The sequence below is a fragment of the Cryobacterium sp. W22_MBD10_FK3 genome (assembly GCF_052113745.1).
Lineage (GTDB): Bacteria > Actinomycetota > Actinomycetes > Actinomycetales > Microbacteriaceae > Cryobacterium.
Genome location: NZ_JBGQOH010000002.1, coordinates 223,665 through 278,771, shown reverse-complemented (window position 1 = coordinate 278,771; position 55,107 = coordinate 223,665). Strand labels below are relative to the sequence as shown.

Genomic DNA, 55,107 nt, shown 5'->3' with positions numbered 1-55,107 from the left:
GCAGCTGCTGCAGGTTGTTCACGGCGCCGGTGAGGGCGCTGGCGAAGCCGGTGTCAGTGGACTCGGCGGCGCTCACGGCGGTGCTTGCGGGCAGGTACGACGTGGCGCTGACGGCGGGCGCCGAGCCGATGGCGGGAATGGTCATCAGTTGCGTCCGATCTGCAGGGCGGCTTCATAGGAGGTCTTGGCGCGGTCGATCACGGCGGCGTTGGCCTGGTAGCCGCGCTGGGCCATGATCAGCTCGCCCATCTGTTCGGCCATGTCGATGTCGGGGCGGCGCACGTAGCCGTCGGCATCCGCGATCGGGTTGTCGGGTTCGTAGACCAGCAGGCCCTCGGCGTCGCCCAGCGCGGTGCCGGCCACGTAGGCACCCGACACGCCCTCGCCCTCCTGGGCGACGATGTAGCGGGCCTGGAAGGCGTCGCCGGAGGTGGCCGTGGCGGTGTTGACGTTGGCGAGGTTGTCGGCCACGGCGTCGAGCCACTTGCGGTGCAGGGTGAGGCCGGTGCCGGCGATGCCGAGAGCGTCGAGGCCCATCAGCTGGTCCGGAGCGCTGCGCGCATGCTCGAGTCGGCGCCGGCGACGGCCTGGGCCGCGAACTGGTAGCGCAGCACGGTGTCGATGTTCGAGACCGTTTCGGTGTCGAGGTTCACGTTGTTGCCGTCGAGCCGCGTCGGTTCGAGAGAGCGGGCGGTGCTGGCCGCGCTGTGGCCGTCGCCGGCCTGCACGGATTTGGCCAGGGCGTCCTCGAACGAGACCCGCTGGGCCGTGTAGCCGGGGGTGTTCACGTTCGCGATGTTGTTCGCGATGGTGCGCTGGCGCAGGGCCAGTCCGTCCAGGGCGCTGGTCAGCGCCGCGGTGGTCACGGATTCGATCACGCTAGGCCCGTTTCGTCGTCAAAAAAACAGACGGCCGATCCGTGGCCTGGGGTGAGCAATCCGTGCTCATCCTCAGCTATCGGCCGTCATCGGCGGCGCGTTAGCAGTTGGGAGGGGGTTTTCCGCAGAAAGTTCTGTCGGGTCAGCCCGCGATGTCCAGGTAGACGGGCTGGTCGGAGCGGTGGGTGGAGAGGATGGTGCGCACGGCGGCGAGGTGGGCGCCGGCCGAGCGGCGCGCATCCTCGATCTCGCGGATCAGCTCGAGCTGCCCGGTGAGCAGCATCCGGGCCCGCTCTTCGAGTTCGCGCGGCAGCTGGCCGATGTGCTCTGGCGCCCGCCACTGCACCCCGGTCACGAGCTGGCCGCCCTGGGCGGAGAGCACGGCATCCCTGGCGCCGCTGCCGAGGCTCGCCTCGAGGTCGTCGAGCACCCGCAGCCATTCGGCGTTGCTGGTGCGGAGCTCGCCAGGGGCTGCTGTGACCGGACGGGTGCTGTGCGGCCGGGCGCTGCTGGAGTGGACGTCAGGCGACTCCACGGTAACCCTCTGCACTGGTTGCGACTTGGGGGGCGGGCAGCGCGCCGGCTGCCTCGTGCCAGGCCTGGCGGAGCGGCTCGAGCAGCACGATGCTCTCGCGGGTGCGGGCCACGTCGCGGTTGATGTTCGCGGCGATCAGGGCGTTCGACACGTAGGTGTAGATGGCCAGGAGCCCGTCGGCGCCGTCCCAGGCTGTGACGTTCAACGAGGTGGTGAGTTCGTCGACGATGGCCTGGGCGTGCAGCAGGTTCTCGGATGCGGTCGGCCAGTTCTGGCCGTCCTGCGCGGCTTCCGCACGGGCGAGGTCGAGCATCAGCCTGTCGTAGAGCATGGTGAGCAGGCGCACCGGGGTGGCCGAGAGCACGGCCTCGCGGTTGAGCTTGGCCCGCTTGGCCTGCGCGGCAGCCAGCTGGGCCGCTGATGGCTCAGCTGCGGCCTGCTGGGAAGCGAAGAGCTGCGGCGCTGAAAGTTGGGGCGTGAGCAGTGCTGTGGTCATCAGCTTGAACTTCCTGTGTAGGCGTCGGGGAGGGAAGCGATCTGCGAGGTGAGCCAGGCGGACTGAGTCTTCAGCTCCCCTAGTCTGGATTCCATCGCGGTGTAGGTGCGTTCGAGTGAGGCGCGCTTGGCGTTGAGCCTGAGGTCCCAGTCGCTGATCTCCAGGCCCATGGTGCGCACTTGGGACTGCCCGCTGGTGACGGTGGCGGTGAGTGTGCCGTCGTACTTGTCGGAAGCGGTGGCCGCGGCGCTCGCTACCCGGCCGGAGATCTCCTGCACGGTCTTCATCGTGCCGACCGGGTCCTTGGCCAACGCGGCGGCGAACTTCTCGGCGTCGAATTCCAGGGTGCCCGACTTGGTGATGCTGATGCCGATCTCCGACGGCGAGCGGCCGTCGACGGGCATCGACGCCGCGGAGAGCAGGTTCTGCTTGACCGTGCGGATGGTGCTGTCGCCGGCGAAGAGCCCGGCCGTGGTGACGCTCTTGCCGGTGGAGTCTGTCGTGGTCGAGACCGCAGACCGGTTGGTGATGACGGCGAAGATGTCGTTCAGGCTGCCGACCAGGCCCTTGGCCATCGTGCTGATGGCGGCGTCGTCCCTGGTCACGGTGAGCGTGACCGGTGTGGTGGAGACCGCTTGGACGGTCACATCCAGGCCGGGCAGCAGGTTGGTGAAGGTGTTGCTGCCCGAGGTGATCGTCTGTGCGGCCGCGGTGCCGGCCCACAGCGTGACCTGGGCATCCTGGGCGGCCTTGACCTGCGTGGTCGGAACCGTGCCCCCGGTGAGGGTGAATGACGCGGCGGCGCCCGGTGCGGCACTGCTGAACTGCACCCGGAAGCCGTCGGCGCCCACGGCCACCTTGGTGGCGGTGATGCCGAGCCCGGCCGCGTTGACGGCGGTGACGACGTCCTCGAGCGAGGTGGATGCCGGGGTGAGCACTGTGGCTTTTCCGGCGGCGTCCGTGAGGGTGAGGGTGGCGTCGGGCCAGGCGGTGAGGGGCCCGGTGACGGTGACCTGGTTCTGGGCGAGCCGGCCCACCGTGATGTCGAGCACCCCGGCAGCGGCGCCGGTGGTCGTGGTCGCGGTGACCTGGCTGGAACTGCTGGTGGCGCTGTAGAGGTCGTAGCTGGCGGGCTTGGCGGCCTTGGTGGCGGCGTCGTTGAGAGCGGCGACCTGGGTGTTCAACCCCTGCACGGCGGTGGTGTAGTTCTGGGCGGCGGTGACCTTGCCCTTCAGCAGCGTCTGCGGGATCGCCTCGACCGCGATGAGGTTGTTGATCAGAGTCGTGGTGTCCTGACCACTGATCAGGCCATCGATGGAGAGTCCCATGGGCGCCGTGTCCGTTTCGTTGTCTGCGGGTGTGCGAGTGGCCGGCGGCCCGCTCGGTCTGAGGTCCAGGTCAGAACGTGCGTGCCACCGGCCGATTCCCGGTCAGTCGACTTTGCGGCTTTTCAGCCGGTCGGTCGGTCAGTCCGTGATTTAGCGCAGCAGCGAGAGAACGCCCTGGTTGGACTGGTTCGCCTGCGCGAGCATGGCGGTACCGGCCTGCGACAGGATGCTCGAGCGGGTGTACTTGACCATTTCCTCGGCCATGTCGGTGTCGCGGATACGCGAACCGGCAGCGGTGAGGTTCTCCTTGGAGACGGCCAGGTTGCGGATGACGCTCTCGAACCGGTTCTGGTCGGCACCGAGCGAGGCGCGAGCAGTCGAAACGCCCGTGATCGCGGTGTCCAGGTCACCGATGGTCTCCAACGCGAATGCCGAAGTCGAGAATCCCGTAACAGGTTCTTCCTCGGTGCCCGTGTTTTTCGCCAGGTCCGAGACGATCGTGCCGAGTGCAGCAACGTCGGTCAGTTTGACATCGATCTGATCCGTGCCTGCGACTCCGCCAGCGCCGATCTGGAACGTCAGCGGCGTGGTGGACGCCGCGTTGTCGAGAAGCTTGATGCCGTTGAAGTTGGTCGACTCGCTGATGCGGGTCAGTTCCTTGCCCAGTGCCGTGACCTCGGTGGAGATCGCCTTGCGAGAGTCGGCGTTGTTCGAGCCGTTACCGGCCTGAACGGCGAGGTCACGAACGCGCTGCAGGATGGTCTGGACCTCGCTCAAGGAACCTTCAGCGGTCTGGATGACCGAGACGGCGTCCTGGGCGTTGCGGCTGGCGACCGTGAGGCCACCGACCTGCGACTTCAGTCCCTCGGAGATGGCCAGGCCGGCCGCGTCGTCCGCTGCGCGGTTGATGCGGAGGCCGCTGGACAGGCGCTCGAGCGACTTGGCCATGTCGGTCTGGGTCGAGGCCAGGTTGCGGTAGGTGTTGTTCGCCGCGAGGTTGGTGTTGATCTGCATACCCATGATGTGTTCCTCCGTGATTGGGTGGTGTGCGCCGGCCCATCCATGGGCTGACACTGTGACCTATCGGCCCCACCCCGCGGCGCGTTAGCCGTTGCTGGAGAAAAGTTCGCGGGAGTCCAGCACGATCGGCTGGCCCACCGCACTCGCCAGGCCCACGGCCGTCGCCTGGCCCACGTTGATGTCGGTGACACCGGCCAGGCCGTCTGCCGCCGAGGCAACGGCTGCACTGGAGACCAACGGGCCTGCGGAGAGGGTCGGCACGGCATCCGCCACCCTGTCGTGCGCCAGGATCGCCATGCCGAGCATCGCCTGGTCGGCCATGCGGGACAGGTAGGCGCTGCGGCGGGCCGGCGCCACAGTGGACTCAGGCACATAGTCGGTCTCGGCGTCGTCGGCATAGTGGGTGCCCATGCCGTCGCGCAGCAGCCGGATGGCCTCCGAGCGTTGCTGGGAGACCGCGGAGTGGGTGATGCCGAGGTCGGCGGCGATCTCCTTGACCGAGCGGTCCTCGAAGTACACCTGCTCGATGATCGACCGCATGCGCTCGGGCAGGGCCACCACGGCGGCCCGCAGGTAGGCGAGTCGCTCCGTCGACAGCAGGGACTCCTCGGGCAGCACGGTGTCGGCCACGAGGAACTCGGCGGTGGTGTCGTCGAGGGCGGTGAGGGTTCGTTCGGAGTCAGCCAGGCCGGCCAGAGCGGTCTCCCGGTCGACACCGAGTGCGGCGGCGACCTCGTCGACGGTGGCGCTGCGGCCGAGGGCGGCGGCGAGGGTCTCCTGCACCTGGCGGGTGTCCTTGATCCGGCGGCGGGCCATCCGGGTGGCCCAGTCGTTGGAGCGCATCTCGTCGGCGAAGGCGCCGATGATGCGACGGCGGGCGAAGGCGCCGAACGGCACACCGAGTGCAGGGTCGAACGCATCGGCGGAGGTGATCAGCGCCAGGGAGCCGGCCGAGGCCAGGTCGTCACGCGAAAGGTGCCGGGCCTTGGCCCAGACCTCGGAGACGAGGTAGCCGACGAGGGGCAGGTTCTCGACCACGAGCTTGTTGCGCGCCGAACGATTCAACGAGTGCCCTCCTGCTTGGTGCTGGACCTACTGCCATGCGGTTGACGAACGGAGACGGGTCTCTGTGCGCTGCCGGGTGAGCAGGTGAGGGATGGCGTCGGTTGAAACAAGCAAAAATGCGCCCGGAACAGGGGTTCGGGTCCCTGCGCGTGCGATATTCGCCTAGCTATTACGGTAACAACAGCGGCTCGTGATTCTGGCGCAGGCGCACCCCCAGTTTGGGGCTTTTCGTGTCCTATCTTTGGGGGACCCCGCAGGCTGGAATGCCGGCGGCGAGAACCGCCCGGCCGATTCCCAGCTAACGGCCGTGAATATCCGGCCGATAGTGCTCTCGACCGGACATGGAATCGTACGATTGACCAACGGGCCTGCAGGGGCGGAAAGGCAGTGACGGTATGGGTGCCAACGAACTTTCGGCGCTGCTTTGGCGGGAGCGTGAACTGCTCGAGCTGCTGGTCTTCAAACTCGACGAGGAACAGCTGCTGCTGAGCGCCGGCCGCACCCGCTGGGTGCAGCACGCCACCCGCGAGGTGGAGCAGGTTCTCGAGTTGGTGCGCGAGGCGGGTCTCGGCCGATCCGTGGAGGTGGCCGCTGTTGCCGCTGAGTGGGGAACGTCGCAGGACGCGACGCTGAGCGAACTCGTGCAGCAGGCACCCGCGGGGCCCTGGGGCGACATTCTCACCGCGCACCTCACGGCCATGACCGAGCTGATCGCCCAGATCCGCAGCCTGCGCGACGTCAATGAGCAGTTCCTGCGCTCCGCTGCCAGGTACACCCAGGAATCCCTGGCCGGCGTCGATGCCCAGGCCACCACCTACGATGCCCGCGGCGCCTCCGACACCGCGACCACCGGCGCCCGACTCTTCGACCAGAGCCTGTGAGCCCGGCGATGACTCCCCCACTGAGGACCCCATGAGCACATTCGGCGGACTGAACACCGCATACTCCGGCCTCGTCGCGGCCCGCGCCGGTCTCGACGTGGTGGGGCAGAACATCGCCAACGTCAATACCGAGGGCTACACCCGCCAGCGGGTCACGACGTCCGCCACCAACGCGGCCGCCCGCGCCGGCCTCGTCGCTTGGGGAGCCACGCCGGGAGCAGGGGTCTCCGTCGACGGCATCGCGCGCCTGGGCAGTGCCACCCTCGATGCCAAGGTGCGCGCCACCGCCTCCGTCGCCGGGTACACCGCCGTGCGGGCCAACGCGCTGGGCTCCATCGAGACGTCGCTGAAGGAACCGGGCGCCAGCGGCTTGTCGCACCAGCTGCAGGAATTCTGGGCCGCCTGGTCGGAACTCGACAACGGCACCAGCGCCTCGGCGGCGGCCGGACTGCTTCTCGGCGAGGCCGGCCAGCTCACCGCCCAGATCAGCGCCGGGTACCGCGCGGTCACCGACGAGTGGGCCGCCGTGCGCGGCAGCGCGGACGCCCTGGTCACCGAGGTCAACGGGGCCGCCGCGCAGGTCGGCGAGCTCAACGGCATCATCCGGCAGACCCTGGCCTCTGGCGGGTCGGCCAACGAACTCATCGACAAGAGGGACGCGCTCACCGCCACGATCGCCGCCATCACCGGTGCGAGCGTGCGCGCCCAGGCAAACGGCACCGTGGACGTGCTGATCGGCGGAAACGCCCTGGTCTCCGGCACCGACGTGCAGACCCTGGCCGTGGCCGGTGCGACAACCATGCCCACCGGCCCCGACGCGGCCAAGCCCGACAACGCCGTGCGGGTCGTCTGGACCCACCGCCCGGAAGCCGTGGGTGTCGACGGCGGCGAACTCGCCGGCGCGCTCTCCCTGCTGGGTCCGGCGGATGTAAACGGCACCGGTGGCGCCATCGCCGAAGCCGCCGCCTCGTACAACGACTTCGCCACCCGCCTGGGCAATTCGGTGAACAACATCCATCTCGGTGGGGTCACCAGTACCGGAGGCCCCGGCGGCAAGTTCTTCACCTTCGATGCCGGCAACGCCGCCGCAACGCTGAGCGTCGTACCGAAGGACGCCACCGGGATCGCCGCCGGCGCCGCCGGTGCGGGAGCGAACAACGCTGCCAACGCCGACAAGATCGCCCAGCTCGGCGCCGGCCGAGCCGTGGACGCCGCCGGAAACCCTGTCACCTCCCCCAATGCCGTCTGGTCGGCCTTCGTCACCAAACTCGGCGTCGACACCGGCATCGAGCTCGCCCAGGCCTCCTCGGCGAACCTGTCCGCAAGCTCCGCGGTCACCCTGGCGCTGTCCAATTCCTCGGTCGACATCGACGAGGAGAACGTCAACCTGCTCACCTTCCAGCACGCCTATCAGGGTGCCGCCCGCGTGATGACGGCCGTGGACGAGATGCTCGACACCCTGATCAACCGCACCGGACTGGTGGGAAGGTAACCGATGATCGCCCGAGTGACCAGTCAGACCCAGATGCGCTCCGCGCAGGCCAACCTGCAGGCCAGCGCCCAGCGGCTGGCCCAGCTGCAGGAGCAGTCCTCGTCGCTGAAGACCATCAGCCGGGCCTCCGACGACCCCGCCAGGGCGGCGAACGCCCTCGCCGTGCGCGCGGAGCAGCGTGCCACCGCCCAGTACACCCGCAATGCCGACAACGGCAACGGCTGGCTGACCGCCCTGGACACCGCACTCGGCGCCAGCACCACCATCCTGACCCGGGCGCGCGACCTCACCGTGCAGGGCGCCAACGCCGGAACCATGACACCGGCCGCCAGGGAAGCCATCGCCGTGCAGATCGACGGCCTGAAGAAGGATCTGCTCACCCAGGCCAACACCAGCTACCTCGGCCGCACGGTCTTCGCCGGCAACTCCGATGCCGGCAAGGCCTTCACGACCGATTACCTTCACACCGCCGTCTCCGCCACCGGTGTCGAGCGCCGGGTGGGGGCCGACAGCACGGTGCGGGTGGATGCCGACGGTGCCGCCATCTTCGGCAACGGCACCACCTCGGTGTTCGCCCTGCTCGACACCATCTCCGTCGCCCTGCGCAGCACCGACCCGACCGTGAAGGTGTCGGATCACCTGGCCGCCGTCGACACCGCTCTGAACACCGTGATCGCGGCCAACTCGGACGTCGGCGCCCGGCAGGCCCGCATCGAAAGCGCCACGGCGGCGCTGGTCGCCCAGAAGGGCACCCTCGAAGCCCAGCGGGTGCAGCTCGAGGATGCGGATCTGGCCACCGTGATCCTCGACCTCAAGCTCCAGGAAATCGCCTACCAATCCGCCCTCGCCGTCACCGCCCGCGTGATCCAACCCACCCTGATGGACTTCCTTTCATGACCGCCACCCTGAGCTTCCTCTCCCCGCCGCCCGGACTGGCGCCGCTGACCGACTTCCAGCTGCGCGAGATCACCGGCGCCGCCGGGCTGTTCGCCCTGCAGTCGGCCGTCGACCTGCACACCCGGCTGTTCGTGCTCGACGCCTCGGTGTACCTGCCGCACTACACCCCGGTGATCTCCGACGAGCACGCCAGGGCGCTGGACCTCACCGGCCCCGAACAGGCCATGGTCCTGGTGGTCACGAACCCGGGCGAGACCGGAACCACCGTGAACCTGATGGCTCCCATCGTGGTCAACGCCGACACCGGCCGGTGCGCCCAGATCATCCTGGACGGCCAGGAATGGCCGCTGCGCGCCGAGCTCACCCCGCGCGCCGAACCGGAAGACGACACCGCCCGCTAGACCCCGCCCACACGATAAACTCGGCACCGTTAGGACAGCTGGGGGACGCGTGAACGCAGGGATCGGGGCAACACGGCCCGGCGCGCATCCCGGCGCGTCCCGCCCCAATGCCACGCGCATCGTCACGATCCGCACGACCACACCGTCGGCCGACACCGCGGCAGCGGCCAGGCCGCCGCGCACGAAACCACCGGCTCGCATACCGGCCGCCGGGCCGGACGCCCCGAACTCAGCACGCCGCCGGGACATCCAGGGGCTGCGGGCCATCGCCGTGCTCGCCGTCATCTGCGATCACGTGCTCCAATGGCCCACCGGCGGGTTCGCCGGCGTCGACATCTTCTTTGTCATCTCCGGCTTCCTGATCACGGGCATCCTGCTGCGTGAGCACGAGCGCACCGGACGCATCTCGCTCCGGTCCTTCTACGGCAACCGACTCCGCCGCATCCTGCCGTCGGCGGCCGTGGTGCTCGTCGTCACCACAGCCCTCGGTTACCTGCTGTTCAACCAGACCCGGGCCCTGACCACGGCCTGGGACGCCGTGTCGTCGTTCTTCTTCTCGGCCAACTGGCGATTCGCCGCCATCGGCACGGACTACTTCAACGCCCTCGCGCCGGCCTCGGCCGTGCAGCACTACTGGTCGCTCTCGGTGGAGGAACAGTTCTACCTGGTCTGGCCGTGGCTGATGATCCTGGTGCTGTTCGCCGTCACTCGGCGCTCGCGCACGCCGGGGAGCGGCCGGTGGACCGTGGGCGTAGTCGCCACGGTCATCGTCGCCGCGTCGTTCGGCTACGCCGTCTGGGAGACCGCAACGAATCCGACCGTCGCCTACTTCTCCACCTTCTCCAGGGCCTGGGAGCTCGGCATCGGCGCGATCCTGGCCGTGGCGGCACCGCTCGCCGCACGGATGCGCGCCGCGCTGCGCGCCGTGCTCGGCTGGGCCGGCCTGGCCGGCATTCTCGCTTCGTTCGTGCTGATCAGCGGTGACCTCGCCTTTCCGGGCCCGTGGGCCGCGCTCCCCGTGGCGGCGACGGCAGTCGTGCTCTTGGCCGGCGTCGGCGGCCCACAGCGCGGCCTGTTCCCGCTCACCAACCCGGTCAGCGTCTACCTCGGCAACATCTCCTACTCGCTCTACCTCTGGCACCTCCCGGTGCTGGCCTTCGCCACCGTGCTGCTCCCCGAGCCGACGCTCCAGAGAACCCTGATCATTCTCGGCACGATCCTGGCGGTCTCGGTCACGTCGTACTACCTCGTGGAGCAACCGTTCCACCGCTCCCCCTGGCTCCGCGGCCCCCGGCTGGCCGGTGAGCGCCGAGCCGCCTGGCGCCTCTGGCGCGAGACCTTCGGCGCCCAGTTCATCCTGTCGGCGATGAGCGTCGTCGTGATCGTGACGATCGTGGCCGTGTCATTCCAGCCGCACAGCGCACCGGCGGCTCCCCCGGCCGCGCCGGTGACGGATGCGCAGGCCGCGGTGAACCCCGAGGCCGGGTTGCAGGCCGACCTCGCCGCTGCCGTCGCCGCCACAACCTGGCCGAACAATCTGTCGCCCTCCCTCGATGAGGCCATGGGCCGCACCTCGAACGACAATCCAGCACGCGAGTGCTTCGACATCGGCGACACCCCCGATGTCGGCCGGTGCACCTGGGGCGCCGACGACGCGCCCCACCAGATGTACCTCGTCGGCGATTCCGAAGCCCTCTCCTACGCCCCTGCATTCAAGGCCATCGCCGAGGCCAGCGCCGGCCAGTGGAAGATCACCACCATCGGGCTCTACGGCTGCAGGTTCACCGAGGTCCTGGTCGCCAACGAGGGCGCCGGGGTGATGGAGGCCTGCCCGCAACGCAAGGCCGACATCAGCGACCGGATCGCCGCCGACGCCCCGCAACTGGTGGTGGTGGCCAACGCATTCGCCGAGGGGCAAGACGCCAACCGGGCGCCGCTGTCGGTCGCGGCCATCGTCGCCTCGACCCTCGCCGAGACCGCCGGCTACAACGCCGCCGGCACGATCGTCTACCTGGCACCGCCGCCGCTCGGGGCCGAGCTCGGCCGGTGTTACTCGGCGGTGTCCAGCCCCCAGGACTGCAACGCCCCTGTCGGTGCGGTCTGGCAGCAGTTCGCCGCGGCGCTGTCCGCCCCCTCGGCGACCACCGCGACCGGCGACCACTTCATCGATTCGCTGGCGTTCAGCTGCTCCGAGGGCATCTGCCCGGCCTTCGCCGGCACCACCCCGACCAAGTACGACACCGTGCACATGACGCCGGCCTACGCCGAGAAGGTGGCCCCGGCCATCCGCTATGCCCTCGGCGCCCTCGGTCTCATGTAACCGAAACGCGCGCGCCGGTGCCTGGCACGCCGGTATAGTCGGTGCTGGCGCCAGCGTTGGCGCCGGCGACCTCACCCCGCGACAGCCGTGGGCTCCGCAGCTCCCGGCTGAGGACGCACCCCAGCCCCTCGACCCTGTCGAGGTTGCCGCTGCGCCTGTTTGCGCCGCGGAGAAGCTCCAGAGGTGTTCCATGGGTGACTTTCTCAGCGAGGACAGCCCGGCCTGGCTTCTGCCACCGATGACCGCCGCCGTCACCGACAGCGTGGTGAACCCGCTCGACGAGCCCTGCGCCCGCTTCCGCGAGCACGACGATCATCGCGGCGCGCCGGTTTTCCCCCATCCGCCGGGCCGAGCGGTTCGCCTACATCGAGGCCGGCCGCATCGTGGAGCTCGGCAACCACGACGAGCTGATGGTACTCGGCGGCCGCTACGCGGTCATCGCCTCCCATCAGAAACCCTGACCGACCTCACCCACCCCAACCACATTCGCCATCCTTCGAAAGGCAACCAGTGCCCCGGTTAGACATGTCCCTGCCCGAGCTGCAGCAGTACCGCCCCGAGGTGGCCGAACCGGCCGACTTCGACGCGTTCTGGCAGCGCACCCTCACCGAGGCCCGCCGGTATCCGGCCGAGCCTGTGCTCACCAGGGTCGATTCACCCTTGACCGAGGTGGAGGTCTACGACGTCACGTTCAACGGTTTCGCCGGCGACCCGGTCAAGGCCTGGTTCCTCGTTCCCGCTGAGAGAAACGGCCGGTTGCCCGCCCGGCTGCCCACGGTCGTCGAGTACAACGGTTACGGCGGCGGCCGCGGCTTTCCGCACGAGCGGCTCGGCTGGGTGGCCAGCGGCTACGCCTACCTGTTCATGGACACCCGGGGGCAGGGCAGCGTCTGGGGCTCCGGCGGGGACACCCCCGACCCGCACGGCAGCGGCCCGTCCGCGCCCGGCTTCATGACCAGGGGCATCCAATCGCCGGATGCCTACTACTACCGCCGGGTGTTCACCGACGCGGTGCGGGCCATCGACGCCGTGCGTACCCTGGACCGGGTCGACCCCGACAGGGTCGCGGTGTGCGGTGGCAGCCAGGGTGGCGGCATCGCCCTCGCCGCGGCTGGACTGGCCGAGGGACTGGTCGGCGCGATGCCGGAGGTGCCGTTCATGAGCCACTTCGAACGTGCCGTGGGCATGACCGACAACGACCCGTACCAGGAGATCGTGCGCTACCTCTCGGTGCACCGGGACCGGGTCGAGGAGACCTTCGCCACGCTCTCGTATTTCGACGGCGTCAACTTCGCCAAGCGCGCCACCGCACCGGCGATCTTCTCGGTGGGGCTGCTCGACCCGGTCTGCCCGCCGTCCACGGTCTTCGCCGCCCGCAATCACTACGCAGCGGATGCCGAGATCGAGGTGTACCCGTTCAACGAGCACGAGGGTGGCCAGGGCTACCACTTCGTACGCCAGGCGGCCTGGCTGGCCCGGCAGCTGGCCCGGTAGCCGGCCCGCCCCGCCGCTGGCCCGGTAGCCGGCCCGCCCGCCGCTGACTGTTGCCGCTACGGACATGTGCACCCGGCACACCGGGTGCACATGTCCGCACGGGCGACAGTTGCACAGCGGCCGGCAGCACGATCGAGATCGTGCCGGCCCCCATCGTCTCGCTATTCCTGCAACGATGCATGTACAACGGCGTCACGTCCGGAGCCACCAAGCAACGTCTGGAAAGCCCGCAATGTCCAACTCCGCACTGTCCAACCCCGCAATGTCCAACCCCGCACGGTCCCTCCTGCCCACGGTCCGGGTCCTCGACGCCGACTGGAGCGTCACCGCGCTGGAGGGCCCCGTCCCCCAGAGCATCCAGAACCTGGCTGTGCCGGCCACAGTGCCGGGCTCGGTGCACACCGACCTGCTGCACGCCGGCCTCATCCCCGACCCCTACCTGGACGGCAACGAGCAGCTGCTCTCCTGGATCGGGCTGACCGACTGGCGGTACAGCACCACCTTCGAGTGGGACCCGGCCGGCAGAGACCGCACCGAGCTGGTCTTCGCGGGCCTGGACACCATTGCCGAGATCACGCTGAACGGGGTGAGCCTCGGCACCACCCGCAATATGCACCGCGGCTACAGCTTCGACGTGGGCTCCCGGCTCACGGCCGGCCCGAATGAGCTCGTGGTGGTGTTCCGCTCCCCCGTCAAGGCAGCGGATGCCGCCAGCCTCGACCTCGGCTACCGCCCGCACGTGAACCACCACCCGTACAACGCCATCCGCAAGATGGCCTGCAGCTTCGGTTGGGACTGGGGCATCGACACGTCCACCTCCGGGCTGTGGAAGCCGGTGACCCTGGTGAGCTGGTCGACCGCCCGCCTCGGCGCGGTGCGCCCGATCGCCACCGTTCAGGGCAGCACCGGGCTGGTGGCTGTGCACGTCGACGTGGACCGCGCCCGCCAGGCTCCCGCCGACGAGACTCCCGCCCACGAGACTGCCGTGAGCGTCACGGCATCCGTTGCCGGGATCAGCCGCACCGTGGAGTTGCCGGCCGGGGCGACGAGCACCACGGTGACCCTCGAGGTGCCCGACGTCAACCTCTGGTGGCCCGTGGGCTATGGCGAGCACCCGCTCTATGACCTTCAGGTCACCCTGCGGGCGACCGCCGGCGCGGAGGTCCTGGACCGGTTGACGGCCCGCATCGGCTTCCGCACCGTGGAATTCGACACCACGCCGGACGAGAACGGCACCCCGTTCACCCTGGTCATCAACGGCCAGCCGGTGTTCGTGCGCGGCGCCAACTGGATCCCCGACGACGCCTTCCCGCACCGGGTCACCAGGGCCCGCTACCTGGCCAGGCTCGAGCAGGCCGAGTTCGCCAACATCAACCTGATCCGGGTCTGGGGCGGCGGCATCTTCGAGAGCGACGACTTCTACGACCTCTGCGACGAGCGGGGCCTGCTCACCTGGCAGGACTTCCTGCTGGCCTGCGCCGCGTACGCCGAAGAGGCCCCGCTCGGCGACGAGATCGAGGCCGAAGCCAGGGAGAACGTCGCCAGGCTCGCCGCGCACCCGTCGCTGGTGGTGCTGAACGGCAACAACGAGAACCTCTGGGGGTTCGAGGAGTGGAACTGGAAGCTCCGCCTGGACGGCAAGACCTGGGGCGGCGGGTTCTACTACGACGTGTTCCCCGCCCTGGTCGCCGAGCTGGCGCCGCACATCGGCTACACGCCCGGCAGCCCGTTCTCGCCGGTCGCCGGCAGCATCCGGAACGACCTGCACCCCAACGACCCCGAGCACGGCACCACGCACATCTGGGACCTCTGGAACCGGCGTGACTACCCGGCCTACCGCGAGTACCAGCCGCGGTTCGTGGCCGAGTTCGGCTGGCAGGGCCCGCCCACCTGGTCGACCCTCACCGAGTCGATCCACGATGTGCCGCTGACCCCGGAGTCCCCGGGCATGCTGGTGCACCAGAAGGCCATGGAGGGCAACGTCAAACTCACCGACGGGCTGCTGCCGCACCTGCCGCTGCCCGATCAGATCGGTGACTGGCACTGGGCGATGTCACTGAACCAGGCCACCGCCATCAGCACCGCGATCGAGCACTTCCGCTCGCTCTCGCCGCACTGCATGGGCAGCATCGTCTGGCAGCTCAACGACTGCTGGCCGGTCACCTCCTGGGCCGCCGTGGACGGCTACGGCCGGCCCAAGCCGCTGCTCTACGCGATCATGCACGCCTACGCCGACCGGCTGGTCACCGTCCAGCCGCGGGAAGGCGGCCTCGCCGTCATCGCGGTCAACGACTCCGCAGACACCTGGAGTGGTGAACTCCTGGTGCGGCGGCACACAGACGCGGGCGCCGTCCTGGCCGAGTACACCGAGCAGGTCACCCTGCCGGCGCGGTCGACGGTGACCGTGCCGCTGCCCGCATCCGTGTCCGCGGCAACGGATGCGGCGGCCCAGCTCCTCCGCGCCGAGCTGGCCGGGGTGCGCGGGCACTGGTTCTTCGCCGAGGCCCGCGACAGCTCCCTGACACCGGACGAACCCGAGGTCAGCGCCGCACGCACCGACGGCGGCTACAGCGTGCGCGTGACCGTGCCGGTGCTCACCCGCGACCTGGCCTTGCTGGTCGACAAGATCGACCCGAACGCCCTGGTCGACGACATGCTGGTCACCCTGCTGCCCGGCGAAAGCGTGGTCTTCAGCGTCACCTCAGCGCTCGACATCGACCCGGCCGCCTTCACGGCGCCGGGCGTGCTGCGCAGCACCAACCAGCTGGTGCGGCGCTCGATCGCCTGACCAGGCGGGCCGGCGGCGGCGGGCACCGCTAGCGCACCAGGAGCAGCGCTAGCGCAGCTGGAGCAGGGCGGCCTCGAAGGCCACCCAGGGCAGCATCGCGCACTTCACCCGCGCGGGGTACTTGGAGACACCGGCGAAGGCGGCGGCGTCGCCCATGACCTCTTCGTCGGGTTCGATGGTGCCGCGGGAGCGCAGCATCTCCCGGAAGAGGTCGAGCATCGCCTCGGACTCGGCGACCGAGGTTCCCCGCACCGTGTCGTTCAGCACCGAGGCCGACGCCATCGAGATCGAGCAGCCGGCACCCCGCCACGCGAACTCGTCGATCTGCGCCTCGGCGCCCGAGCCGGCCAGGCCGACCCGCACGGTGACCTCGTCGCCGCAGGTGGTGTTCACCTGGTGCGACTGGGCCTGGCGGTGGCCGGCGTCGGAGACCGAGCCGTCGTCCAAGGCAGGCAACTCGGCAACGGCGCCGTGCGCGGACTTCGCGTGGTCGAGGATAATCTGCTGGTAGAGCTGTTGCATGGCGGACGAGGTCATCGGGACACTCCGAAGAACGGGGCGACCTCGGCGAGCACGGCCAGGAACTGGTCGACCTCGTCGTCGGTCGTGTACAGGTAGGTGCTTGCCCGGGTGGAGGCGGTGACGCCGAGCTTCCGGTGCAGCGGCTGGGCGCAGTGGTGCCCGACGCGCACGGCGATGCCGGCCTCGTCGAGGAACTGACCCACGTCGTGCGCGTGCACGCCGGCGACATCCACTGCGGCCAAGCCGATGCGCTCCACACCGAGGCCGGGGCCGAGCAGGCGCACGCCGGGAATGGCGGTGACGCCCTCCACGAGCCGGCGGCCGAGCTCGGCCTCGCGGGTGCGGATGCGCCCCATGCCGGTGTGGCTGAGGTAGTCGACCGCGGAGGCGAGGGCGATGGCCTGGGAGATGCGCTGGGTGCCGGCCTCGAAGCGCTGCGGCGGGGCGAGGAACTCGGCGGTCTGCATGTCAACGGTGGTGATCATCGACCCACCGGTGAGGAACGGCGGCATCGCGGCCAGCAGCTCGGCCTTGCCGTAGAGCACACCGATGCCGGTGGGACCGAGCATCTTGTGGCCGGAGAACACCGCGAAGTCCACGTCGAGCGCGGCCAGGTCGAGCGCCAGGTGCGGCGCGGACTGGCAGGCGTCGAGGAACACCAGGGCGTCGACGGCGTGCGCCATGGCCACGAGCTCGTCGATCGGGTTGATGGTGCCCACCACGTTGGAGGCGTGGGTGACGGCCAGCAACCGGGTGCGCGGGTTGAGGATCTCGGCGGCGGCGGCGAGGTCGAGGGTGCCGTCGGGCAGCACCGGGATGAAACGCAGGGTGGCCCCGGTGCGAAGTGCCAGCTGCTGCCACGGGATGAGGTTGGAGTGGTGCTCCATCTCGGTGACGACGATCTCGTCGCCGGCTGCCAGCGTGAACCGGGCGGCGGCGGGGCCGCCGAGACCGAGGGACGCGTTGGAGAAGGAGTACGACACGAGGTTCACACCCTCGGTGGCATTGGAGGTCCAGACGATCTCGTTCTCGTGCGCGCCGACGAAGGCGGCCACGGTGGCGCGGGCGGCCTCGAACACCTCGGTGGCGGCGAACGCCAGGGTGTGTGCGCCGCGGTGCACTGCCGCGTTCCGCTGCTCGTAGTACTCCTGCTCGGCCTCCATCACGCTGATCGGGTTCTGCGAGGTGGCGCCGGAGTCGAGGTAGGCCAGCGGATGCCCGTTCACCAGTTGGTGCAGCACCGGGAAGTCGTTGCGGATGCGCAGAACCTCATCGTGGCTCAGCGTCTGGTCCAGCCGGGTCTGGTCCAGCGAGGCCTGGTCCGGCCGGGTCTGGTCACGCGCGGGGGTAGGTGCAACGAACGTCATACTTCAGGGTACCGCCACCGGCCGGGCCCCGGCAGAGGATGACGGCAGGAGACCGCACAGGATGTGGCGCGGCCCTGCAACTGGATGCGAACGACGGTGTCGGCCGGCAGGTGGCCCATCAGGCCTAGGCTGGAAGCCAGCAGAAAGGGCCGCCATGCCGCACGTTCCCCTCGTCTCACCGGGGCCGCCGCTCACCGCGGCCCAGCGCCAGCGATACGCCCGCCAGGTCTCGCTCGAACAGGTCGGCGACCTCGGGCAGCGTCGCCTCGCGGCCGCAAGGGTGCTCATGATCGGCGCCGGCGGACTCGGCTCCCCCGTGCTCACCGCCCTGGCCGCGGCGGGAGTGGGCACCATCGGCATCGTCGATTCGGACAGCGTCGAGGTCTCCAACCTGCACCGTCAGACCATCTACTCGATGGCCGATCTGGCCCGGCCCAAGGCCGAGGCCGCCGCGGACGTGTTGCGCGCGCACAACCCACTCATCGAGGTCGTGGCGCACCAGACCCGCCTCACCGCGGCCAACGTTCTCGCGCTGATCGCCGACTACGACATCGTGGTCGACGGCACCGACAACTTCGCCACCCGCCACCTCGCCCACGATGCCGCGGCCCTGCTGCACAAGCCATACGTCTGGGGCTCCGTGCTGCGCTTCGACGGCCTGGTCACCACGTTCTGGGTCGACGGGCCGGCCGGCGGCACCCGCCTGGAAGACCTGTTTCCGAGCACTCCCGGCGCAGACGAGGCCGAGACCTGCGCCATGGCCGGGGTGCTCGGCTCGGTGTGCGCGGGTGTCGGCGCCATGATGGCCACGGAGACCCTCAAACTCATCGTGGGCTTCGGCGACCCGTTGTTCGGCCGGCTGCTCGTGCTCGACGGGCTCGACTCCTCCTGGCGGGAGGTGCCATACGCCGCTGCCGGCAGCGCCCCTGCCGCCTCAGCTGCTCCGGCCGCCGACCACGAGCCGGCAGCCGCCGCGCCGCCGCGTGACACGAGTCACAGCCAGGTGCACACCCACCCGATCCCGGTGCCTCCGAGCCCCGGCACACCGGCTCCAGACGAGATCACCTCGGCCGAGCTCGCCGGTCTGCTCGCCGAACGTCGCGCGGGCAGCGCCGACTTCGTGCTCGTCGACATCCGCGAACCGTGGGAACGGGACATCGTGGCCATCGACGGATCGGCCCTGGTGCCGATGGCGCAGCTGTTGACCGACGAGGCCAGCACCGTGATGGAACCGGCGGATCGCGTCATCCTGTACTGCCACCACGGCACCCGCTCCGAGTACGCCCGTGGGGTGCTCCGCGACAACGGCTGGACGGACGTCACCCACCTCGCCGGCGGCATCGACGACTGGGTGCGCCGGATCGAGCCGGCCAAGCCGCGGTACTGACCTCTCCGAAAGCGCCCGGGCACGCGGGCGGGGTGGTTGCCGGCTGATGCCCCGGTTATGGTGTGCGCAACGGGCGCACCACCATTCGGCGAGGGAGCCCGGTGACTGAGAGGTGGTCATCATGGACGATGACAAGCGTCCAACCGGCAGCACGACGGACAATCGGAGCGCCGGCAGCGACGAGGCCGTCGACCGTGGTTTTCTTGGCACCCTCGATCCGCTGGTCATCACGGCCGCCGACGGACGGGTGGTCTGGGAGCTGGAGTCCCTGGCCTTTCTGGCCGGCGACGGTTCGGAGAATGTGCCGGAGAGCCTCTGGCGGCAGAGCGCCCTGACGGCCAGGCACGGTCTCTACGAGGTGACCGAGGGTATCTATCAGGTGCGCGGCTTCGACCTGTCGAACATGACGCTGGTCGAGGGTGATCGCGGGGTCATCGTGATCGACCCGCTCATCTCGGCTGAGACCGCGGCGGCGGCGCTGGCGCTGTACCGCAGCCACCGCGGCGAGAGAGCCGTGACGGCGATCATCTACACCCACGCTCACGTCGACCACTTCGGCGGCGTGCTCGGCGTGGCCGAACCCGACGCCGGCATCCCGGTCGTGGCCCCCGAGCATTTTCTCGACAACGCGGTCTCCGAGAACGTCTATGCCGGAACCGCCATGTTCCGCCGCGGGTACTACTACGACGGCCACCCATTGGCCCGGAACGCCTCCGGCCGGGTCGGCATCGGCCTGGGCCCCGGCGCATCCACCGGCACCATCGGCCTGATCGTGCCCACCCTCGAGATCACCAAGACCGGGCAGGAGGAGGTGCTCGACGGCGTGCGGATAGTGTTCCAGCTCACCCCGGGCACCGAGTCCCCGTCGGAGATGAACCTGTACTTCCCGGCGCAGCGCGCCCTGTGCATGGCGGAGAATGCCACCCACACCCTGCACAACCTGCTCACCCTGCGCGGCGCCCAGGTGCGGGACCCCCGCATGTGGTCACGCTATCTGGGCGAGGCCATCGAGCTCTTCGGCCGCAGGTCCGACGTGGAGTTCGCGTCGCACCACTGGCCGACCTGGGGCACCGACGCCATCGTCGCCTTCCTCACCGAGCAGCGTGACGTCTACGCGTACCTGCACGACCAGACCGTGCGCCTGATGAACCAGGGCCAGACCGGCAGCGAGATCGCCGAGGACTTCGAGATGCCGCCGTCACTGGCCCGGAAGTGGCACACGCACGGCTACTACGGTTCGGTCAGTCACAACGTCAAGGCGATCTACCAGCGCTACCTGGGCTGGTACGACGGCAACCCGGCGCACCTGTGGCAGCATCCGCCGACGGCGGCCGCCGCCCGCTACGTCGAAGTGATGGGCGGGGTCGCGGCCACCCTCGAGCACGCCAGACGGTACCTGGATGCCGGTGACCTGCGGTTCGCCGTGGAGCTGGCCAGCCACGCCGTTTTCGCCGATCCCGGCGACGGTGCGGCCAGGGAGCTGCTGGCCACCGGTCTGGAACGGCTGGGGTTCGGCGCCGAAAACGCCACCTGGCGGAACGTCTTCCTCACCGGGGCGACTGAACTGCGTTACGGCGTGGGTCGCACCGACCTCAGCGCCGGGGGCTTGCTCAGCGCCCTGACGGTGACCCAGCTCTTCGACACCCTGGCGATCCGCCTGGTGGGGCCCAGGGCGTGGAACGAGAGTTTCGCCATCAACTGGGTGATCACCGACACGCGGGAGCTCTACAGGATGGAGCTCAGCCACGGAGCCCTGATCCATTTTCCGGTGGCCAAGCCCCGCCCGGCCGACCTGAACGTGCGGATCACTCACGCGAGGTTGGCCCAGGCCGTGGCCGGCGCGTCGTTCGGCGGGGTGGACATGACCGGTGACGCCGGGGTGCTGCCCAGGCTGTTCGCCCTGCTGGACGCCCCGGATCCGTCCTTCGCCGTGGTGACCCCGTAGCTCGGCCGGGTCAGTCAGCCGGGGTGGGTCAGCCGCCGGCGAACGGCGGCAGCACGTCCAGCCGGTCGCCGTCGCCGAGCACCCGGGCCCGGTCGGTGGTGGCGGTACCGTTCACGATGAACGAACAGCGGGCGAAGACCGCGGCAGAGGTGCTGCCCAGTTCGTCGAGGAAGGCACCGATGGTGGCCCCGGCGGGCAGGTTGCGGGTCTCTTCCGCCACCCCCGTCGCCGCCTTGGCCGCGGCGTAGTAACGCACCTGCACCTGCATGAACGTGAGCCTTTCGTCGGGGACGGGCCACTGATGCCGACCCGGTTCGTCCAGCCTACGACGGGTCACCACTCCGGTGCGGCGCGCAGGCCGTAGTGCAGCTCGACCAGGCCGTCATCAAAACGCTCCGCCCCACGCAGGTCGAGAACGGACGGGCCGGTGTCGGCCGGGAACACCCCGCGCCCGGCACCGATCACGACGGGCATCACCACGAGGCGCACCTCATCCACCTCCCCGGCAGCGAAGAAGGTCCGGCTCAGGCTCAGGCTGCCCCAGAGCACCACGATTCCGGCCGTCTCGGCCTTGATCCGGCGGATGGCCTCCACGGCGTCGCCGGACTCCAGGGTCGCCGGTGGCAGGTCGCCCCACGGCGCGTGGCTGAGAGTGCGGGAGAACACGTGGCGGCGCAGGGCGTTGAGCGGGCCGGCGATGCTCTCCCCCGCGGCTTCCGGCGTGGGCCAGTAGCCCACGAACAGGCGGTAGGTGTTGGCGCCGAGCACCATCGCGTCCACGCCCTCCAGCCACGCCACCTGGCTGCGGTCGAACTCCTCGGTGCCGCCGTCGAGCAGTTCGTAGGCCGTGAATTCGTTGTCAAGATTGGCTGCGAAGCCGTCGAGGGTCACAAACTGCTGCACCACCAGGTGTCCCATGATCTGCCCTTCCGCGCGCCGTATCGAAGGCACGATACGCCCGGGCACGACCGCCTTCAAGCAACCCGCCAGGGACGACCGGCTGACCGGGGGTCTCCGCACGGTTCACGCCGGGCGAACTGCGGCAAGATGGGAGCATGAGCGCGCGCACGATCGACCAGCACCGGGACGCCGTGGCGACGCTTCTCGCGCCGCTGTTCCGGAACCGCGCCACCGAGGTCCTCCCCCTCTCCAGTGTGTGGCTGACCCGCGATCCCGACAGCTACCGGCAGCGCACTCTCGCGGCCGACATCGACTCCCCCGTGGCGTTGCCGCCCTTCGACAACTCGCAGATGGACGGGTACGCCGTGCGCGCCCACGACCTCGCCCTGGCGTCGGCCGGTTCGCCGGTCACCCTCGCCGTGGTGGCCCGCATCGCCGCGGGCGACCCGGCCGGCGACCTCGGAGCTGGCACCGTCGCCCCGATCATGACGGGTGCGCCCATCCCCGCCGGCGCGGATGCCGTCGTGCCCATCGAGCAGACCGATCCGCCGCGCTTCCTGCCGCAGGCGCCGGACGGCAGCACCGTGCCCGGCCAGAACGTCTCGTTCTCGGCCCCGGTGGCGCTCGGCTCCTTCGTGCGCCAGACCGGCAGCGATGTGCAGACCGGTGACCGGCTCCTCGCCGCCGGGGCGCGGCTCGGCCCGGCGCAGTACGGGGTGCTCGCGGGCACCGGGGTCACGACGGTCACCGTGCTGCGGCGCATCCGGGTTCTGCTCGTCGCCACCGGCCACGAGATCCGCGAAGCCGGCGACAGCCTGGCCCCCGGCCAGATCTTTGATTCGAACAGCGTCATCCTCGCTCAGGCGCTGCAGGATGCGGGTTGTTCGGTTCTCGTTCGGCCGTGCCGTTCCGACGATGCCGCCGACCTGCTCGCCATTCTCGCCGAGGCCCCCGAGGTGGATCTCGTGGTCACCGTGGGCGGGGTCAGCGCCGGCGCCCGCGAAGTCGTACGCGACGCGCTCGAGCCGCTCGGGGTAAGTTTTCAGCACGTTGCCATGCAACCCGGCGGACCGCAGGGCCTGGGCGCGATCAGCCGTTCGGGCACAGGCGTCCCGGCGCCGGGAGACTCGACGGCCGACGAGCCGGCGGCCGTCGAGCCGGCGCCCGTCAGCACCGCGCCCGCCAGCACGGTGCCCGTCGTCACCTTCCCCGGCAATCCGGTGAGCGCGCTGATCTCGTTCGAGGTGTTCCTGCGCCCGGTGCTCCGCCGCCTGGCCGGGCTGCCCCGGCCGGACCGGGAGCTGCGGCGTGCGCCCCTGGCCGCTCCGGTGCAGTCTCCGGCCGGCAAACACCAGCTGCGGCGCGGCATCCTGCGCCCCGACGGCACCCTCGATCTGGTGGGCGGTGCCAGTTCGCACCTCCTGCACGCCTACGCCACCGCGACGGTGCTTGTGCACCTGCCCGTCGGGGTCGGCACCGTCGCCGCGGGTGAACCCGTGGACTATTGGAGCATCGATGACTGACACCCCGATCGAGAACAGCCCCCTCGAGCGCAATCCGGGCGAGAACGCCCCGGCGTCCGCCCCGGCTACAGCACAGCTGAGCCACGTGCGCGCCGACGGTGCCGCCCTCATGGTGGACGTGACCGACAAGCCCGTCACCAAACGCCGGGCCACGGCCACGGCCACGCTGATCACCAGGCCCGATGTGATCGCCCTGCTCGTGGCCGGCGAACTGCCCAAGGGCGAGGCCCTCGCCGTGGCCAGGGTGGCCGGCATCATGGGTGCCAAGCAGACCTCCGCGCTGATCCCGCTCTGCCACCCGCTGCCGCTCAGCGGCGCCACCATCGACTTCGAACCCGGCGACGACCGCGTGGTCGTCACCGCGTCGGTGAAGACCACCGGGGTCACCGGGGTGGAGATGGAGGCGCTGACGGCGGTGTCGGTGGCGGCGCTCACCCTGTACGACATGATCAAGGCCGTCGACAAGCACGCGGTGATCACCGATATGCGGGTGTTGGCGAAGTCCGGCGGCAAGAGCGGCGACTGGAGCACCGAATGAGCGCCGCGAAGCCGGCTCGCCCGCCAGGGAGCGGGTCGGCCAAGGCGCCGGCCGGAGCGTCTGCCAGGACCTCGGTCCGGGCCGCGGCGCACGGGTCGACGCACGGGTCGGCGCACGGGACGGCGGAAGGTCGCACCGGCCAGGTGATCGTGGCCTCGACCCGCGCGGCCGCCGGCGTCTACACCGACCGCACCGGACCTGTCATCGACGCCTGGCTGCGTGAGCATGGCTGGCTCGTGCTGGACCGGGCCGTCGTGGCCGACGGCGACCCCGTCGGTGACGCGCTGGCCGCGGCCATCGAGGCCGGCCTCGACCTGGTCATCACGACGGGCGGCACCGGCGTGAGCCCCACCGATCAGACCCCCGAACAGACCCTGCCGCTGCTGCACCGGCAGCTGCCCGGCATCATGGAGGAGCTGCGCCGCCGCGGCACGGCCGCCACCCCTCTCGCCGTGCTCTCCCGCGGTCACGCCGGCATCGCCGGCGGCCACACCGTGGTGATCAACCTGCCCGGTTCCATCGGCGGGGTGCGCGACGGGTTGGCCGTGCTCGATGAGGTGCTCGACCACCTCATCGACCAGGTGCGCGGAACCGATCACACCGCGCCAACCACCCCGACGCCGGCGAAAGGCAGCCACCATGACCACACCCCACAGGCCCACGCCCCAGGCGAAGGCGGCGACCGTGAGCGCTGACGAGTCCCCGGCCGCGGCACCCGGCGACGGCCCCGGCGACGCCGGGAGCGTCGTGCTGTTCGCCAGGGTCGACGACACCCCGATCACCGTAGACGAGTGCACGGATGCCGTGGCGGACGCCACCGCCGGCGCCGTCGTGTCGTTCGCGGGAGTGGTGCGCAACCACGACGAAGACCGTGGGGTGACCTGGCTGCGCTACAGCGCGCATCCCAGTGCCCAGGCGGTGCTCGAGGAGGTGGCCAGGGAGGTCGCCCAAGCGCATCCCGGCTGCCGAATCGCCGCCGCCCACCGGGTGGGCGACCTGGGTATCAACGATGTGGCCCTGGCCTGCGCCGTGGCCTCTGCCCACCGCGCCGAGGCGTTCGCGGCCTGTGCGGCGCTGGTCGACGAGATCAAGGCCCGCGTTCCGATCTGGAAGGAACAGGGTTTCACCGACGGCAGCACCGAGTGGGTCGCCGCGCTCGGCTGACAGCCCCGCCGCAACTGTTGCCGAATCGGACTTCTGCACCCGGTGCGCCGGGTGCAGATGTCCGCAAGGGGAACAGTTGCGGCCCGATTTCTGAGGATCGGCTGAGGGCCGCTGGCGCGGTTTACATCTCCGACACATTGCTGCGCTTGACTAGGGGTGTCGGCGCCCGGGACGGGCGCCCCTCGGCGGTGCCCACAGGCCCCGGCGACACCCTGGGATGCCCCGGCATCCTCGACGATCGGAGGAACGGATGGACCTGACCACCGTTGCAGCCATCACCCCGGCCCGCACCCGCGACGACCTGGCCGCCCTGAGCGCCACGGTGGTTCCGCTCGCCGGCGGCTCCGAGCTCTACGCCGATCCGCGCATCCACCTCACCGGCCTCGTCGACCTGCACACCATGGGCTGGCCGGCCCTCACCGTCACCCCCGACGGCCTCGAGATCGCCGCGACCTGCACCCTCGCCGAGCTGTCCAGGATGCCCGCGGAACCCGGCTGGGTCGCCCACCCGATCTTCCACCTGGCCTGCACGGCCCTGTTCGGCTCCTTCAAGATCTGGAACGTGGCCACCGTCGGCGGAAACCTGTGCACCTCGCTGCCAGCCGGCCCGATGATCTGCCTCACCGCCGCGCTCGACGCCAGGGTACTGATCTGGCGCGCCGACGGCACCGACGAGTGGCTGCCCGCCGTGGACTTCGTCACCGGCAACACCACCAACGTGCTCGCGCCCGGCGACGTGCTGCGCTCCATCCACGTGCCCGCCGCCGCGTTGACCGCCCGCGCCGGGTACCGCAAGATCGCCCTCTCCCCGCTCGGCCGGTCCGGCGCGGTGCTGATCGGCCGGCTCGACACCGACGGCGCCTTCGTGCTCACAGTGACCGGCGGCACCGTGCGCCCGGTGCAGTTGCGCTACCCCGAGCTGCCCGACCCGGCCACCCTGGCCGCCGACATCGCACGTCTGGACGGCTGGTTCACCGACGCCCACGGCGCCGCCGACTGGCGCCGCGCCGTGAGCGGTCTGCTCGGCGAGGAGATCCGGCAGGAACTGGCAGAGCCCGCCGCGCCCACCGGTGCGCCAGCCGCACCTCAGGACGGGACCCGCGCATGAAGCTCACCGTGAACGGTGCCGCCGTCGACGCCCCGGCCGCGGCCGGCCAGGCGCTCCGCACCTACCTGCGTCAACAGGAACACTTCGAGGTCAAGAAGGGCTGCGACACCGGCGACTGCGGCGCCTGCTCGGTGCTCGTGGACGGCACCCCCGTGCACTCCTGCATCTACCCGGCCTACCGGGCCGAGGGCCGCGAGATCACCACGGCCACGGGCATCGGCGGGCCGGAAAACCTGGCCCCCGTCCAGCAGCGGTTCATCGACGCGGCCGGTTTCCAGTGCGGCTTCTGCACGCCGGGCATGATCGTGACGGCGTCCACCATCCAGGAGCACCAGCTGCACGACCTGCCCCGGCTGCTCAAGGGCAACCTGTGCCGGTGCACGGGTTACCGGGCCATCGACGACGCCATCCGCGACCGGCACACCCCGGCCGACGGCGGCTGCGGGCACGATCACGATAATCACCATGAGCATGACCACGAGCACGCGCACGCGCACGCGGCGGATGCGTCCCACCCGACGACAGCGCCGGTCTCCGGCCTCGGCCCGGTACGCCCCACCCGGCCGCGCGCCGAGCCGCGCACCTCCGCCACCGACGGCACGGTCGGCGGGTCGCTCCGCGCGCCCGCCGCGGCCAGGGTAGTCAGCGGCCAGGAGCCGTACACCCTGGACGTGGCCGTGCCGGGCCTCGTGCACCTCGCCGTGCTGCGGAGCCCGCACGCCCACGCCCGCATCACGGCCATCGACGACACCGCCGCCCGGGCCCTGCCCGGCGTGCACGCCGTGCTCAGCCACGCCGACTCCCCCGGCACTCTCTACTCCTCGGCCCGGCACGAGAGCCGGCTCGACGACCCCGACGACAGCCTGGTCTTCGACACCGTGCTGCGGCACCGCGGCCAGCGGGTGGCCGCGGTGGTCGCCGACTCCGTAGCGATCGCCGAACACGCCTGCCGGCTGCTCGACGTGACCTACGAACTGCTGCCCGCGGTCTTCGACCCGGCCGAGGCGCTCACCCCGGGCGCGCCGCTCGTGCACGGCGACAAGGATGCGCAGGCCAGCCGCCTGGCCGATCCGCGGCAGAACCTCGTCGCCGAGCTGCACGGCGAGTACGGCGACGTCGCCGCAGGCCTCGCGGCCGCCGACACCGTGGTCACCGGCACCTGGCAGACCCAGCGGGTCGCGCACACCCAGCTGGAGACCCACGCCACGATCGGCTGGCTGGAAGACGACAGGCTCGTGCTGCGCACCAGCTCCCAGGTGCCCTTCCTGGTGCAGAAGGAGATCAGCCGCATCTTCGACCTCGACCTCGAGAACGTGCGTGTGTTCACAGCTCGCGTCGGCGGCGGCTTCGGCGGCAAGCAGGAGATCCTCACCGAGGACGTCGTCACCCTCGCGGTGCTGAAGACCGGGCGAGCGGTGCAGTACGAGTTCACCCGCACCGACGAACTCGCCGCCTCCCCGGCCCGGCACCCGATGCGGGTCGGCGTCACCCTGGGCGCCACCAGCGACGGCCGGCTCACGGCCCTGAAGGTCGACGTGCTCTCCGACACCGGCTCCTACGGCAACCACGCCCCCGGCGTCATGTTCCACGGCACCAGCGAATCCGTCGCCCTGTACAACGTGCCCAACAAGCGGGTGGATGCGCAGGCCGTTTACACGAACAACCCGCCGTCCGGCGCCTTCCGCGGTTACGGCCTGGGCCAGGTGATCTACGGCATCGAGTGCGCCCTCGACGAACTCGCGACCGAGCTGGGCATCAACCCGTTCGATCTCCGCCGGATCAACTCCGTGCGCCCGGGCGACCCCCTGGTGGTCACCCACGAAGAGGGTGACGACATCGGCTTCGCCAGCTACGGCCTCGATCAGTGCCTCGACCTGGCCCAGGCGGCCCTAGCCCGCGGCAACGGCGTGGCAGCGCCGGCCGGCGACCAGTGGCGGGTGGGTGAAGGAATGGCGTCGTCGATGATCGCCACGACCCCGCCGCGCGGCCACTTCTCCCAGGCGACCGTCACCCTGGGCGGCAATGGCCGCTATCTGGTGCGGGTGGGCACCGCCGAATTCGGCAACGGCACCACCACCGTGCACACGCAGATCGCGGCGACGGCGCTGAACACCGGTCCGGAGAACATCGAGATCCGCCAGTCCGATACCGACGCCGCCGGCTACGACACCGGCGCGTTCGGGTCGGCCGGGGTGGTGGTGGCGGGCAAAGCCGTGCACGGCGCCGCGATCGAGCTGGCCGGCCTGCTGCGCGACAAGGCGGCCCGGCTCACCGGCCGCTCTGCCGGGGAGTTCGTCCTGGCCGCCGACGGGCTGCGTGCGGGTGCGGTCTTCGTGCCGCTTCACCACCTCGCCGGCCCGGACGGCCTCACCGGCACGGGCCGCGAGGACGGTGCCCGCCGCTCACTGGCCTTCAACGTGCACGCGTTCAGGGTCGCGGTGAACACCGACACCGGCGAGGTGCGGATGCTGCAGTCGATCCAGACCGCGGATGCCGGCTTCGTGATGAATCCGGAGCAGTGCCGCGGCCAGATCGAGGGTGGGGTGGCGCAGGCGATCGGCACCGCGCTCTACGAGGAACTCATCCTCGACGGCGCCGGCACCGTTCTGACCAAGGTGCTGCGGAACTATCACATCCCGCAGCTGGCGGACCTGCCGGTGACCGAGGTGTACTTCGCGAACACCGCCGACGAGCTGGGTCCATACGGTGCCAAGTCGATGAGCGAGTCGCCGTACAACCCTGTCGCGCCGGCGTTGGCCAACGCGGTGCGCGACGCTCTCGGCGTGCGGTCGTACGAGCTGCCCATGTCGCGCGACCGGCTGTGGCGACTGATGAACAGCCGCGCCTGAGCCTGGCCGCCGGGCCGAAGTGCCGGGCCGAAGAGCTAGGTCTCCTCGGCCCGGTCCGTCACTCGTCGTCAGACGTCGCGCGGCCCGCCATGATCGGCTTCATTTCCTTGCCGTGCATGGTCACCGCGTAGATCACCAGCACGTCGATGGCGATCATGGTGATCGACCAGAGCGGGTAGGCGCCGAGGAAGGCGATGTTCACCAGGGCACTGCCGAATGCCAGGATGATCGCGATGACACGTGCCCACATCTGCCCGGCGAGCAGGGCGACGCCGGCCAGGATCACCACGGCGCCCAGGATGGTGTGCACCCAGCCCCACGTCGTGTAGTCGACCTGCACCACCAGCCCTTCCTGGCCGACGAGGTAGTAGGTGTCCTGGAAGAGTGCCACCAGGCCCTGGATGACGTGGAACGCGCCCATCATCAACATCATGACGCCGGCGAAGACGATCCAGCCGGTCCAGCCCGAGGTCCCGTCGGCGGTATCGTACGTGTCCCTGGTTGCGGCCCCGGTCTTGGTACCCGGTGCCTGCCGTGTGTTGGACATGGTGTTTCCTCCCATTCAGTGGATTCGACGAGCACGCTAATGCGCGGGCGCGCCCGTTTCGTCCCCCGAATAGGGTGAGGGCTGAGCGTCAGGCCGTCGGGTGGATCGGGCCCGGCCTGCTGCCCAGCGGCCGGCCCGATGCGCCGGAGCGGGCGGCCAGCACCTCGGCGAGGATCGACACCGCGGTCTCCGCCGGGCTGCTGGCGCCGAGGTCCAGGCCGATCGGCGAGTGCAACCTGGCCAGGGCGGCGGCGGGGAGACCCGCCTCGCGCAGCCGCAGCATCCGTCGCTCGTGGGTGCGCCTGGAGCCCATGGCACCCACGTAGGCAACGTCGAGGTTCAGCGCCGTGGTCAGCAGCGGCAGGTCGAATTTCTCGTCGTGGGTGAGCACGCACACCACGGTGCGGGCATCGGTCTCGGTGCGGGCGAGGTAGTCGCTCGGCCACTCGACCACGACTTCCGCCGCGGCCGGGAAGCGTTCGGGCGTGGCGAACACGGCGCGCGCGTCGCACACGGTGACCCTGTAGCCCAGCAGGGACGCCGCGGCCGACAGAGCGCTGGCGAAGTCCACAGCGCCGAAGATCAGGCAGCGCGGCGGGGTGGCGGCCACGAGGTAGAGCACCCGGCTCGTGGCGCCGTCGCAGTCCACGGCGCCCAGGGCGGTCTCGCCGCTGCCGATGCGGGCGCCGAGCTCGGCGCGGATGCGGCGCTCGGCGTCGGCGTCGAGGCCGGGTGACTCCCCTGCCGCGGGTGCGCCGCCTGAGGCACTGCCGTGCTCGCCCGACTCGTCCATCGGGGTCAGGATGCGGCCGGCCCCGGCGCCGTCGACCACGAGAGCGAGCCCGGCGGCGTGGCCGGCGGCAGCGAGCTCGAGCTGCGTGCGTGCCGCGTGCGAGAGGGCATTGCGCATCCCCGCCGGCGCGAACTCGGCCAGGAACACCTCGACGGTGCCGCCGCAGCTCAGCCCCACGGCGAAGGCGTCGTCGTCGCTGACCCCGAATTCGGTCAACTGCCCCCGGCCGGTCTCGAGCACCTCCTGGGCGCTCTCGTAGATCGCACCCTCGACACAGCCGCCGGAGATGCTACCGAGCACGGCACCGGCGTCGGTGACTGCCATGGCCGTTCCGAGCGTGCGCGGCGCGCTGCCGAGCACCCGGGTGACCGTGGCAACGGCCACCCGGCGCCCGTCGGTAAGGGCGTCGAGCAGCGCTCCGGCGATCTCGAGCACGGCTAGCTGCTCGCGCTCTGGTCCATGCCCATCCGCCGCAGCACCAGGTTCTCGGCGAACTGCGCCACGCCGTAGAGCACCATCGAGACGATGGTGATCACCACGACGGACGACCAGACCTCGAAGTTCTTCACCTGCGAGACCGCGACGACGATGCTGTAGCCGAGGCCCTGGCCGGTGGCGAGCCACTCGGCAAGCAGGGCACCGGTGATGGCGCCGGGGATGGAGATCTTGATGGCGGCGAAGAACGACGGCAGCGAACTGGGCAGGGCCACCTTGCGGAGCGCGGTGAACGGGGTGCCGCCGTAGACGGCGATCACGTCGCTCACCTGGGGTGAGGCCGACCGCAGGCCGAAGGCGATGTTCACGAGCGCAGGGAAGAGCACCACGATGGCGCCGGTGACCACGGCGATGCTCGGCCCGCGGCCGGTGATGAGGATCAGCACCGGCACGAACGCCACCAGCGGCACGCTGCGCAGCAGCAGCGCGATGGGCATCAGGGCGTGTTCGATGCCCTTGGACAGGGTGAACACCGTGGCCAGGACAAGGGCGAGCAGCAACCCGGCCACGAAACCGAGGAAGGCGTCGTTGAGCGTGACGCCCAGGTTGGTCAGGATGACCGCGCGGTTCTCCGCCGCCGCCGGCAGGGTGAACAGCCAGTTCCAGACGTCGAGGGGGCCCTTGGCGATGAACGGCGAGATGCCCAGGGCCAGGATCAGGCCCTGCCAGGCCGCGAGCACGATCACCAGGGTGAGCACCCCGGTCGCCAGGGCGCGGCCGACGAAAGAACCCACACCGCGGGCCTGGGCGCCGGTGGACTTGGCCGCGACGGCCGGCTTGCCGGCAGCGAGGGTGGTGGCGCTCATGAACTGCTCCGTCCGGTGGTCCAGGGGGTGGCGAAACGGGACACGAGGGCGAAGAGCAGGTAGCCCAGGCCGGCCAGCAGCCCGGCGACCAGGGCCAGGCTCCAGACCCGTTCCACATTGGCGGCGTTTCCGGCGACCAGCATGGCAACACCGAGGCCTCGTTCGGCGCCACCGAAGTACTCACCGAGGATAGCGCCGAGCAAGGCCGCGGGCGCGGCGATCTGCAGGGCGTTCAGAACGCTGGGCATGCCGGCGATGATGCGCACCTTGCGCAGCTGGGTGAACTTGGTGCCGCCGTACACGGTCACGAGGTCCAGGCTGGCCTGATCCGCGGCCTTCAGGCCGACCAGGGATCCGACCACGGTGGTGAAGAACACCGAGAGGGCTGCGAGGAAGATCGCGGTACCGGACGGCTCGCCGCGGGGCGGCCCGATCACCGTGTATGCGATGGGGCCGATGGCCACGATCGGCACGCAGTAGGTGATCACGGCGACCTGCAGCGCGATCTTCTCGATGCGCGGCACGATCAGCACCAGTCCGGCCAGCAACAGCGCCAGGCCGTTGCCCCAGAGAAAGCCGATGGCCGCCTCGTTGAGGGTCATAACTATGTGCGGCCAGTAGAAACCGATGCCGTCGCCGGTGAACTGCGCCACCACGTCGGCCGGGGTGGGGATGGCGCCGCCCGGTACCGAGCCGGCGTTCTGGAAGATCGTGAGCGCACTCACCCACCACAGCGCCACCACGACGATGACGCCGATGAGTCCGGTGGCCCAACTGGGCAGGGCGCGGCTGATCGGCATCAGTGTGCCCCGGCGGCGGCCGGTGTGTCTGCACCGAAGAGCAGCTCCGAGGCCCGGTCGTGCAGGGCATGGAACTCGGGGGTGCGCATCATCTCGGGCAGGCGCGGGCGGGGCAGGTCGATTTCGATGACCTCCTTGACCCGGCCGGGCCTGGGGCTCATCACGGCCACCTGGTCGGAGAGGAAGATCGCCTCGGAGATGCCGTGCGTGACCATCAGGGTGGTGGCGGGCTTCTCCGTCCAGATGCGCAGCAGCTCGATGTTGAGGCGCTGGCGGGTCATGTCGTCGAGGGCGCCGAACGGTTCGTCGAGCAGCAACACCGAGGGCTTGAGCACGAGCGACCGGGCGATCGAGACGCGCTGGCGCATGCCACCGGAGAGCTGCGCCGGCTTGGCCTTCTCAAAACCGGTGAGACCCACGAGCTGGATCAGTTCGGTGACGTAGTCCTCGTCGACAGGCATCCTGGCGACCTCGAAGGGGAGTTTGATGTTGCTGCGCACACTGCGCCAGGGCAGCAGGGCGGAGTCCTGGAAGGCGATGCCGAGTTCGTGGCCGCTGCGGAGTTCGGCGGGGCTCTTGCCATCGACGCGGGTGGTGCCGCTGGTGGGAGTCTCGAGTCCCGCGAGGATGCGGAGGATGGTGGATTTGCCGCAGCCGGAGGGGCCGAGCAGCGACAGGAAGCTGCCCTTGTCGGTGTGCAGGTTGGCGTTGTCGAGCGCGACAACCTCCTTGCGACCGACAGAGAAGGTCTTGTGTAGCCCTGAGATGTGCAGTCCGGTTCCCGAAGCGGGGTTGGGGAGACCGGTGTCGATCGTGCTCACGTCGTACATTCCTTACTGGGCGTGGTCGGGTACCGATGAGTTCAGTATCGCCGACGGCACCCGCCTCGAAAGACGGGTGCCGGGGGCGAGACCGAACCGTGGTGCGACTGTGCGGTTGTAGCTACTGCAGAGTGGTTCGGGCGTTACTTGCTGTAGGCGATGAGGTCGGGGTTCTCCTCGTACACCTCGGCCAGCAGGCTCATGTCGAACAGTGACTTCGCGTCGATCGTGATGCCGGCGGCCTTCAGCGTCTTGATGGATTCCTTCTGCAGGGTGTCGCTGATCGTGAAGAGGCCGTTGGTCTTGGTGTCGGAGCTGACCACGAGGTCGGTGGCCTGGATCTCCGCCTGGCGGGTCTCCTTCTCCATGGTCAGTCCGAGGTCCTTGCCGTAGGTGTCAACGGTGAGGGTCGCGGCGGCGGTCGGGTCGTTGATCGCGTCCGCCCAGCCCTTGATCTCGGCGACCAGCAGGGCCTTGAGCATCTCACGGTCGTTGGCGATGGCGTCGTCGGAAGCGGTGAAGGTCTCGGCGACGAACGGCAGGCCGTTGTCGGCCAGCGGCAGGTTCACGGGGTCGAGACCGGCCAGCTCGGCGTCGATCGACTCGTTGGTGAGGTAGGCGAACCAGCCGTCCACCTCGCCGTTGAAGAGCGGGGTCGGGTCGTACTCGACAGGCACGACGGTGATCGTGGAGGGGTCGATCTCATTGACCGCGAGGAACGCGTCCCACAGGCTCTGGTTGCTGGCCTGCACACCGATGGTCTTGCCCGCGAGGTCGTCGAGGGTGGCGATGTTGCCGACGCCGGCCAGCGAGAGGATCGTGAACGGGTTCTTCTGGTAGGTCGCGCCGATGATCTTCAGCGGTGCACCCTCCTCGGCGATGACGGTGCCTGTGGAGATGGCGTTACCGACACCGAGGTCGACGTTGCCGGAGATGACGCCGGCCTCGGCGGAGGCCGGGCCGGGGATCAGGTCGACGGAGTCGAAGCCCGCCTCGGTGAAATAGCCGGCGTCATCGGCGACGAACTCACCCATGAACTCGGTGTTCTTGATCCAGGAGAGCTGGATGCTCGCGTCGCCGAACGACGCGGCGTCGCCGGAGCCCGACTCGGAGGAACCTGCGTCGCTCGCGCAGGAGCTGAGCAGCAGGGTGAGCGCGGCCGCGACGGCCACACCCTTGCCGATGTTCTTGACAGATCGACGATTGATCAGGAAAACGGGGGCTTGCGTCATGACGCTGTTCCTCTCGGTGGTGCTCGGGGGTTGCCGTGGAACTCAACGGCGTGCTGGGGCGGGGTGCCTGTTGTGTGAATGTGATGTCGTGCGGGGTGGTGCTGGTGTGATTGCGGTGTTTCACGACGTCGCATCCGCTGCAACAAATGTTCGGATGACTCGAACACTAATTGCTGTGTGTGACGCCATGAAGACCGAGACATTTCCGGCTCATTACGGCGAAAAAGTCGTGCTGAAACGCGGGATTCCTTGCCGAGCGGCCCCGGAACCCTGGCGTGATAGCGTCACGGGGTCCACGCAGAAAGGAACCCCAATGTCTACAGCCATCGTACCGACCTCAGCCTTCGTCACCGGCCTGCCCAAGGCCGAACTACACCTGCACCTCGAAGGCACCCTCGAGCCGGAGCTCAAGCTGGAGCTGGCGCGCCGGAACGGAGTGGACATCGGTCAGAGCACCGTGGAACAGGTGCGCGCCACCTACGAGTTCGATTCGCTCGCGAGCTTCCTCGCCGTGTACTACCCCGCGATGGACGTGCTCGTCACCGAGGCCGACTTCTACGACCTCGCCACCGCCTACTTCCGCCGGGCCGCCGCCGACGGGGTGCGCCGGGTGGAGGCGTTCTTCGACCCGCAGGCACACACCTCCAGGGGCATACCCATCGAAGCCGTCATCGTCGGTTACCACCGGGCCGCCGTGGATGCCGCAGACCTCGGTGTCTCCGCCGAGCTGATCCTCTGCTTCCTGCGCGACTTCTCGGCCGAGAGCGCCCTGGAGACGCTGCGGTCGGCGCTCCCCTACGTCGACAGGTTCATCGGCGTCGGCCTCGACTCCGACGAGCGCGAGAACCCGCCCGCGAAGTTCGCCGAGGTCTTCGCCCTCGCCAGGGCGAACGGGCTCAAGCTCACCATGCACTGCGACATCGACCAGGTCGGCAGCATCGAGAACATCCGCCAGGTGCTCGAAGACATCGCGGTGGACCGCATCGACCACGGCACCAACATCGTGGAGAACCCCGAGCTGGTCACCCTGGTGCGGGAGCGGGGCATCGGTCTCACCTGCTGTCCGGTGTCGAACAGTTTCGTCACTGCCGACATGAAGGCCGTCGAGATGGTGGCCCTGCTGAACTTCGGCGTGCTGGTCACCGTGAACTCCGACGACCCCGCCTACTTCGGCGCCTATGTGGCCGACAACTACCTCGCGCTGGCCGAGAAGGCCGGGCTGGACGCCGACGAGCTGGTGCTGCTGGCCAAGAACTCCTTCCAGGCATCCTGGCTGCCCGACGCCGAGAAGCAGGCCTACCTGGCGTCCATCGATGCGTACGTCGCGGGATACCGAGCCGAGTAGTCAGTCGGCGCTGCCGGCGCCGACGGCCACCCTGCTGGTGTCGCGCGCAGCCTGCCGGATGAGCTCGGCCACGGCATCCGGTCGAGACACCGCGACAGCGTGGGAGGCATCGATCTCGACCGCGGTGGAGTTGGCCCGTCTGGCCATGTACCTCATCGACTCTGCCGGGATGTTGAGATCCTGCGTGGTGATCAGGGTCCAGGACGGGATCGACGCCCACGCGGCCTTGTCCGCCCTGTCGTCGAGTGCGCTCGCGGCGATGGGGCGTTGGGTCGCGGCCATGAGGGCGGCCTTGGAGTCGGGCAGATCGGCGGCGAAGACCGCCCGGAATCGGTCCTGCTGGATGTACAGGTCGGTTCCGTTCACGCCGCCCGCCGAGAACGGCACCGGATTGAGCGCGGGGCCGAGCTGGCCACCCGGGTACTTTCCGGCGAGTTCGGCGGTGCTCTCCCCCGCTTCCAGAAGGAAGCTGGCGATGTAGACCAGGGCCCGCACCTGGGTCGCGCCCTCCGCGGCCTCGCTCATCACGCTTCCGCCGTAGGAGTGACCGACCAGCACAATCGGCCCGTCGACGCTGTCGATGAGGCTGCGCAGGTAGGCGGCATCCTCGTGGAGGTCACGGAGTGGGTTGGCGGGGGCGATCACCGGGAACCCGTCCCCGTGCAGCGCGGCTATCACGTCGTTCCAGCTCGAGGAGTCTGCGAAGGCTCCGTGCACGAGAACGATCGTGGGCTTGTCGGTGTTCTTGGTGGGTACAGACATGACTTTCGTTCCTTTCGATGGGTTGCATGCCGATTCCCCGGACGCCCGCCGTCGCCCGCACGCTGCTCCGAGACGATGTCTACGGGCGGTTGCGAGACGCCATCGTGGACGGCACCTTCGCGCCGGGTGAGCAGCTGCGGGACACCGACCTCGCGACCTGGCTCGGCGTCAGCCGCACACCGGTGCGTGAGGCACTGTTGAGGCTGACCCAGGCGGGTCTGGTCGTCAGCCGTCCCGGCCGCTCGACCAGTGTGAGCCCAGTCGACCTCTCCGCCGTGCGAGACGCCCGCGGCGTCGTGGCCGCCCTGCACGAGCTCGCCGTTCGGGAGTCCGTGCCGCACCTGACCGAGGGTGACATCAGCACGATGCGCGAGGCCAACCGGCGCTTCGGGCTCGCCATCGAATGGGGCGATGTCGAAGCCGCGATCCGTGCCGACGACGAGTTGCACGCCGTTCCGGTGCGGGCGTCGGGAAACCGTGCGCTCGCGGCGGTCCTCGACCAGTTCACCCCGATGGTGCGACGTGCCGAACGACTGCGCTTCTCGTCGCTCGACGGTCGAAGGTCCTTCGCCCGGCACGACGAGTTGATCCAGCTGTGCCGGTCGATGGACGCCGACGGGGCCGCCATGGTCGCCTTCGACACCTGGCACAGCCTCCCGAGCGTCCCGGCCGACGGTTCAGTCGGTTCCGGCACCCGGTCATCCGGTCTCGACACGTCCGACGCGGCTCCCCCGGGGTGACACCGGCGCGGGCGGGCGCTGTTTCAGCACGGCCGATCTCGTGTGTCGGGCATATTTCCGAACCCCGGAACGGCGCAGGAACGAGTTCACTAGGGTGACAGATACGACCTCGAACCGGCCCGGAATCCACTCGTTCGAGGTGCCCTGCAAAGCCGATCGACACCCGAGGAGATGCGATGTACGACCTGGTCATCCGCTCGGCTCGTGTGCTGACCGGGCACGGGTCAGAGTCGGTTTTCACGCCGGCAGCTGTCGCGATCGCCGACGGCGTCATCCGGGCCGTCACCGAGGTGGATGCACCCCTGGCGACCCGACGCGACCTCACCCTGCCGGCCGGTCAGGTGCTGCAGCCCGGTGTCGTCGACACCCACGTGCACGTCAACGAACCCGGCCGCACCGACTGGGAGGGCTTTGCTAGCGCCACCCGCGCCGCCGCCGCCGGCGGGGTCACCACGATCATCGACATGCCGCTGAACAGCATCCCGCCCACGGTCACGGTCGCCGCCCTGGAGTTGAAGCGCCAGGCGGCCGCGCCCCAGGCCATGGTCAATGTGGGCTTCTGGGGCGGCGCGGTGCCGGGCAACCTCGGTTCGCTCGAGCCGTTGCATCACGCCGGCGTCTTCGGTTTCAAGGCCTTCCTCTCCCCCTCCGGCGTCGACGAGTTCCCGCACCTGTCCCCGGCCGAGCTCGAGACCGCAGCCACGGAGATCGCCGGCTTCGGCGGCCTGCTCATCGTGCACGCCGAGGACCCTGCGGTGCTGGAAAGCGCCCAGAACGCGGGCGGGACCGGCTACCGGGACTTCGTCGCCAGCCGGCCGGATGCGGCCGAGGACGCCGCGATCGCCCGGGTGATCGACGTGGTGCGGCGCACCGGCGTGCGCGCCCACATCCTGCACCTCTCCTCCGCGCTGGTGCTGCCGAGGCTGGCCGCCGCCCGCGCCGAGGGCCTGCCGATCACCGTGGAGACCTGCCCGCACTACCTCAGCTTCGCCGCCGAGGCCATCGCCGACGGCGCCACGGCTTTCAAGTGCTGCCCGCCGATCCGCAACGAGGCCAACCGCGACCTGCTCTGGCAGGGCCTGGTCGACGGCGTCATCGATGTCATCGCCTCTGACCACTCGCCGGCCACCCGGGAACTCAAGCTCGGCCACGGCGGCGACTTCGGCCTGGCCTGGGGCGGCATCTCCGGCCTGCAGCTGAGCCTGCCCGCCGTGTGGACGGCCGCCAGGGCCCGCGGGCTCGCGCTCGAGCAGGTGCTGCACTGGATGTGCGGCGCCACGGCCGACTTCGCCGGACTGCCCGCCGGGGCCATCACCGTCGGCGCGGCTGCCGACCTGGTGGCGTTCGCTCCCGACGAGGCCTTCACCGTGAACGTCGACACCCTGCGGCACAAGAACCGGGTCAGCGCCTTCGACGGTGCCACCCTGTTCGGCCGGGTGCACAGCACCTGGCTGGCCGGCGAGCTGATCTACGACGACGCCGACGACGCCGCATCCGGTCGGCCGCCTGCCGGTCGTCTGCGCAGCGCTGCTAATGACAGCGCTCGCCAATGACAGCGCCCGCCACTGACACCGCCCGCCACTGACACCGCCCGCTGACCACACCTTTCTTGCACACACGGCATCGTACGAACCAGAAGGAGCACCCATGTCGATAGTTCTCGGACCCAACCGCTACGGCAAGGCGGAGAACCGCATCGTGCGCATCTACCGCGACACTCCTCGCCACGAGATCCACGACATCAGCGTCTCCACGGCCCTGCACGGCGACTTCGCCGACGCCCACCTGGCCGGCGACCAGCTGCAGGTGCTGCCCACCGACACCCAGAAGCAGACCGCGTACTCCTTCGCCAAGGAGAAGGGCCTGCTCTCGATCGAAAGCTACGGCCTCGACCTGGCCAGCCACTTCGTCGACCACATCACGTCGGTCGCCGGCTCCCGCGTGGAGATCGAGGAGTTCGCCTGGGAGCGCGTGGTCGTGGACGGCACCGAGCACGACCACACCTGGGTGCGCCGCGGCCAGGAGGTGCGCACCGCGGCGATCTCGGTGGAGGGCACCGGCGCCGACCAGCAGATCTGGGTGGTCGGCGGTCTGAAAGACCTGATCCTGCTAAAATCCACCGGGTCGGAGTTCTCCGGTTTCATGCAGGACCCGTACACGCTTCTGCAGCCCACCACCGACAGGGTGATGGCCACCTCCCTCACCGCCGGCTGGCGCTTCACCGATCACACCGACGTCGACTGGGAAGCCACCTACGCCGGCATCTCCGCGTTGCTGAAGACCCAGTTCGCCGTGGTGCACTCCCTCGCCCTGCAGCAGACCCTCTACAAGATGGGCGAGGCCGTGCTCGAGGCATATCCGAACATCGCCGAGATCCGGCTGTCCGCGCCCAACAAGCATCACTTCCTCTACGACCTCTCACCGTTCGGTGTGGAGAACAACAACGAGGTCTACCACGCCGCCGACCGGCCATACGGGCTCATCCAGGCCACCGTCATGCACGACGACGCCACGGATGCCGGCCCCGCCTGGGACTCCTACACCGGGCTGGTCTGACATGACGCACACTCTCGACGGCGCCGGCTCGCCGGCCTCCGGCTCGCTCGGCCACGTCTACCTCGGCCATGTCTTCCACGTCGCCGGCTCGCCCAGCCTCGCCGAGGCGCCCGCGCACCTGGTCTCGCTGCCGCAGGGCGCGCTGGTCACCGCGCCAGACGGCACCATCGCCTGGGTCGGCCACGCCGACCAGCTGCCCGCCGGTTTCGGCTCCCTGCCGGTCACCGACACCCGGGGCGGCTTCATCCTGCCCGGCTTCGTCGACACCCACGCGCACTTTCCGCAGACCTACTCCACGGATGCCTACGGCGGCGGCCAGCTGCTCGAATGGCTGGACAACTGCGTGTTCCCGGCCGAGACCCGGCTGCAGAACGACGACTTCGCGGCCGCGATCGCCCGCGACTTCACCCGACGGCGCACGGCGGCAGGCACCACGAGTGCCCTGGTGTTCGGCTCGGCCTTCCCGCACGCCCAGGACGCCCTGTTCACCGAGTCCGAACGAGCCGGCCTCCGTCTGGTCAGCGGTCGCGGCATCCAGACGGTCGGACCCGACTCGGCCAGCGCACTGGTGACCTCGGAGAGCCGGGCGCTCGACCTGGTCAGCGACGAGATCTCCCGTTGGCACGCCCGCGACACCGGCGACTCGCGCACGGCGCTGCTGCAGGTGGCCGTCGTGCCCAGGTTCAGCCTCTCGGTGACGCCGCACACCCTCGCGGCGCTCGGCGAGCTCTATGACGGGGTACGCGGCGACGGCGTCTACTTCCACAGCCACCTCAACGAGAACAACCGTCCGGAGACCGGCGAGGTCGACGTGGTGAAGGCGATCTACCAGGTCGACACCTACCTCGACACCTACGACGGCCGGTTCCTGCCCGGTTCGACCGTGGGTGGGTCGAGCCTGCTCGGCCGGCGCAGCATCCTCGCGCATGCCGTGCACTGCGAAGACGTCGAACTGGCCCGGCTGGCCGAGACCGGCTCCTCGATCGCGCACTGCCCCACGTCGCAGCAGTTCCTCGGCTCCGGCACCATGCCGTGGACCCGCACCACCGGCTTCGGTGTGAACGTGGCGCTGGGCTCCGACATCGGCGCGGGCGACGAATGGCTGATGAGCCGGGTGCTGAACGACTGCTTCAAGGTGCACCTGTCCGAACCCGGTGATGCCGGCCTGTCGATCAGCCCGGCCGAGCTGCTCTTCACCGCCACCCTGGCCGGCGCCCGCGCGCTGGACATGGAGGAGCGCTACGGCAACCTCGATGTGGGCAAGGATGCCGACTTCCTGCTGATCGAGCCAGACAAGTGGGAGCCGCTCGCGGCGGTGCTGGCCAACGGCATCCGCGCCGACGACGAGGCGATGGCCACCGACCAGACCCTGTTCGCCCTGCTGATGGCCCTTCGCCAGCCGGCCATCACCGGCGTCTTCGTGCGCGGCCGCCGGGTCACCGCGCCCTAGTCCGGCTCCAGGAGGCCCGCACCCAACTGTTGCCCGTGCGGACAACTGCACCCGGCACACCGGGTGCAGTTGTCCGGATTGGCAACAGTCGGCCGGACGGGCCGTTGGGAACGGGTCTGCGAGCAGCCACGTGTTGCCCGGGCGGACTGGTGCACCCGGCGCACCGGGTGTGAGTCGATGCGGGTCATGCGGTCAGCCTTCCAGAGGGCCGCGGGCCGGCAGAGGGCTGCGGGCCGGCCTGCAACAGCCGCTCGGACGCGGCGAAACCCGCACGCTCGTAGGCGGTGACGGCGTCGGGGCTCGAGTGCACGGTGACCCGTTCCAGTCCCAGGTCGCCAGCCCGACCGAGGACGGACCGAAGGATCCGCCCGCCGATGCCCGAGTTCCGCTCGGCCGGAACGACGTAGACGCACTGCACATCGCCGGATGCCCGCTCCGGCGCCCGCGGGCTCGGAACCCTGGGCACTACCGCCAACCAGGCCATGCCGATCACGGTGTCGCCGCGCCGGGCCACCGTGCAGTGGTGCGACCCGGCGTTGGCGGCGGCCCAGGCGATGAACAGCGCAGTGAACTCTTCATGGCCGACCACGGGTGCGTCGCCGTTCTCGGTCAGCCACGCCCAGCGCAGGTCGGCGACCGCGCCGTAATCCCCCGGCTCAGCGACCCGGATGCTGACCTCGGCTGTTCGTCGGGCGTTCGGCGCGCTCTCCTGCACATCGTTCATGGCTTCATTCTGGCGGAGGAGTCCTCTCGCCCGCTGTCGTGGGCGCCCACCGGCAGACCGGCGCCCACCGGCATACTGGGAGCCATGACCGTTTCGGGCTCCGCCGCCGCCACCGCCGCCACCGCACCGCCGTTCTTCCCCGACCTGGTACCCGAACTCCTGGTGGAGGATCTCTCCGCCAGCATGGGCTTCTGGGTGGCGCTCTGCGGCTTCGAGGTGCTCTACGACCGGCCGCAGGAGGGCTTCGCCTACCTGCACTCGGGAACGGCGCACCTGATGCTCGAAGAGGTCGGCGCCGGACGCAACTGGGTTGCCGGCGCCCTGGAGCGCCCGCTGGGCCGCGGCATCAACTTCCAGATCATGGTGCCGGCCATCAACGAGCTGCTCGGCCGCCTCGCCGCTGCCGACTGGCCCCTCTTCATGGCGGCCGAAGAGAAGTGGTACGACACCGGTGACACCAGGGCCGGCGTCGCCCAGTTCCTGGTGCAGGATCCGGACGGCTACCTGGTGCGGTTCTCCTCGCGGCTCGGTGGCCCGGCCTGAGCAGACCGTGATCGTTCCGGAGTATTCTCACCCACATGTGCGGACGATTTGCGATGAACGAAGACGTCGACGACCTCATCCGGGACTTCGTCGCGGCCGGCGGCCGGGCCGGTGACTGGCGGCCCAGCTACAGCATCGCCCCGACCGACCCGGCGCCGATCGTGCGCGAGTGGCAACCGACGGATGCCGAGTCCCCCACTCGCGAGGTGACCCTGGCCAAGTGGGACTGGCCCCAGCCGGCCGGGCAGCCCCGGCGTGGACCGATCATCAACGCCCGCATGGAGAAGCTCGACCAGAGGTTCTGGGTGGGCGCGTTCTCCAACGCCCGCTGCATCGTGCCGATGCTCGGCTACTACGAGTGGACCGGCGAGAAGGGCGACAAGCAGCCGCACTTCATCCACGGCGACGGCCTGCTCGCGGCCGCCGGGGTGAGCTGGGCCACGAAGGAGGCGGACGGTGAATGGTCACGCGTGTTCGCCGTGGTCACCAGGGAGGCCCGCGACGCGTCCGGCGACGTGCACGACCGGATGCCCGCCTTCCTGGAACCGGACTCCTGGGCCACCTGGCTGAACCCACAGTCGATCACCGCTGAGAACCCGGCGGAGTCGGCGGCGAACCGGGCCACCCTGATCGAGATGCTGGACCGGACGTCGACCGCTGTCGCGGCCACCCTGCACACCCGCGCGGTGGACCGCCGGGTCAACAGCGTGCGGGCGATCGACCCGCAAGATTCCACCCTGGTCGATCCCGTCGAGACGTAGCCGACGGTGACGGTGACCACAGCCGCCGCCGACCAGGAGAGCACCGACACCGTCGCCTGGTTGCTCGAGGGTGATCCGGCGATCCGCTGGCAGGCCCTGCGTGACCTGACCGACGCATCCGCCGCGGAGGTCACCGCCGAACGGGCTCTCGTGGCCACGAGCGGATGGGGCGCCCGACTGCTGGAGCTGCAGGACCCGGACGGACTCTGGGCCGGCGCGCTCTACAGCCCCAAGTGGACCTCGACCACCTACACACTGTTGCTGCTGCATTGGCTGGGCCTGCCGCGGGGCAACGAGCAGGCGCTGGCCGGGTGCCGTCGTCTCTGGGACGGCGCGAGGTTCTACGACGGCGGGCTCAACCTCGCTCGCACGATCCGAGAGCCGGAAACCTGCATCACCGGCATGCTGGTGCTGCTCGGCGCCGGCTTCGGCCTGCCCGAGGACAGGCTCGATCCCACCGTCGACTGGCTGCTCGGGCAGCAGCTTCCCGATGGCGGCTGGAACTGCGAGGCCATTCGCTCCGGCTCCAGGCACGGGTCCTTCAACACCTCCGTGACCGTCCTGGATGCGCTCCTCACCTACGAGCGCGCGGGCGGTTCCCGTCCGGTAGGTGACGCGATGCGGGCCGGGCGGGACTTCTTCCTCCGGCACCGGCTGTACCGCTCGCACCGAACGGGCGACGTCGTCGATCCCGCCTTCATCCGGTTCCCCTTTCCCCCGCAGTGGCATTTCGACATCCTCCGCGGCCTCGAGCTCTTCAGTGCCGTCGACGCAGCCCGTGACGCGAGGCTGGTGGATGCCGTCGGTGCCGTCACAGCGGCCAGGCGTCCCGACGGTCGTTGGCCGGGGCACCGGCCGCACCCTGGCCGGTACTGGTTCCGGCTGGAGCCAAGCGGTCCCAGCCGATGGGCGACGTTGCGGGCGCTGCGGGTTCTGAACTGGTGGACCAGCAGCTGAGGAAGACCGCTAGGTTGAGCAGCACACCCGGTGATCCTGCCCGAGACACGATCACCCACACGGAAGGCACCTCATGCCCGCGAACTTCTCCGCCCGCGTCATCCTCTGGATCGGCATCGGCATGATCGTGGCCAGTGCGCTCATCCAGGTCGGCCGGGATTTCCTGTACCGGTTCGTCGATGCCGACTCGCTGCAGGATGCTGCCAACAGCTGGTGGTTCGAATCGTTCGGTGTGGCCCTGGTGCTGCTCGTGCCCCTTGGCACGTTGATGATCGCGGCGTTCTTCGTGGCCCGGCAGATCGAGCGGGGTACGGATGCCGCCGCGCAGACTGGTCTGAACGTCACAGCCGCCGGGGTGTTCTGGGCGGCTGTCGTCCTCACGCTGCTCGGCCTGCTGATCGGCGGGTCGCTGGAAAGCTGGATGGGGACCCTCGTCGCGCAGGGACGGCCGAGCATCGCCCTGGATGCCCTCTATGTCGTGGTCAGTCCGCTGCGCAACGTCGTGGTGCCGCTGGGCCTGGCCTTGCTCCCCGCCTCGGTGCTGATGAAGAAGCTCGAGACCCGCAGCCGGGCCGACGCCGTCGCACCGGCAGCGTCGGAGTAGGGCGATTCAGCTGCCGCGGCCCGGTTCAGCTGCCGCGGTAGGTGGAGTACGCGAACGGGCTGAGCAGCAGCGGCACGTGGTAGTGCGCCGATTCGTCGGCCAGCTCGAAGAGGATGGTGACATACGGGTAGAACGTGGCCTGGTCACGAGCGGCATAGTAGCTGCCGGTGTCGAAGGTAATGCGGTACCGGCCGGCCGGCACACTCGCTGGGCCGAGGTCGGCCACCCGGCCGTCGGCATCCGTGTGCGCCGTCGCCAGTTCTCGCCAGCCGCCGGGCAGATCCTGCTCCAAAACCACGCCGACGGCTGCCGCGGGGCTGCCTGATCCGGCGTCGAGCACATGGGTGGTGATGTGGCTGCGCGGGCTCATCGCGTCTCGCCTGTCGGCGTGACTGCATCGGGGGCTGGGGTTTGCTGCACCGAGTCATCCTGCCACTGCAGGGCGAGAACCCCCAAACGCAGCAGCGCGATGTCGCGCAATTCCGACCCGACGATGGCGGCCTCGCTGTCGTCGTCGAGGGTGAGCCGGCGCTCTAGTTCGGTGAGGATCTCCCGGCGGCTGCGGCCGGCGGCGCGGATCAGGAACACCCTGTCGAATCGGTCCTCGTAGGCCCGGTTGCCGTCGGCGATGGCCGCCGCGAGGTCGGCGTCGTCGGCATCGACGGAGGCCTGTTCGGCCCGGGAGAAGCCCGCGGCGCGCGAGGCGCCCTGCGGTGTCTCGCCGATCCGCGGATGCTCCGCCATGGCCTCGTCGATCTCGCTCCGCGGCAGCGGCGTCGCGGCCGCCCTGGCCGCGTCGATGAGGGCGGCGGCCGAGACGAACGGCGCCTGGCCCGCGACCTCGTCGGCCCATCGGGGCACAGCCAGGCAGGCCAGGAGTGCGGTGCGCAGGTCGTCGCCGACGGGAATCGTGTTCATGGGTCCTTCCAAGGGGAGCGTGGTTGGCCGCTGCCCCTACGATGACAGGCATGCACTCCAGAGACACGCCCCGGGTGGCCGGCCTGGTCCTGGCCGCCGGCGCGGGCAGCCGGTACGGCATGCCGAAGGCGCTGGTCGTCGATGCCTCCGGCGAGCCCTGGCTGGTGCGCGCCGCCCTGGCCCTGGAGGCCGGCGGCTGCGATCCGGTGCTGGTGGTGCTCGGGGCGGGCGGCGCCGAGGCCGAGCGCCTGCTGCGCGCCTCCGCCGACAGGTTCCAGCGCCCGGGCCGGCTGCGGGTGGTGCATGCCGACGAGTGGGCGGCGGGGCTCTCGGCGTCCCTGGCCGCCGGACTGGCCGCGCTGCAGCAGATCGACAACGCCTGTGCCGTGGCCCTGGTGCCGGTGGATGTGCCCGACCTCACCGCCGCCACCGTGCGCCGACTGGTCGCCGGGGCCTCGCCGGGCACCCTCAGGCAGGCGCACTTCGGCGGCCGGCCCGGGCATCCGGTGGTCATCGGCCGCGAACACTGGGAGCCGTTGCGGGTTGGCCTGGACGGCGACACCGGCGCGCGCCCGTACCTGGTGGCGCACGACGTGACCGCGGTGCCCTGCGACGATCTGGGCACCGGCCGGGATGTGGACAGGCCGGCCGCGGAGTAGTCCGCGCCGAGCGCGGAACGGATCGCTCTCACCAGGGGGCTTCTAGTTCCTCGAGGTCTTCGTAGATGCTGGTGATCGCCGCGATCCGGGTGCGGCTTTCCCGCACCTGCGCGCCCATCGCCCCGGTGGCGAGCAGGTTCACCAGGCTCATGGCCGTGGCATAGCTGTCGAACGCCGACACCGAGTCCACCGGGCACTCGAGCCAGTGCGTGGCCTGGTCGGAATACTTGCGCGCCGACGAATCGGCGATGAGCACCAGCGGAACCTCCCGGCGCCGGATGGCCGCGACGATGTCGCCGAAGCCGGCGACCCGGCGGCGGAAACCCATCAGCACCACCACGTCGCGCGGGCCGAGGCCGGCCAGCTCTTCACCGAGCGACTGGCCGGGCAGCGGAGCGAGGCGCACGTGGTCACGCGCCTGCACCAGCTGCTGGCGCAGGTGCAGGGCGAGCGGGTAGCTATTGCGCAGCCCCACGATCACCACCTTGCCGGCGGACTGCACCAGCCGGGCGGCGGCATCCAACCGGCCGTCTTCGAGGGTGACCAGCAGTCGGCGCAGGTTCTCGTGTTCGGCCTCGGCGTGGGCGGCGAGCCGCGATGGGGTGCCAGCGGATGCGCCGGGGCCGCCGAGCGGGGCGCCCAGGCTGCGGAGGGCCCTGGCGTGCTCGCGCACCTCGGCCGAGTCCTGAAAGCCGAGCCGCCGGAACAGCCTGGAGACGGTGGCCTTGGAGACACCGCTGAGCCGGGCCAGCTCCGACGCGTTGTACACGGCGAGGTCGCTCATGTGGTCGAGGATGAAGTCCGCGGCCCGCTGTTCCTGCGGCGAGAGTTCGCCGTAGCGCCCGTCGATGCGCTGCCCGATGTTAAGGGTCATGCCGGAGCCTCGTCGCCGTGGGTGTCGGCCAGGGCGAGCACCGCGGCCTCGAAGGCGTCCAGCGCCTGGGCAACGTCGGCCTCGGTGACCGACTCGTCGGGGTGGTGGCTGACGCCGCCGGCGCAGCGCACGAAGAGCATGCCGATCTCGGTGAGGTGCGCCACGGCCATGGCGTCGTGGCCGGCCATCGAGAGCAGCTCGAGAGGTGCGGGCCCGGCCGCGGGTGCGCCGTCGGCGCGCGTGCCCGCAGCGCCGATGCCCGCGGCGATCACGCCGCGCAACCTGTCGCTGCAGTGCGCCGCCGGGGCCGTGTGGGTCTGGTCCACCGCCACGTGCAGCCCGCGGGTGGCGCAGATTTCCTCGAGCAGGGCCTCGATCTGTTGCCAGGCCATGTCGCGGTCGGTGTCGAACCGGCCGCGCAGGTCGAGGCTGAATTCGGCCCGGCCGGCGATCACGTTGACCGCATCCGGGAACACCGCGAGGTGCCCGACCGTGGCGATCAGATCGGCGTCCCTGGCGAGGCGCTCGATGGCCACGATGGCTTCGCTGGCCCCGGCGAGGGCGTCACGGCGGTGGGTCCACGGGGTGCCGGAGTGGCCGGCCTTGCCGGTGATGGTGATCTGGAAGCGCCGGGCGCCCGCGATGGACGAGACGATGCCGAGCGGCTGGTCGTTTTCTTCGAGCACCGGGCCCTGTTCGATGTGGGCCTCCAGGTAGCCGACGAAGTCGTTGGAGGTGCGGGCGGCCGAGGTGATCGCCGCCGGGTCGAGGCCGAAGGCCAGGAACGCGGCGCGCAGGGTCGTGCCGGCCTCGTCGGTGAGCTCCCACCAGGCATCCAGCCAGGTGCCGGCCAGCGCGCGGCTGCCCAGCAGCGCGGTGCCGAACCTGGTGCCCTCCTCGTCGCCGAAGGCCACGACCTCGAGGGCGAACGGCAGGCGGCGACCGCCGGCGTTGATGCGCTCGACCACGGCGATGGCGCCGAGCACCCCGAGGATGCCGTCGTATCGTCCGGCCGAGGGCACGGTGTCCAGGTGCGAGCCCAAGAGCAGCGCGGGCAGGCCGGGGGTGGCCCCCTCGAGGCGGCCGCACTGGTTGCCGGCGGCGTCCTGCCAGGTGTTCATGCCGGCGCCCCGCATCCACCCGGCCGCCAGGGCGTTCACGGCGGCGTGCTGCGGCGAGAGGTAGACCCGCTCGATCAGGCCGTCGGGCAGGCTGGTGTGGGTGGCCAGTTCGTCGCAGCGCCCCAGCACGGTGGCGGCGCTGGTGTTCGCCAGGTCAGGCATCCTGGTAGACCTCGTAGGCGGCGCCGACACCGCCGCCGCCGGTGACGCTCGCTCCGGCCCGCCGCAGCACCTGCTCGAGCGCGGCGAGGGTGGTCAGCACGGTGTCCTTGCGGGCGTTGTAGCCCATGGTGCCGATGCGCCACACCTTGCCGTGCAAGGGGCCGAACGAGGTGCCGATCTCGATGCCGAAGTCGTTCAGCAGCTCGCTGCGCACGGCGTCCCCGGTCACCCCGTCGGGGATGTGCACGGCAACGACGTTGTTCATCCGGTGCTCCGGGTCGCCGAACACCCTGAGCCCGAGGCCCTGCACGCCGGCGAGCATCGCGGCGCCGTGCAGCCGGTGCCGTTCCACGGCTTGGTCCATGCCCTCGTCCACGAGCAGCCGGGCGCATTCGCGGGCGCCGTAGAGCATGGTGGTGGCTTCGGTGTGGTGGTTGAGCCGTTTGGGACCCCAGTAGTCGAAGATCATCGAGAGGTCGAAGTAGTTGGAGCGGATCGGCTGCGGGTTCACGGCGTCGCCGGCCTCCCTGATGCCCGCTTCGATGCTCTTGCGGGCGTTGATCACCTCCACAGCGCGGGGCGAGAACGTGGCCGGCGCCGAACCGGATGGGCCGCCCAGGCACTTCTGCAGGCCGGCGGTCACGGCGTCCAGACCCCAGGCATCCGCCTCGAAGGTATTGCCGGCCAGCGACGCGGTGACGTCGGTGTAGAACAGCACGCCGTGTCTGGCGCAGATCTCGCCGAGCTCGTCGAGCGGCTGGGCCACTGTGGTGGAGGTGTCGCCGTGCACGACGGCCAGCAGCGCGGGCTTGATCTCGCGGATGGCCTGTTCGATCTGGGCGGGGGTGAACACGGTGCCCCACTCGACCTCTCGCACGTGCACCTCGGCGCCGGCGCGCTCGGCGATCTCCCGCAGCAGGTGGCCGAACCGGCCGAAGATGGGCACCAGAACGCGGTCGCCGGGGCTGATCAGCGATACCAGGGCGGCCTCGATGCCGGCCCGGGAGGTTCCGTCGATGAGCAGGGTCTGCTCGTTCGCGGTCTTGAAGACACCGCGGTAGAGCGCCATGGTCTCGTTCATGTACGCCGTCATCGACGGGTCGTACTGGCCAACGAGCTGGGCAGACATGGCGCGCAGCACGCGCGGGTCGGCGTTCACCGGGCCTGGGCCCATCAACAGACGCGACGGCGGATTGATCGGAAGACTGGAAATGACTGTTTCACCCCTCGACGATTCTGAACCATCTGTTTCAGATGCCCAGTTTACGCAACAGGTGTTTCAGTTGTGTTTCGTCGGCTTCACCAGTTCGTTCGGTGCCCGGCGAACGTCGCTCCGACGTCGATCAGGGCCAGATCGCTGTGGCGTGGCCCCACCAGGCAGAGTCCCAGCGGCGCTCCCCCGATCTCGAACAGCGGCACCGACAGGGCCGGGTAGCCGCCGATCCCGGCCAGGCAGGTCATCGACAGCGTCGCCGCGCGGGTCGCGTCGATCGCCGCCGGATTGGCGTGCCGCGGCGGTGCCGTCGACGACGCCGACGGCAGCAGCAGGATCCGGCCGTCCAGCACGGCGTCCAGCCTCGTGCGGGCGGCGGCCAGCGCGCGTCTCGCCGCGGCTTCCTCCTCGGCCGTCACCGCGGCGGCGGCCTCGAACCGGCTCGCCACCGCGGCCCCGAGCGCGCCCGGATGCTCGCGCACCCACGCTCCGTTCGCCCGCCAGGCTTCGGCGGCCTGCACCGTGCGAAAGATCGCCAGCGCCTCGGCGAGGTCGCCGACGTCGACGAGGTCGGGCGGGGCCAGCAGTCCGGCCCGGGTGAGCGTGTCGAGGCCGTCGACGAAGGCCGCCTGCACGTCGTCGTCAGCGGCGAAGATCAGCGCCGTCGAGACGGCGAACCGGGTGGGCGCAGCCACCTGGGTGGCGGGGTCGACGGATGCGGCCGCGGCGGCGCGCAGCACGCCGGGCGTGCGCGTGAGCCAGCCCACGGTGTCGAACGAGGGGGCCAGCGGCAGCAGCCCGGTGCGGTCGACGGCGCCGTGCGTGCTGCGCAGTCCCCAGAGGCCCTGGTACGAGGCGGGCACCCGGATCGACCCCGCGGTGTCGGTGGCCAGGCCGATGCTGGCCTGGCCGAGGGCCACGGCGGCGGCCGGTCCGCTCGAGGAACCGCCGGGCAGGGCGCCGGGCACCCGCACATTGGGCGGGGTGCCGTAGTGCGGGTTGTCGCCGGCGATGCTGTACGCGAATTCGTCGGTCTGGGCGATGCCGCGCACGCTCGCGCCGGCGCCCAGCAGCGCCGCGACGGCCGGAGCGGTCTCGGTGGCGGGCCGGGCTTCACGCAGATAGGCCGGGTTGCCGGCGCCCACGGTGAAGCCGGCGAGGTCGTAGAGGTCCTTCACGGCGATGGTCTCGCCGAGCAGCGACGGTGTGCCGGCACCGGCGGCAGGGCCAGGGTCGGCCGGCTCTGCTGCCACCAACGGGTTGCCCACCAGCCGCCACACCGACGGGCTGATGGCGGCGGGCGGTGCGGCCACCTGGGCCACCTCCACCTGCCAGGTGCCCGTGTCGGAGAGCGCCCAGAGCTGGGTCACCAGGCCGGCGCCGCCGGCATCCGGGGCGTTCACCGACACGATCAGGGCGTGCCCGGGGTCGATGACCCGCACGTGCAGCGCGCGGATGCCCCTGGCCACGGTGCCGCTGCGGGCGCCGCGGAAGCCGCTGATCGCGTCGTGGCCCACCAGGAGACCTGCGGCGTCGCCGCGCAGGGTGTGCCGACCGGGCGCGAAGTAGGCGTCGAGCGCGGCGAGGTCGTTCGTGGCCAGCGCGTTCTCGTAGCCGGCGAATGCGGCGAGCAGCCCGGCGGGCAGCTCACCGGTCAGCGTGGTGGGCGTCGGCACGGCCAGCGGCTCAGGCATTGAAATCCGCCACCCGGATGCGGGCGTGCACACCGGTGACGAGGTCGACCACCTGCGAGATGTTGAAGTCGGTGGCCGCGCTCAGGTAGGCGTAGGCGAGAGTGCGGTCCATGCCGTAGCGCGCCGCGAGCAGGTCGATGGCGGCGCGCACGCACTTGCGCACGGCTTCGTCGAGGTCGGCGTCCATGCCGGTGGGCACCAGGAACTCCGTCGTCTCGGCAAGCGGCCCGGCCAGCTCGCCGAACGCCGCGACGGCGTCGGCCTGGCTCACCACCTCGAACCGGATGGTCACCCGCAGCGACGCTTCCATGGCCGTGAGCGCCACCTCCCCGTCGCCCTGCGCGAAGTGCGGGTCGCCCACGTAGGCCAGCGCGCCGTCGACCTGCACCGGCAGGTACAGGGCGGAGCCAACCGTGAGCAGGTTGATGTCGATGTTGCCGCCGTGCGCGCCGGGCGGCACGGAGTGCGGGCGGGTGTCTCCCGCGACCGCGACGCCCATGATGCCCAGGAACGGCTTGAGCGGAAAGTGCACGCTGCGCGGGCCGCCCGGCACCAGCGGCAGGGTGCCGACCTGGCCGGCGGCGCTGTCTCCAGGCACGGTGTCTTCCAGCGCGGCGAAGACGCTCACGCTGCCCTCACCGAGCGGGTACTCGCCGGGCAGGGCGCCGCGACCGTGCCGGTTGGAGATCACGCCGTACGGCACCCGCGGGGTGGCCTCGAGCACGGTCAGCTTGAGCAGGTCGCCCGGCCGGGCGCCGCGCACGTGGATCGGGCCGGTGACCAGGTGCGGCCCGTCGGTCTTGGGGTCGCGCGGGTTCTCGGACGCGGCCAGCAGCACGGCGTCGTCGAGCACGTCTGAGCGCGCCACGCCGTGGCCGGCGAAGAAGGCCACCGGGTCGCGGCCCTGGTCCTCGAGCACACCCTCGTGGCTGATCGTATCGATGGTCACCTCGGTGCCGGGGTCGATCACGAGAGCCGGCAGATCCGTGGCGCAGGGCAGCCGGCCCCAGAGCACAGTGGCCGGGGTGGCGGGCAGATAGTGCGCGGCACGGATGGGCCCGGTGCCGGGCTGCAGGATGTCGAATGGCATGGGCGCGCCTTGTCGGATCGTGGATCGGGAACCGTACGCGGCGATGGCCGGCACGGCCCGCGCATCCCCGTTGGTCGAGAGTAGCGCCAGTTTTGTGCCCGGCCCGACAGCCACTACCGTGACAATTCCGAGCCGATAGGACCGCCAGTGCCCTCCACTCCCGTCATCCACCGCCTGCGCAGCCAGCCCGACAACCTGCACCTCGGGTTGATGCTGGCCCTCACCTTCTCCACCGGCGTGGCGGATGCGGTGGGCTACCTCGGCCTCGACAAGGTGTTCACCGGCAACATGACCGGCAACGTCGTCATCCTGGGCATGGCTATCGCCGGTGCCGACGACCTGCCCGTCGTCGGCCCCCTCATCGCCCTGTTCACCTTCATGGTCGGTGCCGCGATCGGTGGCCGGGTGCTGCGCCACGTGAAGTTCGGCTGGACCACCGAGGCCACTGTGCTGTTCGGGTCGGTCGGCGTGGTGATGGCCGCGCTGTCGATCTTCCTCTTCGCGGTGGGGGGCACCCCGCCGGTGCCGTTCGACCTGATCGTGACCGGGCTGCTGGCCGCCGTGATGGGCCTGCAGGCCGCTGTGGCCCGCCACATTGCGGTGAAAGACGTCACCACCGTGGTCGTCACCTCCACCATCACCGGTTTCGCCGCGGATTCCCGCTTCGGCGGCGCCAAGAACCAGCCCTGGTTCCGTCGCCTCGCCGCCATCGTGCTGATTCTGGCCGGCGCCGGCGTCGGCGCCCTGCTGCTGATGGTGCACATCGGCTGGGGCATCGCCCTCACCGCGGTCATCACCCTCGCCGTCACGGCCATCGGCCACGCCGCCGGCCGCCCGCACCACGCCCCGGTGCCGCAGGTCTGAGCCGATCGTTAGTGGCCGGACTGCGTGGGGCGTGGCGCCAGGGCGCTTACCGGGCGGCAGCGGTGAGTGCGAAGACCACCCCGAGCATGACCAGGGCGAGCACCGGGAAGAGCCAGTGGGTGACCGTCACCGCGAGGCTGCGGGTGCGCCCACCGCCGGCCGGGGCGGTCGAACTCGGATCGGTGATCCGGTCATCATCGCCGGAGCGTCGAGGATCAAGCGTGACCACCACCGAGATGAGCAGCATGACGACCGAGCTGCCGATCAGCCACGGCACGGGGTCCAGGGCCAACCACGCCTCGGCCGGCGTCTGCGGTGCTACGACTCCGGCGAAGAAGCCGGACAGACTGCAGACGACCACCAGGATGATCAGGATCCAGGGGCGCCGGATGGCCGCGGCGAGATAGAGCGGCATGAAGGCCGCGAGCACCACGGGCGTGCCGACGAGTGCCACCTGGGCGGGTGAGACCAGCAGGAGCTCCTCCCCTGCCCACGCCGTGGCTGCCTGGGCGAAGAGCAGGAACGCGAGCAGGCTGGCGAGCATCGGCCAGAGTGCGGCGCGCACCCACTGGCCGGCGGGCGCGTGCGGCAGTTCGAGCGAAGCGGCGTAGACGCGAGCCGGCCCGAAAGCCTCTTCGGCGCTCTGCCCGGTGTCGGCGAGCAACTCGCGCGCGCTGGCAACGGTGTCGCCGATCGCACTCCCGTGGACCTGCCGCAGGCGAAGCTCCACCATCACATCGTCGAACCACTTCTTGTCGGTAGCCGGGGTGCGGATCATTCGAGCGTCTCCTTCGTGGACCGTTCGGGGTCGAGATAGCGGATGCTGGTGTCGGCGAAGCGCTGCCAGTGCGTGCTGAGGCGTGCGAGTTCGGCGCGACCGTGGTCGGTGAGGGCGAAGTACTTGCGCCCTGGCCCACCATCGCCGGCCCGCCACTCTGTGGCCACGAGCCCGGCGACCTCGTACCGGGTGAGAAGCGGATACAGGGTTCCGCCCTTGATCGCGCCGAATCCGTGCTGCTCGAGGTCGCCGATGATCGCGTACCCGTAGGAGGGTCCGGCCGCCAGCGCGCGCAAAGCCAGGAAGCCCAGCGTCGCCCGCAGCCAGTCGCTCGGCCAATCGGCGCCTTCCGGGGACGGCGGGTCGGAACTCGATACGTTCATGACTACACAGTCTCTCTAAGTAGTGAGACTGTCAAGGGCTAGGCCGGGCAGGACTCCAGCACGGCCGTCAGCGCGGCGCGGTCCTCCGGCGTGACGCCGAGGTCGTAGGCGACGAACACCGGCACCAGTTTGTCGACGTACCAGCACTGCAGGGTGGTGTCGGTGGGCAGGTCGTCCCAGACCACTCGCTGGCCCAGGTCATGCCGGTCCGACACGTCGGGGTAGAACCCGGGCAGCCATTCGCTCGGCAGCGAGTCCGACTTGGATGAGTTCTCGGTACCCTTCACCGCCAGCAGGTTGACCGGATCGTTGGCCAGCGCCTCGCGCTTCTCGGCCGGCCAGGCCTCTCCCCCGGTGGCGTACACGGCCTTGAGCGGCAGCAGGTGGTCGATCTGCACGTCGGCCGAGGTGTCCTGCCCCCGCACAAAATCGATGGTCTCGCCCGTGTACGGGTCGGTGAGGATGCCCGTGTAGACGCGGCAGGTCGCCGAGTCGACGTCGGTGTCGACGAGGTCCC

Annotated in this window: 56 protein-coding genes (2 of these 56 running past the window's edge); 26 read left to right on the top strand and 30 right to left on the bottom strand. The window is 70.2% G+C overall.

Annotation, left to right across the window (positions count from 1 at the left end; all coding sequences use genetic code 11):
* The 8 genes from fliE to ACEN2M_RS04220 all read right to left on the bottom strand — a co-directional run.
* Positions 1-145, bottom strand: partial view of a flagellar hook-basal body complex protein FliE gene (gene fliE, locus ACEN2M_RS04255; protein ID WP_441646889.1) — the 5' portion only. 167 nt of this gene lie to the left of the window's left edge; 145 of the gene's 312 nt are visible here — the first part of the coding sequence; its start codon is at positions 143-145; the stop codon falls past the left edge of the window.
* On the bottom strand, positions 145-537 hold the full coding sequence (locus tag ACEN2M_RS04250) for a flagellar basal body rod protein FlgC (RefSeq protein WP_441646888.1): 393 nt from the start codon (positions 535-537) through the stop codon (positions 145-147). Before ACEN2M_RS04250 ends, fliE begins: the two co-directional genes overlap by 1 nt.
* Entirely contained in the window at positions 537-878 is a 342-nt protein-coding gene (locus tag ACEN2M_RS04245) for a flagellar basal body rod protein FlgB (RefSeq protein WP_441646887.1), read from the bottom strand. The genes ACEN2M_RS04250 and ACEN2M_RS04245 overlap by 1 nt, the downstream gene beginning before the upstream one ends.
* A gap of 142 nt (positions 879-1,020) precedes the next feature.
* Positions 1,021-1,413 carry a hypothetical protein gene (locus ACEN2M_RS04240; protein WP_441646886.1) on the bottom strand — a complete coding sequence of 131 codons (393 nt, stop codon included), beginning with the start codon at positions 1,411-1,413 and terminating at the stop codon, positions 1,021-1,023.
* Positions 1,400-1,909, bottom strand: a complete 510-nt coding sequence (fliS, locus tag ACEN2M_RS04235) for a flagellar export chaperone FliS (RefSeq protein ID WP_441646885.1) — start codon at positions 1,907-1,909, stop codon at positions 1,400-1,402. Before fliS ends, ACEN2M_RS04240 begins: the two co-directional genes overlap by 14 nt.
* Positions 1,909-3,237: a flagellar filament capping protein FliD gene (gene fliD / locus ACEN2M_RS04230; protein WP_441646884.1), complete on the bottom strand. Its 1,329-nt coding sequence runs from the start codon at positions 3,235-3,237 to the stop codon at positions 1,909-1,911. The genes fliS and fliD overlap by 1 nt, the downstream gene beginning before the upstream one ends.
* Before the next feature lie 150 nt (positions 3,238-3,387).
* Positions 3,388-4,257, bottom strand: coding sequence for a flagellin N-terminal helical domain-containing protein (locus ACEN2M_RS04225; protein WP_441646883.1), 870 nt, complete (start codon positions 4,255-4,257; stop codon positions 3,388-3,390).
* Positions 4,258-4,341: 84 nt separating this feature from the next.
* Positions 4,342-5,322: a sigma-70 family RNA polymerase sigma factor gene (locus tag ACEN2M_RS04220; protein WP_441646882.1), complete on the bottom strand. Its 981-nt coding sequence runs from the start codon at positions 5,320-5,322 to the stop codon at positions 4,342-4,344.
* A gap of 395 nt (positions 5,323-5,717) precedes the next feature.
* Here ACEN2M_RS04220 and ACEN2M_RS04215 point away from each other — a divergent pair, with 395 nt between their 5' ends.
* The 7 genes from ACEN2M_RS04215 to ACEN2M_RS04185 all read left to right on the top strand — a co-directional run bounded on the left by ACEN2M_RS04215 (position 5,718) and on the right by ACEN2M_RS04185 (position 15,595).
* Positions 5,718-6,203, top strand: coding sequence for a flagellar protein FlgN (locus ACEN2M_RS04215; RefSeq protein ID WP_441646881.1), 486 nt, complete (start codon positions 5,718-5,720; stop codon positions 6,201-6,203).
* Positions 6,204-6,234: 31 nt separating this feature from the next.
* Positions 6,235-7,695, top strand: coding sequence for a flagellar hook-associated protein FlgK (gene flgK, locus ACEN2M_RS04210; protein ID WP_441646880.1), 1,461 nt, complete (start codon positions 6,235-6,237; stop codon positions 7,693-7,695).
* 15 nt (positions 7,696-7,710) lie between these two features.
* Positions 7,711-8,592, top strand: a complete 882-nt coding sequence (locus tag ACEN2M_RS04205) for a flagellin N-terminal helical domain-containing protein (RefSeq protein ID WP_441646879.1) — start codon at positions 7,711-7,713, stop codon at positions 8,590-8,592.
* On the top strand, positions 8,589-8,993 hold the full coding sequence (locus tag ACEN2M_RS04200; RefSeq protein WP_441646878.1) for a flagellar assembly protein FliW: 405 nt from the start codon (positions 8,589-8,591) through the stop codon (positions 8,991-8,993). The genes ACEN2M_RS04205 and ACEN2M_RS04200 overlap by 4 nt, the downstream gene beginning before the upstream one ends.
* Before the next feature lie 49 nt (positions 8,994-9,042).
* Positions 9,043-11,313 (top strand): acyltransferase family protein, encoded by a 2,271-nt coding sequence (locus ACEN2M_RS04195; RefSeq protein ID WP_441646877.1) that lies wholly within the window; start codon positions 9,043-9,045, stop codon positions 11,311-11,313.
* Positions 11,314-11,823: 510 nt separating this feature from the next.
* Positions 11,824-12,807: an acetylxylan esterase gene (locus ACEN2M_RS04190; protein WP_441646876.1), complete on the top strand. Its 984-nt coding sequence runs from the start codon at positions 11,824-11,826 to the stop codon at positions 12,805-12,807.
* Positions 12,808-13,039: 232 nt separating this feature from the next.
* Complete coding sequence (locus tag ACEN2M_RS04185; RefSeq protein WP_441646875.1) at positions 13,040-15,595, top strand: glycoside hydrolase family 2 protein; 2,556 nt, start codon at positions 13,040-13,042, stop codon at positions 15,593-15,595.
* 48 nt (positions 15,596-15,643) lie between these two features.
* Here the strand turns inward: ACEN2M_RS04185 and sufU are convergent, their stop codons facing one another.
* Complete coding sequence (gene sufU / locus ACEN2M_RS04180) at positions 15,644-16,132, bottom strand: Fe-S cluster assembly sulfur transfer protein SufU (protein WP_441646874.1); 489 nt, start codon at positions 16,130-16,132, stop codon at positions 15,644-15,646.
* Positions 16,129-17,484 carry an aminotransferase class V-fold PLP-dependent enzyme gene (locus ACEN2M_RS04175; RefSeq protein WP_441646873.1) on the bottom strand — a complete coding sequence of 452 codons (1,356 nt, stop codon included), beginning with the start codon at positions 17,482-17,484 and terminating at the stop codon, positions 16,129-16,131. Before ACEN2M_RS04175 ends, sufU begins: the two co-directional genes overlap by 4 nt.
* Positions 17,485-17,638: 154 nt before the next feature.
* On the opposite strand from ACEN2M_RS04175, the gene ACEN2M_RS04170 reads away from it, so the two are divergent.
* On the top strand, positions 17,639-18,871 hold the full coding sequence (locus ACEN2M_RS04170; protein ID WP_441646872.1) for a ThiF family adenylyltransferase: 1,233 nt from the start codon (positions 17,639-17,641) through the stop codon (positions 18,869-18,871).
* A gap of 121 nt (positions 18,872-18,992) precedes the next feature.
* Positions 18,993-20,816: an alkyl/aryl-sulfatase gene (locus tag ACEN2M_RS04165; RefSeq protein WP_441646871.1), complete on the top strand. Its 1,824-nt coding sequence runs from the start codon at positions 18,993-18,995 to the stop codon at positions 20,814-20,816.
* 28 nt (positions 20,817-20,844) lie between these two features.
* On the opposite strand, the gene ACEN2M_RS04160 is transcribed toward ACEN2M_RS04165, so the two are convergent.
* Positions 20,845-21,084, bottom strand: coding sequence for a MoaD/ThiS family protein (locus ACEN2M_RS04160; RefSeq protein WP_441646870.1), 240 nt, complete (start codon positions 21,082-21,084; stop codon positions 20,845-20,847).
* 65 nt (positions 21,085-21,149) lie between these two features.
* Positions 21,150-21,734 (bottom strand): dihydrofolate reductase family protein, encoded by a 585-nt coding sequence (locus tag ACEN2M_RS04155; RefSeq protein WP_441646869.1) that lies wholly within the window; start codon positions 21,732-21,734, stop codon positions 21,150-21,152.
* Between the two features lie 137 nt (positions 21,735-21,871).
* On the opposite strand from ACEN2M_RS04155, the gene ACEN2M_RS04150 reads away from it, so the two are divergent.
* The 6 genes from ACEN2M_RS04150 (at position 21,872) to ACEN2M_RS04125 (ending at position 28,898) form a co-directional block, all read left to right on the top strand.
* Positions 21,872-23,239 (top strand): molybdopterin molybdotransferase MoeA, encoded by a 1,368-nt coding sequence (locus ACEN2M_RS04150; RefSeq protein WP_441646868.1) that lies wholly within the window; start codon positions 21,872-21,874, stop codon positions 23,237-23,239.
* A gap of 109 nt (positions 23,240-23,348) precedes the next feature.
* The gene (gene moaC, locus ACEN2M_RS04145) at positions 23,349-23,777 is read left to right on the top strand and encodes a cyclic pyranopterin monophosphate synthase MoaC (protein ID WP_441646967.1); all 429 of its coding nucleotides are present in this window, start codon (positions 23,349-23,351) and stop codon (positions 23,775-23,777) included.
* Positions 23,774-24,472 carry a MogA/MoaB family molybdenum cofactor biosynthesis protein gene (locus ACEN2M_RS04140; RefSeq protein ID WP_441646867.1) on the top strand — a complete coding sequence of 233 codons (699 nt, stop codon included), beginning with the start codon at positions 23,774-23,776 and terminating at the stop codon, positions 24,470-24,472. Before moaC ends, ACEN2M_RS04140 begins: the two co-directional genes overlap by 4 nt.
* Positions 24,462-24,941, top strand: coding sequence for a molybdenum cofactor biosynthesis protein MoaE (locus tag ACEN2M_RS04135; RefSeq protein WP_441646866.1), 480 nt, complete (start codon positions 24,462-24,464; stop codon positions 24,939-24,941). Before ACEN2M_RS04140 ends, ACEN2M_RS04135 begins: the two co-directional genes overlap by 11 nt.
* Positions 24,942-25,191: 250 nt before the next feature.
* Positions 25,192-26,049, top strand: coding sequence for an FAD binding domain-containing protein (locus ACEN2M_RS04130; protein WP_441646865.1), 858 nt, complete (start codon positions 25,192-25,194; stop codon positions 26,047-26,049).
* A complete protein-coding gene (locus tag ACEN2M_RS04125) occupies positions 26,046-28,898 on the top strand; it encodes a molybdopterin-dependent oxidoreductase (RefSeq protein ID WP_441646864.1) in 2,853 nt (950 codons plus the stop codon). The genes ACEN2M_RS04130 and ACEN2M_RS04125 overlap by 4 nt, the downstream gene beginning before the upstream one ends.
* Before the next feature lie 58 nt (positions 28,899-28,956).
* Here the strand turns inward: ACEN2M_RS04125 and ACEN2M_RS04120 are convergent, their stop codons facing one another.
* From ACEN2M_RS04120 to ACEN2M_RS04095, 6 genes are all read right to left on the bottom strand, one after another.
* A complete protein-coding gene (locus ACEN2M_RS04120) occupies positions 28,957-29,445 on the bottom strand; it encodes a DUF7144 family membrane protein (protein WP_441646863.1) in 489 nt (162 codons plus the stop codon).
* Between the two features lie 88 nt (positions 29,446-29,533).
* Entirely contained in the window at positions 29,534-30,673 is a 1,140-nt protein-coding gene (locus ACEN2M_RS04115; RefSeq protein ID WP_441646862.1) for an XdhC family protein, read from the bottom strand.
* Positions 30,674-30,675: 2 nt separating this feature from the next.
* Positions 30,676-31,539 carry an ABC transporter permease gene (locus ACEN2M_RS04110; RefSeq protein ID WP_441646861.1) on the bottom strand — a complete coding sequence of 288 codons (864 nt, stop codon included), beginning with the start codon at positions 31,537-31,539 and terminating at the stop codon, positions 30,676-30,678.
* Positions 31,536-32,339, bottom strand: coding sequence for an ABC transporter permease (locus tag ACEN2M_RS04105; RefSeq protein WP_441646860.1), 804 nt, complete (start codon positions 32,337-32,339; stop codon positions 31,536-31,538). The genes ACEN2M_RS04110 and ACEN2M_RS04105 overlap by 4 nt, the downstream gene beginning before the upstream one ends.
* Positions 32,339-33,160 carry an ABC transporter ATP-binding protein gene (locus ACEN2M_RS04100; protein WP_441646859.1) on the bottom strand — a complete coding sequence of 274 codons (822 nt, stop codon included), beginning with the start codon at positions 33,158-33,160 and terminating at the stop codon, positions 32,339-32,341. Before ACEN2M_RS04100 ends, ACEN2M_RS04105 begins: the two co-directional genes overlap by 1 nt.
* Positions 33,161-33,303: 143 nt before the next feature.
* Entirely contained in the window at positions 33,304-34,392 is a 1,089-nt protein-coding gene (locus tag ACEN2M_RS04095) for an ABC transporter substrate-binding protein (protein ID WP_441646858.1), read from the bottom strand.
* A 313-nt stretch (positions 34,393-34,705) separates the two neighbouring features.
* Here ACEN2M_RS04095 and add point away from each other — a divergent pair, with 313 nt between their 5' ends.
* Positions 34,706-35,737, top strand: coding sequence for an adenosine deaminase (gene add / locus ACEN2M_RS04090; protein ID WP_441646857.1), 1,032 nt, complete (start codon positions 34,706-34,708; stop codon positions 35,735-35,737).
* Here add and ACEN2M_RS04085 read toward each other — a convergent pair whose 3' ends face one another.
* Positions 35,738-36,499, bottom strand: a complete 762-nt coding sequence (locus ACEN2M_RS04085; protein ID WP_441646856.1) for an alpha/beta fold hydrolase — start codon at positions 36,497-36,499, stop codon at positions 35,738-35,740. It abuts the gene before it with no gap.
* Positions 36,500-36,525: 26 nt separating this feature from the next.
* Between ACEN2M_RS04085 and ACEN2M_RS04080 the strand changes: the two genes are divergently transcribed.
* The 4 genes from ACEN2M_RS04080 to ACEN2M_RS04065 all read left to right on the top strand — a co-directional run bounded on the left by ACEN2M_RS04080 (position 36,526) and on the right by ACEN2M_RS04065 (position 41,245).
* Positions 36,526-37,239: a GntR family transcriptional regulator gene (locus tag ACEN2M_RS04080; protein ID WP_441646855.1), complete on the top strand. Its 714-nt coding sequence runs from the start codon at positions 36,526-36,528 to the stop codon at positions 37,237-37,239.
* A gap of 176 nt (positions 37,240-37,415) precedes the next feature.
* Positions 37,416-38,792 carry an allantoinase AllB gene (gene allB, locus ACEN2M_RS04075; protein ID WP_441646854.1) on the top strand — a complete coding sequence of 459 codons (1,377 nt, stop codon included), beginning with the start codon at positions 37,416-37,418 and terminating at the stop codon, positions 38,790-38,792.
* Positions 38,793-38,886: 94 nt separating this feature from the next.
* Complete coding sequence (gene pucL / locus ACEN2M_RS04070) at positions 38,887-39,795, top strand: factor-independent urate hydroxylase (protein WP_441646853.1); 909 nt, start codon at positions 38,887-38,889, stop codon at positions 39,793-39,795.
* Position 39,796: 1 nt separating this feature from the next.
* Positions 39,797-41,245 (top strand): amidohydrolase family protein, encoded by a 1,449-nt coding sequence (locus ACEN2M_RS04065; protein WP_441646852.1) that lies wholly within the window; start codon positions 39,797-39,799, stop codon positions 41,243-41,245.
* A 184-nt stretch (positions 41,246-41,429) separates the two neighbouring features.
* Here ACEN2M_RS04065 and ACEN2M_RS04060 read toward each other — a convergent pair whose 3' ends face one another.
* Complete coding sequence (locus tag ACEN2M_RS04060; RefSeq protein ID WP_441646851.1) at positions 41,430-41,969, bottom strand: GNAT family N-acetyltransferase; 540 nt, start codon at positions 41,967-41,969, stop codon at positions 41,430-41,432.
* Between the two features lie 84 nt (positions 41,970-42,053).
* Here ACEN2M_RS04060 and ACEN2M_RS04055 point away from each other — a divergent pair, with 84 nt between their 5' ends.
* The 4 genes from ACEN2M_RS04055 to ACEN2M_RS04040 all read left to right on the top strand — a co-directional run bounded on the left by ACEN2M_RS04055 (position 42,054) and on the right by ACEN2M_RS04040 (position 44,834).
* Positions 42,054-42,512 carry a bleomycin resistance protein gene (locus tag ACEN2M_RS04055; RefSeq protein WP_441646850.1) on the top strand — a complete coding sequence of 153 codons (459 nt, stop codon included), beginning with the start codon at positions 42,054-42,056 and terminating at the stop codon, positions 42,510-42,512.
* A gap of 35 nt (positions 42,513-42,547) precedes the next feature.
* Positions 42,548-43,273, top strand: a complete 726-nt coding sequence (locus ACEN2M_RS04050) for an SOS response-associated peptidase (RefSeq protein WP_441646849.1) — start codon at positions 42,548-42,550, stop codon at positions 43,271-43,273.
* Between the two features lie 6 nt (positions 43,274-43,279).
* Positions 43,280-44,230: a hypothetical protein gene (locus ACEN2M_RS04045; protein WP_441646848.1), complete on the top strand. Its 951-nt coding sequence runs from the start codon at positions 43,280-43,282 to the stop codon at positions 44,228-44,230.
* Positions 44,231-44,303: 73 nt separating this feature from the next.
* Positions 44,304-44,834, top strand: coding sequence for a hypothetical protein (locus ACEN2M_RS04040; RefSeq protein WP_441646847.1), 531 nt, complete (start codon positions 44,304-44,306; stop codon positions 44,832-44,834).
* Between the two features lie 25 nt (positions 44,835-44,859).
* Here the strand turns inward: ACEN2M_RS04040 and uraH are convergent, their stop codons facing one another.
* Positions 44,860-45,204, bottom strand: coding sequence for a hydroxyisourate hydrolase (gene uraH, locus ACEN2M_RS04035; RefSeq protein WP_441646846.1), 345 nt, complete (start codon positions 45,202-45,204; stop codon positions 44,860-44,862).
* Positions 45,201-45,752, bottom strand: coding sequence for a 2-oxo-4-hydroxy-4-carboxy-5-ureidoimidazoline decarboxylase (uraD, locus tag ACEN2M_RS04030; protein WP_441646845.1), 552 nt, complete (start codon positions 45,750-45,752; stop codon positions 45,201-45,203). The genes uraH and uraD overlap by 4 nt, the downstream gene beginning before the upstream one ends.
* A 50-nt stretch (positions 45,753-45,802) precedes the next feature.
* On the opposite strand from uraD, the gene ACEN2M_RS04025 reads away from it, so the two are divergent.
* Positions 45,803-46,411, top strand: a complete 609-nt coding sequence (locus ACEN2M_RS04025; RefSeq protein ID WP_441646844.1) for a nucleotidyltransferase family protein — start codon at positions 45,803-45,805, stop codon at positions 46,409-46,411.
* Positions 46,412-46,439: 28 nt separating this feature from the next.
* Here ACEN2M_RS04025 and ACEN2M_RS04020 read toward each other — a convergent pair whose 3' ends face one another.
* The 5 genes from ACEN2M_RS04020 to ACEN2M_RS04000 all read right to left on the bottom strand — a co-directional run bounded on the left by ACEN2M_RS04020 (position 46,440) and on the right by ACEN2M_RS04000 (position 52,565).
* Positions 46,440-47,285, bottom strand: coding sequence for a MurR/RpiR family transcriptional regulator (locus tag ACEN2M_RS04020; protein ID WP_441646843.1), 846 nt, complete (start codon positions 47,283-47,285; stop codon positions 46,440-46,442).
* Complete coding sequence (locus ACEN2M_RS04015) at positions 47,282-48,568, bottom strand: allantoate amidohydrolase (RefSeq protein ID WP_441646842.1); 1,287 nt, start codon at positions 48,566-48,568, stop codon at positions 47,282-47,284. Before ACEN2M_RS04015 ends, ACEN2M_RS04020 begins: the two co-directional genes overlap by 4 nt.
* Complete coding sequence (locus ACEN2M_RS04010) at positions 48,561-49,742, bottom strand: pyridoxal-phosphate-dependent aminotransferase family protein (RefSeq protein ID WP_441646841.1); 1,182 nt, start codon at positions 49,740-49,742, stop codon at positions 48,561-48,563. Before ACEN2M_RS04010 ends, ACEN2M_RS04015 begins: the two co-directional genes overlap by 8 nt.
* A 125-nt stretch (positions 49,743-49,867) precedes the next feature.
* Positions 49,868-51,475 (bottom strand): AtzH-like domain-containing protein, encoded by a 1,608-nt coding sequence (locus ACEN2M_RS04005; protein WP_441646840.1) that lies wholly within the window; start codon positions 51,473-51,475, stop codon positions 49,868-49,870.
* Positions 51,468-52,565, bottom strand: a complete 1,098-nt coding sequence (locus tag ACEN2M_RS04000) for an acetamidase/formamidase family protein (protein WP_441646839.1) — start codon at positions 52,563-52,565, stop codon at positions 51,468-51,470. Before ACEN2M_RS04000 ends, ACEN2M_RS04005 begins: the two co-directional genes overlap by 8 nt.
* A gap of 147 nt (positions 52,566-52,712) precedes the next feature.
* On the opposite strand from ACEN2M_RS04000, the gene ACEN2M_RS03995 reads away from it, so the two are divergent.
* Positions 52,713-53,429, top strand: a complete 717-nt coding sequence (locus ACEN2M_RS03995; RefSeq protein WP_441646838.1) for a YoaK family protein — start codon at positions 52,713-52,715, stop codon at positions 53,427-53,429.
* A gap of 46 nt (positions 53,430-53,475) precedes the next feature.
* On the opposite strand, the gene ACEN2M_RS03990 is transcribed toward ACEN2M_RS03995, so the two are convergent.
* The 3 genes in view from ACEN2M_RS03990 to ACEN2M_RS03980 are tightly spaced (at most 38 nt apart) and all read right to left on the bottom strand, a layout consistent with a single transcriptional unit that may run on beyond the window.
* A complete protein-coding gene (locus ACEN2M_RS03990; RefSeq protein WP_441646837.1) occupies positions 53,476-54,207 on the bottom strand; it encodes a hypothetical protein in 732 nt (243 codons plus the stop codon).
* The gene (locus ACEN2M_RS03985; protein WP_441646836.1) at positions 54,204-54,590 is read right to left on the bottom strand and encodes a PadR family transcriptional regulator; all 387 of its coding nucleotides are present in this window, start codon (positions 54,588-54,590) and stop codon (positions 54,204-54,206) included. Before ACEN2M_RS03985 ends, ACEN2M_RS03990 begins: the two co-directional genes overlap by 4 nt.
* A 38-nt stretch (positions 54,591-54,628) precedes the next feature.
* On the bottom strand, positions 54,629-55,107 hold the 3' portion of the coding sequence (locus ACEN2M_RS03980) for an HNH endonuclease family protein (RefSeq protein ID WP_441646835.1). Its footprint extends 379 nt past the window's final position; 479 of the gene's 858 nt are visible here — the last part of the coding sequence; its start codon lies beyond the right edge, outside the window; the stop codon is at positions 54,629-54,631.

What these genes read in the sequence shown, in the direction of transcription:
- fliD (WP_441646884.1), bottom strand. Translation starts at nt 3,237, where the DNA reads ATGGGACTCTCCATCGATGGCCTGATCAGTGGTCAGGACACCACGACT.
- ACEN2M_RS04080 (WP_441646855.1), top strand. Translation starts at nt 36,526, where the DNA reads ATGCCGATTCCCCGGACGCCCGCCGTCGCCCGCACGCTGCTCCGAGAC.
- ACEN2M_RS04000 (WP_441646839.1), bottom strand. Translation starts at nt 52,565, where the DNA reads ATGCCATTCGACATCCTGCAGCCCGGCACCGGGCCCATCCGTGCCGCG.
- add (WP_441646857.1), top strand. Translation starts at nt 34,706, where the DNA reads ATGTCTACAGCCATCGTACCGACCTCAGCCTTCGTCACCGGCCTGCCC.
- ACEN2M_RS04170 (WP_441646872.1), top strand. Translation starts at nt 17,639, where the DNA reads ATGCCGCACGTTCCCCTCGTCTCACCGGGGCCGCCGCTCACCGCGGCC.
- ACEN2M_RS04105 (WP_441646860.1), bottom strand. Translation starts at nt 32,339, where the DNA reads ATGCCGATCAGCCGCGCCCTGCCCAGTTGGGCCACCGGACTCATCGGC.
- ACEN2M_RS04175 (WP_441646873.1), bottom strand. Translation starts at nt 17,484, where the DNA reads ATGACGTTCGTTGCACCTACCCCCGCGCGTGACCAGACCCGGCCGGAC.
- ACEN2M_RS04095 (WP_441646858.1), bottom strand. Translation starts at nt 34,392, where the DNA reads ATGACGCAAGCCCCCGTTTTCCTGATCAATCGTCGATCTGTCAAGAAC.
- ACEN2M_RS04185 (WP_441646875.1), top strand. Translation starts at nt 13,040, where the DNA reads ATGTCCAACTCCGCACTGTCCAACCCCGCAATGTCCAACCCCGCACGG.
- ACEN2M_RS04250 (WP_441646888.1), bottom strand. Translation starts at nt 537, where the DNA reads ATGGGCCTCGACGCTCTCGGCATCGCCGGCACCGGCCTCACCCTGCAC.
- ACEN2M_RS04125 (WP_441646864.1), top strand. Translation starts at nt 26,046, where the DNA reads ATGAAGCTCACCGTGAACGGTGCCGCCGTCGACGCCCCGGCCGCGGCC.
- fliS (WP_441646885.1), bottom strand. Translation starts at nt 1,909, where the DNA reads ATGACCACAGCACTGCTCACGCCCCAACTTTCAGCGCCGCAGCTCTTC.
- ACEN2M_RS04025 (WP_441646844.1), top strand. Translation starts at nt 45,803, where the DNA reads ATGCACTCCAGAGACACGCCCCGGGTGGCCGGCCTGGTCCTGGCCGCC.
- ACEN2M_RS04010 (WP_441646841.1), bottom strand. Translation starts at nt 49,742, where the DNA reads ATGGGCCCAGGCCCGGTGAACGCCGACCCGCGCGTGCTGCGCGCCATG.
- uraH (WP_441646846.1), bottom strand. Translation starts at nt 45,204, where the DNA reads ATGAGCCCGCGCAGCCACATCACCACCCATGTGCTCGACGCCGGATCA.
- ACEN2M_RS04015 (WP_441646842.1), bottom strand. Translation starts at nt 48,568, where the DNA reads ATGCCTGACCTGGCGAACACCAGCGCCGCCACCGTGCTGGGGCGCTGC.
- ACEN2M_RS03990 (WP_441646837.1), bottom strand. Translation starts at nt 54,207, where the DNA reads ATGATCCGCACCCCGGCTACCGACAAGAAGTGGTTCGACGATGTGATG.
- ACEN2M_RS04065 (WP_441646852.1), top strand. Translation starts at nt 39,797, where the DNA reads ATGACGCACACTCTCGACGGCGCCGGCTCGCCGGCCTCCGGCTCGCTC.
- ACEN2M_RS04165 (WP_441646871.1), top strand. Translation starts at nt 18,993, where the DNA reads ATGGACGATGACAAGCGTCCAACCGGCAGCACGACGGACAATCGGAGC.
- allB (WP_441646854.1), top strand. Translation starts at nt 37,416, where the DNA reads ATGTACGACCTGGTCATCCGCTCGGCTCGTGTGCTGACCGGGCACGGG.
- ACEN2M_RS04155 (WP_441646869.1), bottom strand. Translation starts at nt 21,734, where the DNA reads ATGGGACACCTGGTGGTGCAGCAGTTTGTGACCCTCGACGGCTTCGCA.
- ACEN2M_RS04060 (WP_441646851.1), bottom strand. Translation starts at nt 41,969, where the DNA reads ATGAACGATGTGCAGGAGAGCGCGCCGAACGCCCGACGAACAGCCGAG.
- ACEN2M_RS04120 (WP_441646863.1), bottom strand. Translation starts at nt 29,445, where the DNA reads ATGTCCAACACACGGCAGGCACCGGGTACCAAGACCGGGGCCGCAACC.
- ACEN2M_RS04140 (WP_441646867.1), top strand. Translation starts at nt 23,774, where the DNA reads ATGAGCGCCGCGAAGCCGGCTCGCCCGCCAGGGAGCGGGTCGGCCAAG.
- moaC (WP_441646967.1), top strand. Translation starts at nt 23,349, where the DNA reads ATGGTGGACGTGACCGACAAGCCCGTCACCAAACGCCGGGCCACGGCC.
- uraD (WP_441646845.1), bottom strand. Translation starts at nt 45,752, where the DNA reads ATGAACACGATTCCCGTCGGCGACGACCTGCGCACCGCACTCCTGGCC.
- ACEN2M_RS04110 (WP_441646861.1), bottom strand. Translation starts at nt 31,539, where the DNA reads ATGAGCGCCACCACCCTCGCTGCCGGCAAGCCGGCCGTCGCGGCCAAG.
- ACEN2M_RS04215 (WP_441646881.1), top strand. Translation starts at nt 5,718, where the DNA reads ATGGGTGCCAACGAACTTTCGGCGCTGCTTTGGCGGGAGCGTGAACTG.
- ACEN2M_RS04130 (WP_441646865.1), top strand. Translation starts at nt 25,192, where the DNA reads ATGGACCTGACCACCGTTGCAGCCATCACCCCGGCCCGCACCCGCGAC.
- ACEN2M_RS04160 (WP_441646870.1), bottom strand. Translation starts at nt 21,084, where the DNA reads ATGCAGGTGCAGGTGCGTTACTACGCCGCGGCCAAGGCGGCGACGGGG.
- ACEN2M_RS04200 (WP_441646878.1), top strand. Translation starts at nt 8,589, where the DNA reads ATGACCGCCACCCTGAGCTTCCTCTCCCCGCCGCCCGGACTGGCGCCG.
- ACEN2M_RS03985 (WP_441646836.1), bottom strand. Translation starts at nt 54,590, where the DNA reads ATGAACGTATCGAGTTCCGACCCGCCGTCCCCGGAAGGCGCCGATTGG.
- ACEN2M_RS04225 (WP_441646883.1), bottom strand. Translation starts at nt 4,257, where the DNA reads ATGGGTATGCAGATCAACACCAACCTCGCGGCGAACAACACCTACCGC.
- flgK (WP_441646880.1), top strand. Translation starts at nt 6,235, where the DNA reads ATGAGCACATTCGGCGGACTGAACACCGCATACTCCGGCCTCGTCGCG.
- ACEN2M_RS04020 (WP_441646843.1), bottom strand. Translation starts at nt 47,285, where the DNA reads ATGACCCTTAACATCGGGCAGCGCATCGACGGGCGCTACGGCGAACTC.
- ACEN2M_RS04085 (WP_441646856.1), bottom strand. Translation starts at nt 36,499, where the DNA reads ATGTCTGTACCCACCAAGAACACCGACAAGCCCACGATCGTTCTCGTG.
- ACEN2M_RS04050 (WP_441646849.1), top strand. Translation starts at nt 42,548, where the DNA reads ATGTGCGGACGATTTGCGATGAACGAAGACGTCGACGACCTCATCCGG.
- ACEN2M_RS04040 (WP_441646847.1), top strand. Translation starts at nt 44,304, where the DNA reads ATGCCCGCGAACTTCTCCGCCCGCGTCATCCTCTGGATCGGCATCGGC.
- pucL (WP_441646853.1), top strand. Translation starts at nt 38,887, where the DNA reads ATGTCGATAGTTCTCGGACCCAACCGCTACGGCAAGGCGGAGAACCGC.
- ACEN2M_RS04055 (WP_441646850.1), top strand. Translation starts at nt 42,054, where the DNA reads ATGACCGTTTCGGGCTCCGCCGCCGCCACCGCCGCCACCGCACCGCCG.
- sufU (WP_441646874.1), bottom strand. Translation starts at nt 16,132, where the DNA reads ATGACCTCGTCCGCCATGCAACAGCTCTACCAGCAGATTATCCTCGAC.
- ACEN2M_RS04005 (WP_441646840.1), bottom strand. Translation starts at nt 51,475, where the DNA reads ATGCCTGAGCCGCTGGCCGTGCCGACGCCCACCACGCTGACCGGTGAG.
- ACEN2M_RS04150 (WP_441646868.1), top strand. Translation starts at nt 21,872, where the DNA reads ATGAGCGCGCGCACGATCGACCAGCACCGGGACGCCGTGGCGACGCTT.